Origin of the sequence: Geoglobus ahangari (assembly GCF_001006045.1) — an archaeon.
Classification (GTDB): domain Archaea; phylum Halobacteriota; class Archaeoglobi; order Archaeoglobales; family Archaeoglobaceae; genus Geoglobus; species Geoglobus ahangari.
The window spans coordinates 817,359-872,240 of the sequence record NZ_CP011267.1 but is presented as its reverse complement, the minus strand read 5'-3'; the positions used below and the strand labels follow the sequence as shown (position 1 = coordinate 872,240).

Genomic DNA, 54,882 nt, shown 5'->3' with positions numbered 1-54,882 from the left:
ACGAGAGGCTCATCACCCCCGAGATGGTGACCGACGGGATCGTCAGAGGGAGGAAGCTGGTTTACACTGGAGACACGAGACCGAGCGAGAAGGTCGTGAACGCTGCGATGAACGCGGACCTCCTCATTCACGACTCCTCGTTCACCTCGGACCTTCAGGAGTGGGCTGAGTACACGAAGCACTCAACAGCAAGAGAGGCTGCGGAGGTGGCCAAGAAGGCAGGGGTCAGGAGGCTCGTACTAACCCACATAAGTGCGAGGTATTCGAAGGACGCAGCACCACTCCTCTCCGAGGCGAAAAAGGTGTTCCCTAACGTCGAGGTAGCGGAGGACTTCATGTCGCTCGAGCTACACAGGGACAAGCCTCGATAGCATGATCTCGATCTGAGTGTATATCCCGGTGACAAGCAAAAAGACGAAGATCAGGATTATCCAGCCCGAGACTCTCCTCAGCCTCTCCCCGTACTCCGCGAAGATCCTCCTCTTCTCCCCGTACCTGAGTATCAGGCCGATTCCTGTTGCAATTCCGAATCCAAAGAACAGCATCGAGACTGCTCCCTCAACGCTCGTCGAGCTTATTGCGTTGTAGCTCAGAAGTGCACCGACTATCGGGCCGATGCATGGCGTCCATACCAATCCAAGCAGCGCTCCGAAGAGGAACGAGTCGGCTGGAAGCCTAATACTTCCAACGATCCTTGATGAGAAAACAGAGTATCTTGAGTAGAGGCTGTCGGAGACCATCACAACCCCGAAAGCCGCAAGCCCGGCATACGCGACTGCCCTGAAGATCCAGAGCTTTCCGACAAGGGAGACGAGGAAGCCCATGAGGACGAAAAACACGACCATCCCCATGACTATTGAGACTCCCCTCCTCCAGTCACCCTGAGCCCCGGCGAAAACGACTGGAACCATGGGAAGGACGCATGGGGATATGATTGAGACCAGTCCAGCGAGAAACGACAGCGCTAAGAGTGTGATCATCTCCCTATGTTGAGCTGCTGCTTTATAAAGCGGTCAAAAACCTTCGGAACCGCAACATCGTTCTCCACGATGTGAATCTCGGCCACCTCCTTCTCCACGTACTGGGAGGCGCGGATGATCTTTATGAACCTCTTGACATTCTCTCCGTTGAAAACCCTCTCCAGCTCGATTATGTTGTGGAATACCAGGCTTATGGAGGTCTCGATGTGCACGTCGTGAGCGTTCTTCACGAGGGTGAATATGCCGGCCCCATTGTCGGTGTTCATCCTGACCACGATGTTCCTGAGAAAATGTATAACCTTCTGCGGTGTGTGGTAGAGGAGCAAACCCGATATCGAGTCGAACGCGATGAAGTACTCATCGCCGAGGCTGTCGAGCGCCTTGCCGATGGCGATGCTCACCTCGTTCAGGTTCATCGGGTTGCTCACGATTATGTCTCTCCTCTCTACCTCAACCTTCTGATCCCACGTGTGGGTGTCCACGACCCACAGCTCACCGTCAAAGTCGACGAGCTTCCTCCTGACGTCAGGTGCGCTCTCCGTGGTGGAGACCCAGAGGGCCTTATCATAATAGCTGAGGTACTTGAGTATGAGTCTTGTTTTCCCGGTACCGGGCGAGCCCATTAGCAGTATCGAACCCATCCTACCACCCTCATGAATTTTAGATTTAAAAAATTTTTTATCGATTTCAGACTATCAAATGATAAATAATATATTCACGCCATCCTTTCTAAAAACTTCTCAAGCCGCTCCAGCATCTCCCTTATGCTCTCAACACTCGTCGCGTAGCTCAGCCTGACCCACGTGCCGTAGCTCCTGCCGAACCCAGAGCCAGGTGTGACGGCAACGTAGTACTCCTCAAGGAACCTCTGAGAGAACTCATCGCTGTCCATCCCGGTGTTCATGAACACGTAAAACGCCCCGTCAGGTGGGGCGTATTCAATGCCAAGGTCGTCGAGCCCCTTAACGAGCACGTCCCTCCTCCTCCTGAACTCGGAGACCATCCTCTCAACAAAGCTCTGATCGCCCTTCAGCGCAGCTATTCCAGCGTACTGAACGAACGTGGTGGGTGAGCTTATGGAGTGGGACTGGATCTTCCTCATCCTTTTTATTACCTCCTCCTCTGCAACAGCATAACCGAGCCTCCACCCTGTCATCGCATATGTTTTGGAGAACGCGTTGATCGTGATGGTTCTCTCAAACATGCCGTCAAAGCTCGCGATGCTGTGGTGGGTGCCATCGAATATTATCTTCTCGTAAACCTCATCCGCCATGACGTAGAAGCCGTGGTCGGATGCGAGGTCAGCCACCTTCTTCAGAAACTCCTTCGGATAGACAACTCCAATCGGATTGTTAGGACTGTTTACAACAACCATCTTCGTTTTGGGCGTGATGTGCTCCTCTATCTCAGCGGACTTGAACGTCTCGTCGTGCTTGACGAACACCGGCTTTCCACCTGCAAGCAGCACGCAGGCCTCGTAACTCACCCAGGCAGGCTCGAGCAGAATCACCTCGTCTCCCGGCTCGATTATGGCCTGCATCGCCTCGTATATCGCGTACTTCGCCCCTGCCGTGACAATCACATTCTCGGGGTTTGCCGGAATTCCGTTCTCATTCCTGACCTTCTCGGCTATCGCTTCCCTCAGCTCAGGTATCCCCTGTGCGGGGGCGTAGGTGGTCTTTCCCTCCTCGAGAGCCTTGCATGCCGCCTCGACTATGTGAGGTGGCGTGGAGAAGTCCGGCTCTCCGAGACCCATGTCTATGACGTCCTTACCCTCTCTCCTAAGCTGTCTCGCCCTCTCGGAAATTTTCATCGTGGCCGAAGGCTGTATGAGGTCAGCCCTGCTCATACTCCTTGAGCCTCCTCGCAAGCTTCACGGCAGCCTCAACCGCGCGTTTGGCGTAGTCAATCCTCTGCTGTGCGGCTATCCTGCCCATTCCCGGCCCGCTTATTCCCAGAGAAACCGGTACGCCATACTCGAGGCTCAGATCCATAATCTTTCTCGCAGCATGCTGGGCCACAACCTCGTCGTGCTCGGTCTCACCCTCAATCACGCAGCCCAAGGTAGCGATGGCGTCGACATTCCCCTTCTCGAGCATCTTCTTGAGCGCGATGGGTATGTCGAAAACACCCGGAACGCGAATGACTTCGGCAACCTCTGCCCCTAGGAACTCGGCATGCTCCTTGGCGAGAACCTCCATCATGTACGTGATGTCCCTGTTGAACTCGGCGACGACCAGACCAAGCCTAATTCTGTCCATACTCCAAGCTCGGTCTTTGAGTATATAATAATAACTACAAAGAAATACTAAAAAAGGAGGGAAAAAGGGAAGGGCGTCAGAACATGATTATCCCGCCGAGGTACATGAAGTAGGCCACGAATATCAGGGCAAGGAAGTACATCAGCGGGTGAACCTCCCTGTGCCTCCCTGCGACTATCTTGAGCACCACGTAGCTTATGAACCCTGCGCCAATACCGTCCGCGATCGAGTACGTGTAGGGGATCGTGACGAGGACGAAGAACGCTGGAAGAGCTTCGGTGAGGTCGTCGAAGTCAATGTCCCTCACAACAGTAAGCATGTAGAATCCGACGATCATTAGCGCCGGAGCGGTCGCCTGTGCGGGTATTATCTGGGCTATGGGCGAGACGAACAGTCCAACCGCGAGGAACAGTAGGCCCACAACGAGGGCGACCATTCCAGTCCTGCCTCCCTCCTCGATACCCGCTGCGCTCTCTATGTACGTCGTTACCGTTGAGGTTCCGAGGAGTGCTCCCAGTGACGTGCCGATGGCGTCGGTCAGCAGTATCTTCTCGCTGTCTGGGATGCTCCCGTCCTCCTCCATGAATCCCGCCTTCGCGCTGAGACCTGCGACTGTTCCAAGGGTGTCGAAGAAGTCGACCATGAAGAAGGCGAAGACGACACCTATGGCACCAACGCTCATCAGTCCTGCGAGATCGAGCTTGAACAGAGTCTTGTCGAGAGTCGGCAGAGCGAACAGGCTCTCCGGGGCCGGAGAAACTCCGAGAATGATGGCCGAGATGGTCGCAACCACGATCGAGAAAAGCAGCGCCCCGGGAATGTTCCTGACCATCAGCAGGAATGCCACCACAAGCCCAATCATCGCCACCCAGAACTCTGGCTTTGCGAAGTTCTCGGTTCCGAGGGTTATGAGCGTTGCCTGGCTGTCAACAACGATTCCGGCGGCCTTCATGCCGATCAGCGTGAGGAAGAGGCCTATACCCGCACCGATCGCGTACTTCTGGGATGGCGGAATGGCGTTGATCACCGCAGTCCTTAGCCCTGATACTGAGAGCACTATGAACAGGAGTCCCTCAACGAACACCGCGGCAAGAGCTACCTCCCACGAATACCCCATTCCGAGCACTACACCGTAGGTGAAGTAAGCATTCAGCCCCATTCCCGGAGCGAGGGCAAATGGCTTCCTCGCGTACAGGCCCATTATTATCGTGGCAATCCCCGCGGAGAGGGCTGTGGCGGTTACAAGGCTCGGAATAGCATCTTTACCAATGGCATCGCTGAGAATCAGCGGGTTCACGAATATTATGTATGACATCGTCATGAATGTCGTCAGACCTGCGAGCACCTCTGTCCTCATGTTTGTGTTGTACCGGCTAAACTCAAAATAGTCCTCCAAGGCCATGGTTGTAGCTGAGTGGGGAGTTTATAAAACTTTACGTAATCTTCAGGTATTACCGAAACGCTTTAAACTGTTGGTTATCAAAATGATAATTATGAGAGTCTGGCACATCCTGCTCATCGCTCTTGCAGTGACGCTGACTGCAGGCTGCGTCCAGCCGGGGATAAAGGACGTGCAGGCCCACTGGGGGGAGGTAAACGATCAGTACAGCGAACTGGTGGCGAACGTGGATATAAACAACCCCCTGCCCTTCCTTCCGCTGAAGGACGTTGAGTCCTACGTCTACATCAACGGAATACAGATAGCCCATGGGAATGCGATAGACATAGAGAAGGACAGGGTCGTCCTGAGCATAAAGATAGAGAACCAGAGGATAAAGGACATGTGGGTCAGCCACCTTCAGCATGGGGAAAATAGCGAGATGATGATAAAGATAGTCCCTGTCATAAACCTGCTGGTTTTCGACTACAGGTACCCGATCGAGGTGAGCCAGCAGCTGACGACGAACATGTTGGGGATGGGCTTCGAGGATCAGGTGGTGTCTGTTGGTGGAGTGGACATATTCGCATTCAGAGACATAAGGCTCGAACTCGGCAAGGTGGACAACCTCAGGACGGAGCTGGTGGTGAGCGGTACCGCGGAGAACAACGCCCCCGTGAGCATAGACATCAGCAAGATAGAGTACTCCATAGAGATGAACGGAATCACTATGGGCAAGGGCGTTGAGGAGATAAACCTGAACCTCAAGCCCGGAGAAAAGGAGAAGGTCAGGGTGCCCATCTACTTGGACAACACGAAGCTTCCGGAGTGGTGGGTGACGCACGTCAAGAACGGAGAAAAGACGACGGTTAAGGTGAACGCGAAGATATACGTGAGCTTCATGGGTGCTGAGTACCCGATACAGATCTCTCAGGAGACTCAGTTCGAGACGGCGATTGCCTCGTCGGTAAAAATTTAAAACACCCAACCAATTTTTTACCGGAGCCCCGTGGTGTAGCGGCCAATCATCCGGGCCTTTGGAGCCCGGGACCGGGGTTCGAATCCCCGCGGGGCTATGGTTTTTTAACATCTATAACCCCCAGATCTCTCCTTTACAGAAATTAAGAGCTTTTAATGTTTCTAACTTTTCCCCAAAGATTTAGCTAGATCGTGACCGCAGTTTAGCCAAGATGATCAATACGTTGAGTTATACTGTCACTGCTTCACAGCTGAAGAACTCCAGATGTTCGACGTGCTCAGATTTGAAGAGCTGAAGGATGCTTACGAACCTCTGCAGATTGACTACAGCGAGGACAATGCGAGAGAGGATGCCAGTGCGGTGCCTGATGAAACAGGGAAGTGAGTTAAGATCATGATGTCCTCGCTTGTTTAACTCTTTTGCATTCTGTTTGTTCTGTATTCTGTTTTTTCAGATTTGCAGATTCGTTTTCTTCTGTTAAGGCTTTATTCAATCCTCTACCAGATTAATCATGCTCACCCATCTTAGTATTTGGATATAGCATTACGATAATGTGTCATTTAAAACAACAATTTATTTTGAATTTAGTTTTATCATATCTCATGAAATTAATTTTTGAAAAGCTTTTAATAGGGCCGAAACAACTATTGATTGGATGTCTGGGTACGATTCAACCAAAATTATAGACAACACTCCTGGCAAGCTTCTCAAAGACGTTATAAAAGACAGACTGAAAAACTGTAAAGAGGCTAAATTTGCTGTTGGCTACTTTTTCCTGAGTGGTTTTGATCTTGTTGATGAAGATTTTCCCAAAGATGTGGACAGAAGACCGTTTTTGAAACTTATTATGGGCAACGAAACCACGCTGCCCACAAAAGAGGAACTGGTGTCTGGCTACAGTTTAAGGGAATTATTCAAGCAAAAAATGATAGAGGAATTACAATCCAAAGAATTAACAGAGCAGCAAATCAACCAGTTAAAGAGGTTGAGAGACTATATTGCGAACAATTTAATAGAGGTGAAGCTTTTTGACAAATCGAGGCTCCACGCCAAACTTTACCTGTTTTTAAAAGATTTGGAGGACAAATATGGTTCTCCGGGGGTGGCAATCGTTGGCTCGTCAAATTTCACTGCCGAGGGATTAATACAGAATAAAGAATTGAATGTGATTCTAACTGAGAGAGAAGACGTTCTATATCTCAATAATTGGTTTGATGAGCTCTGGGAGGAGGCTATAGACTTCAATGAGGATTTAATCAGAGTCATAGAAGTCTCAGGCGCAATTCCCGGGCTCAAATATCCGAAAATCGGGAAATATCTAGATCCTGAAACCCTATTCAAGTATCTTGTATACAAATGGACTGAAGGAAGAGTTCTCAACCTCACGAAAAAGGACATACTCCTCGAATTCCAGCTTGTAGGAGTTATGAATGCTATCCCAATCCTGAATCATTATGATGGAGTAATTCTTGCCGACTCTGTCGGGTTGGGTAAAAGTTTCATGGCATCTGCAATAATTCAGGAATTTTTGGTTGGAAAGTATCCTCACTGGAAACCGTCAGATAAAGAGTATCCGGCAGTTATGCTGATTCTTCCTCCGTCCTTGATATCCCAGTGGGAAGATTTGCTTGTTGGACGGGCAGATGAAAGAATGATGGAGAAGCTCGAGAGAGGGGAGCTTGTCAGAGTCAATTCGGAATATTTCCTGCAAAATATGTTCAAGAAGCTCGTTAAGGGGAGTTACAATCACAAAATCTACGAGATATATGATGAGAGCGGAACAAAACTCATCGGCAAAATTGCTTTCCTGTCTTTGGGGCTTTTCCAGAGATACAAGGCTGATTTAAAGAAGGGCGAAATTGACGAGGAATTGCTAAAGATGCGGGAAGAGTATGACTTATTTGTGATAGATGAAGCTCACAAATATAGAAATAAAAACACAAACAGATGGAAAGCTGTAAGAGCGTTGCAGAAGAAATCAAATGGCTTCTCGAACAAATTCTTGCTTCTAACGGCTACGCCTCTCAACAATACCATAGATGACCTGTATAATCTGATCAGGCTGTTTACGGATGATACTTTCCAGAGTTTCCAGAATAACAAATATAGCGTATCAGTGCCTGATCTAATCAGAGAATACAAGAAATTGAAAAAAGAATATGAAAAAACAGACGATGAGGGGATAAAGAAGAAACTCAAGGAGAAGGCTGCGGAGATTAAAAGAAAGGTTCTGGACGAAGTTATGATCCTAAGGACAAGGAAATACATAACCGAGCAGTTCAGGGGCCTAAACATAGTTTTCAAGGATCCCAAACCATACAGTATAGACTACTCCCCCTTCTATACACCCAAATTCAATGAGTTGGTGAGAAAAATTTCACGAAACATCGATAGGATAAATTTCGAACATACAAAGCTTTATGGAGTCAGATATATTGTGTTTGCAGATGATGAGGAGGAAGAATATAAGATAATTGAAATATCTGATTTATTCAAGCTTTTACTGGGCAAGAGACTTGAGAGCGGAGTATTTCCATTCGAAACCACATTGAGAAAAATATACGAGAAGGAAAAGGTGTTTTACACATTATTCAAAAAATCTGTAGAGAGAATAACAAGTCTGGATGATCTCAGGAATTTAATCGTTAAGGCCGTTGAAGAGGCGAAGATAAATAAGGAATTGGAGGATGTTGCAGAAGAATTTGAAGCAGAAGCTCAGGAAGAGGAGAGCTGGTTCGATAAGGTCGTTAAACTTCTGGTAGAATATGTTGAGAACTACAACCTTGAAGGATATTCCGGTGTTGAAAAAGTCAAAGTAGGCCTGAAGATTGCGCTTCACAACATGGAGCAGGATTTGAAGCTAATGGATGAGATATTTGACGCCCTCGATGCCCTCAAGGTTGGGGAGAACGGCGATTTCAAAGTTCTCGGAACAGTCCCAAAGGACGAAGATGAAATCATCGATACCAGAATTTACGTTTACGAGAACGATCCAAAGCTTGAGGCTCTGAAACAGCTCATGGTTAAACCGAAATACATGTCGGAAAAGCTCGGTATTGAGGAAAACCTCTACAAGAAGAAATTCATCATCTTCACCCAGTACAAGGATACCGCCTACTACCTGTACCACAATTTAAGAGAATGGATTGAACGGGAAATAGATCTGCACCCATGGCTCAAGGATAAGGCAGATAGGATTAAAATAGGGCTTGTCACCGGAGACACAGACACCGAAACCAAAATGAACTACATAAAGAGATTCGCTCCCAAAGCAAATTCAGGCGATGAAGAAGTGAGGAGATATGGCGAGATTGAGATACTGATTTCCACTGACGCATTAAGCGAGGGAGTTAATCTGCAGGATGCCGATGCAGTAGTCAATTTTGACCTGCCTTGGAACCCAATGATAATAGTTCAGAGAGTTGGTAGAGTTAACAGAATCGGAAATGACAAGGATGTCTACGTTCTCAACTTCACTCCTTCGAGGGAGATTGAGATCATTGTTGGAATTTTAAGCAAGCTTAAACAGAAAATAGAGGACATAACTCTTGTAGTCGGAAAGGAGTCGAAGATTCTCAGTCAAGAGGAAGATATAAGTGTTGAGACATTTGGAGAGAGAATTAAAAGCCTGTCAGAGCTTTCAATGACAGATTTAGAGGAATTTGGCATTTCTGATGAATTCAAGGATGTTGTCGAAGGCGGCATTCCTCAGGAGCAGGTGGATGAATACAAGCTCTGGAACATCATCCAGTATGAGCTTGGATATACGGATAAAGATTTTGAAGAGGTTAAAAATCTGGGAGATGGACCCTATTATACCTATATCCAGTCCGGAAATGGAAAGATTTTCAGCATCTACGAATTTTACCGTGGAGATTTCAGGATTGACAGGAAAATCATAAGCATTGGTAAAGAGGGCATAAAGCAGGAATCTCCTTTAGCACTCCTCGAACTCGTGAGAGGTAGAAAAATTACACCGTTCAAGCTTGATGAGAGTGCTGAAAAACTGAAGGAAATAGATAAACAGGCTGAGAAAGTTGTTGAAAAATTGAAGAGAGATTATCAGCCTGATCAAAAGGGATTTCTATACGGTCTTTATAATGCCCTTATAAGTGAGAAAGAAAAAGGCAGAGGACTCGAAAACTACAAGTCAGTGGTCAATACGCTAAAACTACTTGATTATCGACAATATTCAAGCCCCATTAAATCGTTGCTCGTTGAAAATAAGCTAATTGAAGTGGACAAAAACAATAACGTGAAAATCCTGAACCTTAAAGGTGTTGTGGATACACTTTACAGCCGTTTCCTCCAGTGGAATCTATCTCGAGTACCCTCTCTGAAAGTTGAGAAAAAGCACATAGGGTGGTTCTATGCCCAGTAAGGTGGAAGAGCTGAGAAAAGAGATTGAAAAGAAACTCAGCAAATTTGAGATGGATGAAGTAACAGTGGGCGAAAAAACGTATCCGCTCTACGTTTTTGATAAGGATGAAGACATCAACCTGTTTGAGGGGTTTTTGTATGCGAATGTGAATACTAAGGAAGAATTCTCGCTTCTTTCCAATTACAAACCACCTGTTAGCGGTTATGCCGGGAGAATTGGGATAATAATCTATAAAGATCACGAGATATACATCAAGGACTACAGAACGAACAAACAGATCAGGAAAACGATTTCCAAGCTAAATGAACTTTTCCTTAAAAAACTCAGAAAAGTCCTTGAAGAACCAAAGAGCGAGAACTTCTCTGCTCTATTCAGCAGATCTGATGTTATTGAGGAGTTTTATGTCCTTTACAAGAAGAGCAAAGAGTTTTTACTCGACAACATCAATGGAATTTCTGAAGAGGCGAAAAGGAAGGAGTTTGTGGACAATTTCATGATGCAGATGCTCACATTATGGTATCTGCAGGAGAAAGGCTTCTTTAATAGAGATAAGAGATATTTCATAACAAAATTCATGGATTTGAAGCAAAAAAAGCTTTTTGGAGGATTTGAAAGCTACTATGCTTTTCTCAGGCACTTCTTCAAGCAGATAAGTGGGTACTCTGATGAACCTTATGTTGAGGATGAGAGTATAGGCAAATGCGTCGTTATTGGACCAGCAGTATTTCTGAATGGTGAAGATAATCCAGTTATAGCCATCCCTGACAAGTGCTTCTACCAAGAGGGTGTTACTGAGAAGCTGGTGAATCTCACACCTAAAGGTAGAAGGAGAACAATATCTGAAGATGATATTGATTTTGACATTCCCTTGCTGAATCTCTTTGAAAGCAGGGACTGGGTTGATGGAGACATTGATGAATATGTTCTTGGCTCTCTTTACGAGAAACTGATGACTGAAGATAAAAGGAAAAAGACTGGGGCATATTACACTCCTGAAGAAATTACGTCATATATCTGCAAGAACACAATTGAGCCCTATCTGGTTGACAGAATAAACGAGGAATTTGGGAAAGATTACGGGAGCATAGACGAGCTGATTAATGCAGGAGACAAGGAAGGGCTGACGACTCTTTTTAATCTGCTGCAGAACATCAAGATTCTCGACCCCGCTGTTGGCTCAGCTCACTTCCTTGAGAGTGCAATAAATGTGCTTGTTGATATTTATAGGAAACTGAGAGATAGAGCAAAAGAGGTTGGAATTGAAAAACTTGAAATCCTTGTTGCGGATGAGGATGGAAAAATTAAGCCACTGAATTTGCTTGAGATTCCTGAGAAGGAGGGGCTGTTTGAGGTTTATGTGAAGTTCTTCATAATCCTCTCAAGGAACATATATGGTGTTGATATCAACCCTTCGGCATTAAAGGTTGCGAGAGCAAGATTATTCCTGACACTAGCAAGGCACTTCAACGTCAGTGCCGGCGTTTTCATCAGATTCCCAAATGTTCACTTCAATTTAAGGGAAGGAAATTCGCTCATCGGCTATGTGGACGTTCCGAGAGGACGAAAAGAGACTACGCAGGTAACCCTCGATTTCAACTTTGAAGACCATGAAATTCAATACATTCGGGAAATGATTAAGGTTGATGATGAGTTGAAGGAGTATCTGCCAGCAATTGCCAGATCTCTCAGGATTGAAGGTGATCTGGTCAGAGAAGTCGAGGAGATGAACCGCATTCTCGCATCAAAGAAAATCAAGTGGAGTGAGTTTGAGAAAGTTCTTAAGACAAAAGAGAAGATCATCAGAGTTTTGGTTGCCTCACTCAATTCGAAGTATGCGGTCAAGCTGAACAATCTGCTGAGAGAAATAACGAAGCTGTTCAACAGGAAGCTGGATGAGAAGTTTGCTGAGGAGTATGGGATTGATCTGGACAAACTAAAAAAATTGAAGGACATCCCTTGGGAAAGAAAGATGTTTCACTGGGTTTTCGAGTTTCCAGAAGTGTTTTTAGAGAAGAAGGGATTCGATGTAGTAATCGGAAATCCTCCGTATGGGAGATTAAAACAGATCATAGAAGATAAAAAAGAAAAGGACTTCATGTCGAAAATCTATGGAAAGCTTTACAGTTATCAGGTAGGAAACTTGAACCAATACAAGCTGTTCCTCGAAAGATCCTACTTCCTTGTCAGTAAAGGCGGATACTTCTCAATGATATTTCCGTCATCTTTCCTTGGAGAGAACGATTCAAAAGAACTCAGGAAGCTGTTCTTTGAGAAAGCAATGGTTAAGAAAATACTGGAGTTTCCGGAAAGGGCGAGAGTCTTTGAGGGAATTACGCAGGCAGTTACGATTCTCGTTTACAAGAAAGAAATTGCTGACCAAGATTACGAGTTCATGCTGAGAACGAATATCGAAAACAGGGATATGGTAGCCACTCTTTCTGATTTTGTTAACATCTCAAGGGACGATCTGAAAGCGTTAACTGGAGATGAATACAGAATCCCGCTGTTCACGAATCCCAAGATCGAGTGGGAGATTCTAAAACACATCTCGAAATATCCACCGTTTAAGGGCGATGAGAATAATCCACCGATAGGTGATGTTGGAGTAGGACATTTAGATGAAACTTTCGACAAAGAGTTCATGAGCGACGAGCCAGGAGATGATTTGCTGATTAAGGGGATTCACCTCGACAGGTATTTCGTGAATCTGGATCCAAATGGACCAAAGCCGAGGTGGATAAAGAACAAAGAGGAGTTTTTCAGAAAGAAGCCTGAAGCTAAAGAGAATATTAAATTTGAGAGAATTATTGGGCGAAATACAATAAACAAAGCTTCAAAACCGAGATTGAGATTTGCAATTCTTAAACCAGGATACGTGATAACAAATAATGTAAAATTCATAATTCTTAAAGATAAAAATATTTACAAGTTCTATTTGATTGCACTATTAAATTCTAAGATCTTAAATTGGAGGTTTGAGTTGTTTTCATTTCAGAATCGCGTAAACAATTACGAAGTTGAAGCACTCCCAATCCCAAGAATCCCACTGGAAGACCAGAAACCATTCATAATCCTCGCAAAATACATGCTTTTCCTGAAGCAGTATTACAACTATTTCGCAAAAGATGACAGGCACTTTCAGTATATCATCGATTACTTTGACAACCTGATAGACTGCCTCGTTTACGAGCTGTATCTCGGAGATGTCGTCAAGATTCCGATTAAGCCTCTTGTTAAAGATAAGCTAAGAGATATCGAGTTGCCTGACAACTTGCTTGAAGAGGATAAAAACAAAATCGAAAAAACACTTAATGAAATAAAAGAAGTCTTCAACACTCTTGAAAAGGACAAAGAGCTAAACGAGAACCTCTACTTGATGAAATTACACCCCTGGATTAAGCAGATCTACACCTCCCTTGGAGGGTAAAGATGAAAATAAAGACTTTGAGGTTAAATAACTTCAAAGGATTTGCAAATGAAATAGAGATCAATCTCAGAGGGAAGAATCTTGTCGTTTATGGCGAAAATGGTTCCGGGAAGACTTCGCTGGTAGAAGCGTTAAAACTCCCTTTTGACTCGGCATCAAGCGAAATAGAATTGGAAAGTTATGAAAATGTGTTCACTAAAGAGCCAGTAGAAATCTCTATTGAAACAACTGACGGAAAAACCATATCGTTAAAGACTAAACTTAAAAAGAAGGTTGACGATAAAGGAAATGAAAGATCAGTTATTGTTACAGATCCGGATAGCTATGATTCTGATGAAAAGACTTTTCTTGATGCGCTTTCGAGATCTACAAGCATTTTGAGTTATAGACAACTTATGAAAATCTACGATTTGAGCACTCCTGAAGACTTTTATGAACTTTTTGTTAAGAATGTAATGGCCCACTACCTTATCCCGCCAAGAGGTGAAAAAACATTAATTGAAGAACTTCAAGAACTGGAAGAGTTAAAAGAAAAAAGTCCCAGAGCCAAAAAGAGAATATTAGACAAAGAAGAATCAATTAAGAGTGAAATCAACAAAATTTTCGCTGAAATACATGAAATATGGAATAATTATGTTCGAAGATTAACAGGAGACAATATAGAAATTGAATGCTCAATTGAAGAACTTGGCAAGCTCAATTTCAACGTTAAATGGAATAGTAAGGATGTAAGCGATATTTTGACGTACCTAAATGAAGGCAGACTGAATGCGATATCGTTGGGGCTCTTTTTGGCATACTACAAGAGATTTAATGTTTCTAAATACAAGATGCTCTTGCTGGACGATGTTGTCATAGGATTGGACATGAATCTAAGAATCCCATTGCTGGACATACTTCGAGAAGATTTTGAAGACGAGTATCAGATTGTTATAACTACTTTTGATGAAAATTGGTTTAATCTAATGAAACAGTATTTAGACGGGAGCAAATGGGAATTTTTAAGGCTCGTTGTAAGAAAAACAGATAGCACAGATCTTCCATTTATCGTCGGTGTTGAACAGCAAGATTATTTAGATAAAGCAAAACAACATCTTAATAAAGGAGATATTCCAGCAGCAGCGCTCTATGTAAGGCTTGAATTCGAAAGAATTGTAAAAAATTTTGCAAAAAAGAAAAAATTAAAAGTTCCTTATGAATCATCAAATATAAGTGACATCTGGAATGAAGTAAAAGCACAATTGAATCGGGCGAAAACACTGATTAAGAGAGTAGAAACTTATCGATCCATTTTGTTAAATCCATCTGTGCATTACGATCCAAGACCAAAATATCTACGAGAGGTAGAATTTGCTATAGGTGTTGTTGAAAAGTTGGGAATAAAAATTAAAAAAGAATTAAACCGATAAAAGAAGTTGTCGGGGAGATTAGGGCTGATGAGGAAATAATGGGGCTGATTGAGAAAATTAAACAGCATGAGTGGGTGAGGGTGATTGAAGGGAGAAGCTGAAAGTGATAATTCTCTTGAAAAAAGCTCGTTGAACCCTATTGATGATATATTGGCAGCTTTAAACATTTTAAGGATAGCCACTAACACATCTGAATTCGAAAGTTGGTTAAAAACTCACCACAACAAAAATATGGACAGAATCCTTGCTGAAGGGTACAAATTCTTTGTTGTGTCTACAATTAGACTTATAATTAACCTAATAGAATTGGACTATTCTTTGGGGCTTGAGGAAGATTTCATTTTTTTCAGAGCCAGATTTAAAGGAATACCAATTGAAGATATACCGAATACTTCTGAAAAAACTGTGATCATCAAGAACATATGGTTGTTATCCAGGCGTTTAAGGAAAGCTAAAAATTGGGATGAAATTAGAGTATCCATTACGAGTTTAGATCCATTAATTAGACTATTTGAGGAACTATACAGGTTTGCTAAACCAACTATTGGAATAGACAAGGATTTAGCCCTAAATATTGCAACAAAATTTTATGCTTTTGTATATTTAAATGATGTACGGAGTGGGGTCCCACTTGGTTATATTTCGCCTGCAACAATTGGGACAAACTTATCGCCTAAATACCTCCAATTGGTCTTTAAAGGGTATGTTCTTACACTTCAATATCTTTGGTCTAAACTGCTTGGAGAAAATGATTTCAGAAAATCTTGCATAAAAGACCTTCACAAAATCACCAATACAAATTTTGAAAGCCATGAAGGCGACATTGGGAAATTGAATAAAGAATGGCTTATTTTGGATTCGTTTTTTGACAAAATACGTAAAGAAATTATAGGACCTTTAGAGAATGGCCTTGGTTTAGCTTTAGGTCTTGAGCCATTGCTAGTAATTGAGGCTATTGGCAAGTCAATTCTTAAACCTTTACTGTCTAAAGAAAATTTGCGAGAGCCGGATTACTTTAGAAGGAAAACTGTAGATGACATTAAAAAGTGGTTAGATTATAACCTTTTATGGTATGGTGTAGAAGTGTTAAGTTCTACAGGATCGATTTTTAGCGGCGTTCCAGCTTTTTTATCTGTTTTGGTTGGATTGGTTAACTTAGGTCGTGACAAAGTCCTCATCAGGATTTTTAGACATCCTGAAGGAGGGAATATGAACAGTTATAGTTATGGGATTTTGATTCCAGCATATGGTTCGATCGGAATTACAGATTATTCCGGATGGCTAATTTTCTTTGATAGCGCTACTGACTATTCTGGATTTGGAGGAAACCTATACAGGCAAGCGAAGAGATATATCGATATATTCAGAGAAAAGGATCTTATTGAAGTCGAGGAGGTAGAAATTGAGATAAACCTATTTAAAGAATATCTTAAGGATAGGTCTGTATCATCCGTTTTTGATAGAGTTATTACCGAAAGTCCATTTGGTAAAAGTGTTATCATCGATATAAACCAAATAGAAAATGAAAGGAGAAAATTTCAGGAAAATGTAAAGGGGCTTCTTTTCGAACTAATGGTGTACAAATGGGTTCAGGAGCAAGAATATTTTGAGGAAGTAAAACACAACTACATAGCAGATAAGGAGGAAATAGATGTTTTTTCCAAAAAAGGCAATAAAATATATCTTTATGAATGTAAGGTAGCGGTTCATAAAGATGAAATAATCAAGACATTAAATCAAATAAGTAGAAAAATATTGGTCTTAAGAAGCGAATATCCTGAATGCTCTATCATCCCAATCCTTGTAACGTATTTTCCATTACCTGCTGAGAGGACGAAATTTTTCGAGGAGCGGGGCATAAAAGTAATAGACGGATTTAACAAGAAAATTGAAAACTCTAGTTTCTTCTCAAAAGATAGGGTAAAGTTGGTTAAACAAATATTTGAATCGCAGAATGCTGACACTAAATTGGATTGTGACGCATAAACAGGAAACAGTATTTTCGATTTTTTGGTAACGGGACGGTAGATGAGGGTGTACAGATAAAAAGATAAACAAACTTAAACCCATAGAAAAGAAATCCCATTAGAAATATCAAGATGGGTGTTTTGGAACGTCAAAGTACTCTAAACTGAAAGATTATCTCCCAAATGTCTCCGGAAGTAGTGTTGTCCGGACATTTATATGGATGTAGCACACTTTTTGTCTTTTGGAAAGAGCAATTATTATAAAAGCTCAAAACAAAAATACAACATGGCCTACTGGCTCTGCATAACCAACGAAGAGAACTGGAAGGTTATAAAAGAGAAAAACATCTGGGGAGTGCCGGAGAGGCACAGAAACACCATCGCAAAGGTAAAACCCGGAGACAAACTCCTCATCTATCTCAAACAGGAAAGAATCAAAGACAAAATCAAAGAACCGAGAATTGTTGCAGTTTATGAGGCATTTTCCGAAGTTTTCAGGGATTCAAGCAAGATTTTCAAATCTCCAAAAGGCATGGGAAACGAAACTTTCCCTCTGAGAATCAAACTTAAGCCTGTTAAGATCTTCGATAAACCTGTGGAATTCAAACCACTGATCCCCAAGCTGAAGTTCATCACCAACAAGAAGAAGTGGAGCGGGCATTTGATGGGCAAGGCGATGAGAGAGATTCCTGAGGAGGATTACAAGCTAATCATGAGTTCGGCATGACGAAGAAAAAGGAGATTTACGAGAAACTGAAGAACAACCCAAAGAATGTCAGATTTGAGGAGCTTTGCAAGGCTGCTGAACTCTTCGGCTTCAAATTCAGGGGTGGCAAAGGCAGCCACAGAGTGTACGTCAGAGAAGGAGTTAGAGAGATTCTGAATTTTCAGAATGTAAAAGGCAAGGCAAAACCTTACCAAGTAAGGCAATTTTTAAAAGTGATTGAGAAGTATAATCTACTTGAGGAGGAGTGATCATGCACAAGTACACGATTGAGATATTCTACAGCGAGGAGGATGAGGGCTATATCGCTGTAGTTCCCGAGCTGCCGGGCTGCTCTGCCTTCGGTGAAACTGAAGAAAAGGCTTTGAAGGAGATTAAAACTGCCATTGAGCTGTGGATCGAAGCTGCGAAGAAAGAAGGCAGAGAGATACCCAAGCCGATGGGGAAGGAGTTGCTCAAGGAGGTCATGGAGAATATCAAAGCCAAGGTGGTTTGATGGGTGAAATTGTAGGCGTAACCTACCCAATCCCAAAGCGGTTCATGGATCGCTTCTTCAAGGAAGGCAAGGACGTTTTCGTTAAGCCCGCTACAGTCTGGAAGCAGCTAAAGCCGGGAATGAAGTTCGTATTCTATCAGTCTCACGAGGATACTGGGTTTGTTGGAGAAGCGAAGATCAAAATGATCCTCCTGCAGGAAGATCCGATGAAGTTCTTTGAGACTTTTGGAGATAGAATTTTCTTAACTAAAGAGGAGCTGAGAGAGTACATCAAATCTCAGGAGAGATGGGGGCATGGAAAGAAGAAGAGGAAGCTATGGATGGCTATTGAGCTTGAAGATATTAGGAAATACGATAAACCAGTAAAGCCAAAGAGGTTTGTGCCGGTTGGAGGGCAGTATTTGAGAGAATGAGTTATGAACTATAAAAAATACGTAGATGGTCTTTTTATTTTACTGATTCCAGCTTTTTTGTGTCTAATAATCTTTTATCTGGACCCAGAAATTAAAAAAGCCCTGACACTCAACACTGAAGACTACTCCATTCTAACCCTCTACACCACGAATTTTGTTCACTACGAGCCGGGACATTTGCTCAGGAATCTGTTTTATTATGCATTATTCGGATTTGTCTCAATGCTACTCTACAACCATCTTGATCATGATAAAATTTTCAGATACTCTTTGTTGGCAATTCTAATCGTTGTACCAATATTCAGTTCTGCGTATTCAATGTATATACTTTCCAGTTTCGGTGGGAGTGGGAACATATACGGCTTCTCAGGCATTACAGGTGCAGCGATTGGCATGTTTGGATATGCTGTGGCTCTGTTAATCTCGTTCGATAAAAAAGACAACATATTGTCTTATCTTTTCCTGATTTTCGCAACACTATACTTTTTTGTTTCCATGTATGTGAATACAATAGCTGTAATTCTTATACTGCTATTCATAACTGCCTTACCTTTAACAATGGTCGCTTGGAGACATGCAAGAGAAAAAGAAAAAATTAAGAGAATAGTAGTTGCCTACGTTCTGGCAATGTTTTACCTGTTTTTCCTTACATTAATGTTCCCAATCAGTATTGTATCAGGTGACAATGTTGTTAACATATGGGGGCACTTGAGTGGAGTTATACTTCAGGATAATGATACCTTTTCTATTGCACAGCTCAAGAATCAGTAATCTTAAAGCTGTCAGCTGAAAATATTCAACATGGGTTTCTACGGGAAACTACTGATCACATTCTTGACATTACTCGCCCTGACACTTCTCGGGTGCTCTCAAACCGAGGAAAGCCCCCAACTCACTGCAACTCCAACTCCTACTACCACATCACCCACTCCGCTCTCTACTCCATCACAACCTCCATCCCCGGAACAGACACCCATTCCTACACCAACTGCTGAAAAACTCTCAATTCTACCCGGCAAAAACTATACCGCAAGAGTTGTTTACGTTGTTGATGGCGATACGATTGATGTTCTCTTTCAGGATGGAACAAAAGAAAGAATCAGAATCCTTGGAATAGACTGCCCTGAAACTGACGCAAGCAGAAACAGGAAAGGCGAATATGATGGCATAGCTGACACGCAGTATCTCGCAGTCTGGGGCAGAAAGGCTGAAGAAAGGGCGAAAGAGTTGCTCGACGGAAAGCAGGTTGTTGTCCAGACAGACGATAAAGCAGAACCCAGGGACGTTTATGGAAGACTCCTGGCCTATGTTTACGTTAATGGTGTGGACTTCGGGGCTGTGATGATAAAGGAAGGCTATGCAAGATGTTACTATGAAGCGGAGTTCTCGAAGAGAGATCTTTACAGGCAGCTTGAAGAAGAAGCTAAGCAGAATAAAATCGGATTGTGGAACTACTCTCCACCCGTGGTCGAGATTCTCTCAGTCAATTACGATGCATGTGGTGAGGTGGATGACAGAGAGTGCCTGAACGACGAGTATGTGGTTATAGCCAATACCGGCAGCACTTCCGTATCGCTTTACGGCTGGAAAATACAGGATGAATCTGGCAAGTATTACATCTTTCCTGACGTTGTTCTCGATCCCGGAGAGCAGGTGATTCTGCACACCGGCAAGGGTTTGGACAACTCAACGGACATCTTCTGGAATTCTGGAAGGGCTATATGGAACAACGATCACGATACTGCCTACCTCTACAACAGCGAAGGGGAGCTGGTGGATAACTATGAGTGGTAAGGTGGTTTGACGTCTGCGAATGAAATTTGGGGATAAATTTTAAATATTACTTTTGTAATATATATTGCAATGGATAGTCTATTTAAATCCCTGCTTGGAACTTTGCAGAATTTAATAGAAACTCTGATAGACGCACCTGAGAAAATTGTGGATTGGCCACTCTCCCTCATTTTGCCAAGTGGAATTTTAATTACCTCTCTCGTAATTGGTATATTTTTACAAGCGGTTGGATTTAACCTGTTGGGATCAGCTCTTGTGGGAATTTCTACTTTTATAGGGGACCTGTCTACCAAAATTGGCTTGGTACTCCTCCAAATTGCAATCTATATGATTCCAGTATTGTTTATTGCAAAATTAATTTACGGCATAATTAGAGCTTTTCAGTAGGCTCACGTTAAATTCACCATTCTACTTTCACCTTACACCCATTTCTCATCTTAACCATTACAACCAAGTGTAATGGGGTTCAAATAGAGTACAACATTTCATCATTTCATTTTAACAGAACCTGCAGGACCTCATCTAACAAACAAAATCTCAAATTTTCGAGATCAAGGAAATCTATGGCCTCTATGGCTCTGTTACTTTTTCTGAGGAATTCTCTATCGTCTGTAACAAAAACGATTGGTTCCTAGGTTTTAGCACTGTAAACTGCAGTCTCAATAAATATCTCTTGATCAAAGTTGTCCCTGAACCTGATACTGCTGGATTTTAGCGCATCCAAGATTTTTTCGAAGAGCTCTAAGTCTCTGTCGTCGCTTCTGTTTATTTTGTACACTTCGGAGTCAATTACAATGTCGAGTTCATCCATTTTCTTGGCTATGAAATTGATGATTCTGTCAAATTCCATGAGCTCTCTAAGCATCTTTGACACTTCTTCGAAAACGTGGTACGGGTCTCTGTACTTCTCCCAGCTTTTCAGAGCGAATTTCGCAACGTATCTGTTAAAATTGTTGTATCGCGGTCGCTTTCTGTCAAGATGTTCAATCAGTGTGTCGTAATCAATTTTTTCAGATCTGAGGAAAAATTGAAAAGTGTATACAACACCTCCTAGCTACTATCCCAAACCTTAATCAACCCCCCGTAAGAACACACCCCATGCACTCCATCGCAATAAACGATGCGCTCTGCTACATAAACGGTGAATTTACAAGAGCATCAATTGGTATCGACGGAAAGAGGATATCCAAGGTCTCAAAGCAGGAGCTGAAGGGAAAGATTACCTTCACTGGGAAAAACATGATCGTCATCCCCGCATTCTTCAACGCCCACACTCATGCTGCCATGACCCTGCTGAGGGGTGCTGCTGAAGACCTTGAGCTCAGCGAGTGGCTGAGAAACGTCTGGAGGCTTGAGAGGAAGATGACTGCCAGCGACATTTACTGGGGAACAATGCTCGCGATCGTTGAGATGATAAGGAGTGGAATAGCAGGCTTCAGCGACCTGTACATCTTCATGGACGAGGTTGCCAAGGCTGTTGGAGAGAGCGGAGTCAGAGCTGTCCTCTGCTACGGAATGGCGGATAGGGGAGACGAGGAGAAGGCGAGAAGAGAGCTCGAAATCGGGGAGAAGTTCATCAGGGACTGGAACAACTCCTTCGATGGAAGAATCACAGCAATTTACGGCCCGCACGCCCCGTACACCTGCACTCCAGACTTTCTCAGAACAGTTAAGGAGAGGGCAGATAAGATAGGGACGAGAATTCACATTCACGTCTCCGAAACACAATGGGAGGTTGAGGAGATAAAGAGCAGGTACGGGACAACTCCGGTCAGGCTTCTCGACAGGATTGGATTTCTGGACAGCAACGTGGTCATAGCCCACGGAGTGTGGCTGGATGACGAGGAGATAGAGATACTGAGGAGGAGGGGTGTGAGCGTCGTCCACAACCCGGTAAGCAACCTGAAGCTCTCCTCGGGAATCGCACGGGTGAGGGACATGCTCGAGCGCGGAATCAACGTGGCGCTCGGGAGCGATGGCGTGGCGAGCAACAACAGCTTCAACTTCTTTCAGGAGATGAAGTTCGCCTCACTTCTCCAGAAGGTGAAATACATGAGGGCCGATGCGGTCAAGGCGAGGGATGTTATGGATATGGCCACCGCCAACGGATATGCTGCGTATGGAATCGAGGGTGGGAGGATTGAGGAAGGATACCTCGCAGACCTTGCGATCCTGTCAAAGTCGCCCCAGTTCTACCCGAGCTACAACCCCCTCTACAGCCTCGTGTACTCGGCCAGCGGAGAGGAGGTGCAGCACCTGATTGTCAACGGAGAGATCGTGATGGAGGACAGGGTTGTGCTCACCATTGACGAGGAAAAAGTGACAGACAAGGTGGAGAAGATAAAGGAGAAGTTCACTTCCTGAGCCTTTGCCCCGCTGCGAACCCCTCCCTGAGTGCTTTAACGTTGAGATCCCTTATCTTTTCCGGCATGACATCAGCTATTGCCATTTCGACGGATTCAATGCTGAGCGGCAGGCCGAGCCCTATCAAAGCGCCTGCCATCACCACGTTTGCGGCCTGAATGTTCCCGAGCCTTTCCGCGATCTCAGAGGCATTTATGAGGTGGATGTTCTCCGTGACCCCCTCAACCCTCTCGAGGATCTCATCCATCGAGGGGTACCTCGCATCTCCTGTCGAGACGGAAGGTGGAGATATGGGGCGGGTGTTCATCAGCACGACAGTATTTTCGTTCATGTACTGCCCGTACCTGAGCACCTCGACGGGCTCAAGAGATGCTATGAAGTCAGCATGTCCGTAGGGGATGAGCGGAGCCCTTACATCGCCAAACCTCAGGTGCACCTCCACGCTCCCCCCACGCTGGGCCATTCCGTGCGTCTCTGCCGAAACAACATTCAGCCCCTCGTACATGCCCGCTCTCGCCAGAAGTCCGGAGGTCGTGAGCACACCCTGCCCGCCAACCCCTACAATGAGGACATTCACCTTCACGATATCACCTCGCAGGCTTTATTGCTCTGTAAGGACACACCGCAGCACAGACACCGCATCCGGCGCAGAGTGCTGGGTCTATCACGGGCCTTCCGTCCTGAATGTATATGGCCGGACACGTGAACTCCCTGACACACTTCATGCACTCCATGCAACCCTCGCCCACCTCGAACGGGGTTATCCTTATGCCCTTGGCCTTCCTCTCCCTGTTCCAGAGGATCGCGCACGGCTGCTTGGACACTATCACCGCGGGCCCGTCGTGCTTCAGCGCCCTCCTCAGCGCGTCCTCCATCGCCCTGATGTTGTAGGACTTGACCACCTCCACGAACCTGACCCCTATCGCCCTGCAAACGTCCTCAATCCTCACCGCGTGCCCCTTCTCCCCGCAACCTCTTGCATCAACTCCCGGGTGGGGCTGGTGTCCCGTCATGCCGGTCGTGGAGTTGTCCAGAACCACGAGCACGAACCTGTTGCCGTTGTAAACAGCATTGACGAGCGGCGGGATGCCGGTGTGGAAGAACGTTGAGTCGCCGATGGTGGCGATTATCGCATCATCAAGCACGTAGCTCAGGCCGTTGGACGTTCCAACGCTTGCTCCCATGCAGATGGTTATGTCCACAGCCTCGAGCGGCTTGTTTATCCCGAGCGTGTAGCAGCCGATGTCGCTGGGGAGTGATGCGTTGCCGAGCTCGTTCACCACCTTCCTGATCGCGTAAAACGTCGCGGTGTGGGGACAGCCGGGGCAGAGAACAGGAGGTCTCGGAGGGGCAATCTCGGCCATGCTCTTGGCCGTTTCGAGGAGGTGAGCATAATCGTAGCTCTTTCCTCCAAGCCTCGCAATTCCCTTCTGGACGATCGAGACGTTGTACTCGAAGTTCTCTGGCAGGTAGCCGTCCATCTTCCCGTGAACCTCCACGTCAAGCTCCTTAGCCATCGCCCTCACCTGAAGCTCCACCACCGGGTCAACCTCCTCAACCACCAGCACCTCGTCGAGGTTAGCGAGGAAGTCGGCGATGAGCTTCCTCGGCAATGGGTTCATCGACGAGAGCTTGAGGACAGGCATCTCAACGCCAAGGTTTTCCAGTGCCTCGACGGCATAGTTGTAGCTCATTCCGCACGCGATTATTCCCCTCTTCCCATCTGCCTCGTCCACCCAGTTAATGTCTGAGCTCGTGAAGAAGTCCTCGAGGTCTGCGAGTTTCTTCTGCAGGATTGGCTTCAGCCTTCTCGCGTGTGCTGGAAGCACGACGTCGGTGTCAGGGTGCCTCTCCCACCTGACTTTCTTAAGCCTCTTCTCCGGAATCTCGCCCAGCTCCACGATACCACTCGAGTGGCTCAGCCTCGTGTAGCTTCTGAGTATGAAGGGGAGTCCAAAGCGCTCCGATAGGTCGAAAGCGAGCTTGACCATCTCCTTGGCCTCTCCCACGCTTGATGGCTCGACGACCGGCACCTTCGCGGCTATCCCGTACCACCTGTTGTCCTGCTCGTTCTGGCTGGAGTGCATTGAGGGGTCGTCTGCCGAGACGCAGACGAAGCCACCCCTTGCCCCGACATAAGCGAAGCTGAAGAGCGAGTCTGCCGCAACATTCAACCCGACATGCTTCATCGCGGTCATTCCCCTCTTGCCCGCAAGCGACGCACCTATCGCCACCTCAAAGGCCACCTTCTCGTTCACAGCGTACTCCATCCTGTACTCCATCCTTCCTCTCAGGTGCTTGCAGGCAGAATTGAGCGTGTCGGTTATTTCGGATGATGGTGTGCCGGGATAAGCGGAAAAAACATCTATTCCCGCCTCGATTGCACCCCTCGCAATCGCCTCGTTGCCGAGAAGAAACACCCTTTTCCCCGGCTCGTCAAGTATGACATCCTTTAACATGCTCTTAAGGGCGGGAACTCAGCTTTAAAAAGTTAGCGTTTTATCAGGGACTCGAGCATGTCCCCGATGATCGTGCCCACGGCAAAGACCACACCGAAGTAAAGGGCCGCGAAGATCCCGGCGAGTATGCCTGCAACCCCTCCCAGCAGCGGAAGCACGGGCATGGCAAAGGCCGCTGGGATTGTGAAAATGAAGAACGCCAGAGCTATGAGAGCTCCGAAGATTACTCCGACAATCAGTGAGTTCCTGATCAGCCTGAGCCTGTCCTCCCTCCCCGGATTTGCAAAGCCGTACACCAGCCCGAGCAGAAAAACGATGAATGTAAGGCTCATGGAAAGAGTTGGAGGGACTGCTAAAAAACCTAACTCTCGTCCGGATTCATTCTCGTGGCAAGGTAGATGAAGGGTGTGTCGAGGATTGCGACGATGAACTTCATCACGTACGAAGTTATGAAGATCTCCCAGACACCCTGCCACCCGAGATCGGCGAACAGCTGCGGGTTGAATACGACAAAGAACAGCAGCGTGAAGGTGGCGTTGTCTATGAGCTGCGAGACGAGAGTTGAGGCGTTGTTCCTCAGCCAGAGGAACCTACCCTTCGTTTTCTCCTTCCACATGTGGAACGCCCAGACATCGTGAAGCTGGGAGATCAGGTAGGCCGTGAGGCTTGAGACCGTGACGCTTGGCATGAAGCCGAAGATCTGCCTGAGAGCTGGATCGAGAGTGTCCTCTGGAGCGGGAGTGAATGCGAGGGTTATCTGCATTATCACCGTCGTCGCGATCAGAACGAAGAACCCGACGAACACCCCTCTCCTTGCAGCGCTTTTGCCATACTTTTCTGCGAGAATGTCGGTTGCAAGGAATGTTGTTCCGTAGATTATATTGCCCATCGCCGTTATGAGGCCGAAGAACTCAATCATCTTGGCAACCTGCACGTTTGCGAGTATAATCGCCATCCCTATCCACACGTATAGCCCGGCCCTGCCGAAGAGCCTGTACATCAGCGTAATGGCAGCGAAGCTGACGATGAGCAGTATGAACCACAGCACCTCGTTCGAGAGCATGTTCGCATGGAAGGGGAATCTTTATTTAAATTTTGACCACCGGCATCCATGGACTTCCCCCTCTTCGCCCTCACCGTCGTGAGCATATCGCTGAGCGGGGTTCTTGCCCCCGGGCCTTTACTTGCTGTCACAATTGCGGAGGGCAAGAGAAACAGGTTCGCAGGACTTGAAGTTTCGCTCGGACACGCGATGATCGAAATTCCGATAATACTCGCCCTCTACGCCTTCGGGAGGTTTGTGGAGCTCGGAGCATGGAAAAGCGCGATTTCCTTCGCCGGTGGAGTGGTGATGCTGTACTTGGCGTACAGGGAGCTGAGGGGTGGGGGAGGAGAGGTGAAGATGAGGGGCGTGCTTTCTGGCGTGCTGATGAGCGCCCTGAACCCGTATTTCATAATATGGTGGCTAACTGTGGGGCTAACACTCGTGCTGCTCTCAATGGAGTTCGGCATGCTCGGGCTCATCGCCTTCATAATCCTGCACGAGGCCTGCGACTTCGGCTGGCTCGGATTCGTCTCATACTTCTCGGGCAGGCTTTCCGAGCTTGGCGGATTTGAGAGGGTGCTGAGTTACGTGTCGTCAGCGATCCTGATCGTCTTCGGGGCCTACTTCATAGTCACATCAATCAGCACGCTACATTTATATCTCTGAGATCACTTGCTATACCATGGCATTCAGCGAGAAGAACATAACGAGGATTATTGTCAAGGAGGCTGCCAAGGACTGGGAGAAAATCAGCGAGACTGACGTCGTTGTTGTCGGAGCCGGGCCTGCCGGCCTTACCGCAGCCCACTACCTGAGGGACTTCGGCTTCGACGTTGTGGTTTTTGAGAGGAGGCTCAGCTTTGGAGGTGGCATAGGCGGAGGTGGCATGCTCTTCCACAAGATCGTCATAGAGGAGGATGCCAAGGAGATAGCAGAGGAGTTCGGAATGAAGCTTGAGGAGGTTGAAAGCGGACTTTACGCTGTTGATTCAGCAGAGTTCCTCGCAAAGCTCTCATACTACGCTATAGAGAGCGGAGCAAAGGTTATCCTCGGAGTCACGGTTGATGATGTCGTCTTCAGGCCAGACCCGCTGAGGGTTTCGGGAGTGCTCGTTCAGTGGAGTGCGGTTCAAATCTCGGGCCTTCACGTTGATCCGCTCATGATTGAGAGCAAAGCGGTCGTTGATGCCACAGGACATGATGCCGAGGTCATAAGCGTTGCCGCTCGCAAGATACCCGAACTTGACATATTCATTCACGGCGAGAAGTCAGCTTACAGCGAGATGAGCGAGAAGCTGGTTGTGGAGAAGACCGGCAAGGTTGCAGAGGGATTGTACGCAGCTGGCATGGCCGTCTCTGCAGTCCACGGGCTGCCGAGAATGGGGCCGATATTTGGCGGAATGCTGCTTTCAGGGAGAAAGGTGGCTGAGCAGATAATGTTCGACCTGAAGAAATGAAGTGCCAGATCTGCAGAGTAAGAATAGCAAACCAGAGGTGCAGGAGGTGCGGAAAAGCCATATGCCAGAGGTGCCACTTCCACCACGGCCTGTGCGTTGAGTGCAGGAGGTTGCTGAGAGAATAGAGGGCAAAATTCACAGACTCTTTTTTATTCCGGAGATCGGGTTGGCAATCGCATAGCCTGACTCCCGCAGACCTGTGCAGGGTTGTGAAGCAATAATTTAACCCTGATTGGAGACGAGAATTGCGTTCTCGGCTTTTTCATACAGTCTCCTGTCCGCTGTTGCAAGCGGTGCGGCAAGCTTTTCCGAGGCAGCGATGAAAAAGGAATCGTAAGCCGTCAGACCCTTTTCCACGGAAATCCTGAAGGCGGACTCGTAGAGTTCCTCAGAGCTGAGAACCTCACAGACAGAATCTATGAACTCGATGCTCTTCTCAAGCGCAAGTTTAACAAGCTCTCTATTTTCTTTCTCAAAAACAACCTTTTTCCAAGCGACGTTTGTTATCTCTGCCACAGCAAAATCCACGGTGTATATTCTTCCGCTCTCCTCCACAATTTTCTCTGCAACCTCAGCAACCCCCTCCTCCCCGAAGAAGATTGCTGCAATAACACTGGAATCGAACACAACCCTATCTGGCATCTCTATCCTCCCGTATCATCTCCGTAACCCCAGAGCTTTTCATTCTGCTCCTTAGCTCCCTTGCATCTTCAAGCAGTCTCCTCTTTGCCTCCTCTCTAACCCTCTCGATTATCATTCTCCTTATTTCCTCCTGCCAGTTCACATCCTTTATTTTCTCCATAGTTTCTTTCACTTCTTTCGGTATTCGCACACTATATGTTGTTGTAGACATATTAAGTAAACATTAACTCAGAGAATTTAACGTTTACCCCACCCAACTCAGAATCAGCAGGTCGAGAATTCAGCTGTTACAACCAAGCAACCACATTATTCTTTTAGATCCAGATACGATTTAATCACAATGGCTTAGCCCAGCCCCAGATCAAGCAGCATCATGACCGCAAACCCTGCTATCGCGCACATCGTGGCAACGTCCTCGTTTCCGTGGCTCTCGGCCTCGGGTATCACGTCCTCAATCACCACGTAGATCATCGCCCCGGCAGCAAATGAGAGGGCGTAGGGGAGGATCGGCGAGATGTGGGTGACAGCATAAGCTCCGAACACCGCGAATACCGGCTCAACGACTGCAGAGAGCGTGCCGTACAGGAAGCTCCTCCACCTGCCGTACCCGGCGAACCTCAGGGGCACTGAGATCGCGAATCCCTCGGGTATGTTCTGAATCCCGATTCCGAGTGTGAGGGCAAGCGCCGCGCTCAAAGACTCTCCCCCAAAGGCAACTCCCACCGCCATGCCCTCGGGGATGTTGTGAATCGCAACGGCGAGGGCGAAGAGAGTTAGCTTGCTGAGCCCGCTCTTCGGCCCTTCAGCCTTTCCTGTTTCAAAGTGAACGTGAGGCACAGCAGAGTCTATGAGCTTCAGAAATACCCCTCCAGCGAGGAAGCCGGCAACCGCAGGAAACCAGGGGTGAGGCAGGTGGGAGGAGTGCTCTATGGCCGGCATTAGCAGGGAAAAGAAGCTGGCGGAGATCATTATCCCTGCCGCAAACCCAAGCATGGCGTCGAGCAATTTCTGCGATTCTCCCCTGAAGAACAGTGACGCTGAAGATCCCACGGCCGTGAGGGCGAGGGTGAACATTCCTGCCATCAGCGCGAGGATTACGGGATCCTGCATCACTCTGGAATAGACGAGCTACTTAATAACCCCTCCGGCGAAAGATATTTTCCATCCAGTCCAGAATGCACAGCATAGTTATTTTAAGGGAACTCGAGCTTTCCTACGTGGCATCGAGGTACTTCGACGTGGACTACTCTGAGGACGTTGCCAGAAAGGGGGTTGAGACGGTCAGAAAATTCATGGAGGTGTCTGGGATTGAATGAGGGAATGGCCAAATACTACGAGATGCTCAGAAAAAACGAGGACTTCTTCAGGAACGCCAAAAGGATTGCGGCAGAAATAAAGGAGAGGGCAGAGAAGATTCTCGGAGACTGCGAGGTCTTCATTGTGGGAAGCTACGCGAGGGGAGAACACACTCTCTCATCAGATCTGGACATACTGATCGTCTCCGACAGAATACCCGAGAGGTTCAGCTTTGAGTGGTATGTGGAGTTCGTCAGGACGCTCACCGATGATGACAGGATCAACATCCACCCTGTGTGCAGGAAGAAGTTCAGAGATGTCGAGAAAGCCTACACCCCGAGGATAAGGGTTTAGGGTTCTGGAGTATGTGGAAAATTTATTAATTCACCCCGACAATTCCAGCAGGAATGATAGACGAGAACGTTGTCAGGCACGTCGCGAACCTCTCGAAGATTGAGCTGAGGGAGGAAGAGGTGGAGAGGTTTAAGGCTGACTTTGAGAGGATTATCGAGTTCTTCAACCAGCTTGACGAAGTTGATGCTGATGTCGAGCCGACATACCACGTTCTCCCGCTCAAGAACGTTTTCAGAGAGGACGAGCCGAAGAAGGGGCTTGAAAGGGAGAAGGCCCTCATGAACGCCAAGCACAAGGAGGAGGGCTATTTCAAGGGGCCGAGGGTTGTGGAATGATAACGGTAAGGGAGTGGAAGGAGAGGCTGGAAGAGGAGAAGGCCTACGACCTCGTCTCGGAGCTCATAGAGAAAATAGAGAAGAGCAGGCTCAACGCCTACGTAACCGTAACCAAGGAGGAGGCGCTAAAGAAGGCAGAGGAGTACGACAGGGGCAGGAGGGACGGAAGGCTTGCGGGAATTCCAGTTGCAATCAAGGACAACATCTCAACCGAGGGGATAAGAACCACCTGCGGTTCGAGGATGCTCGAGAACTACATCCCGCCCTACGACGCCCACGTTGTGGAGAGGCTGAAGCAGGAGGGGGCGATAATAATCGGAAAGACTAACATGGACGAGTTCGGAATGGGGACTACTACTGAGACATCCTACTTCGGAGTTGTCAGAAACCCCCACGACTTGAAGAGGGTCGCGGGTGGGAGCAGTGGAGGGAGCGCAGCCGCGATAGCTGGTGACGAGACTGTCCTTTCCCTCGGAACAGATACGGGCGGGAGCATAAGGTGTCCATCGAGCTTCACGGGAGTTTACGGGTTGAAACCGACCTACGGGCTCGTCTCGAGGTTCGGGCTCATAGCCTACGCCAACAGCCTCGAGCAGATAGGCCCGATGGCAGCGTCCATAGACGATCTCGGCTTCCTTCTTGAGATAATAGCCGGCAGGGACGACAGGGACTCGACGAACTCCGGCAGAGAGTTCTCCTACAGGCCGGTGAGCAAGAGGTTCAGGGTAGGAGTGGTGGAGGAGATGCAGGCTAACCCAGAGGTTCAGCAGGTCTTCGAGGAGTTCGTGGAGAGGCTCAGGAAGATTGCTGACGTTGAGACGGTCAGCCTCCCCTCATTGAAGTACGCTCTACCAGCCTACTACGTCATAGCCATGAGCGAGGCATCTTCAAACCTCGCGAGATACGATGGAGTCAGGTACGGCTACGCCCTCGAGAACCTCGACAGCTGGAACCGCTACTTCTCAAGGGTAAGGGCGGAAGGGTTTGGAGCTGAGGTTAAGAGGAGGATCATGATGGGGAGCTATGCTCTCTCAGCAGGGTACTACGGAAAGTACTACCTGAAAGCCCTCAAGGTCAGAACGCTCGTCATAAACGACTTCAGAAGGGCTTTCGAGAAGTTCGACGTGCTAATCTCGCCCACCATGCCCTCAACTGCCTTCAAAATCGGGGAGCTCACAGATCCGGTCACCATGTACAAGGCGGACGTCAATACAACACCCATAAACCTTGCCGGACTTCCAGCGCTCTCAATGCCAGTTAGAGAGCTGGACGGTCTCCCCGTCGGGCTGCAGGTTATAGGAAATCACTTCGAGGAGAACACGATTCTGGGGTTTGCGAAGCAGGTAGAGGAGCATGAGGTTTAACGCCGAGGAGTGGAAAAGGAGAGCTGAGAAGGACTTTGAGAAAGCGTGGGTTGAGGGAAGAGAGGTTCTGAGCGACGTTCCCCATTTCAGGAGGTATCCATTCATAGGCTACGAGCTCGGGAAACCCCATCCGGTCTACGAGACGATACAGAGGCTCAGGCAGGCCTACCTGAGGATCGGCTTCAGCGAGGTTGTGAATCCGCTGATAGTCGAGGACGTGCACATAAGGAAGCAGTTCTCCAAAGAAGCGCTTGCAGTTCTCGACAGATGCTTCTACCTCGCCGGGCTTCCGAGGCCGAATGTAGGGATATCTGAAGACAGGATAAGGAAGATTGAGAAAATTATTGGCAAGAACTTCAGCGTGGACGAACTCAGGAAGGTTCTGCACCTGTACAAGAAGGGGGTTATAGACGGAGACGACCTGTCCTCGGAGATAGCCAAAGCCCTGAGCGTTGAGGATCACACGGCGCTGAAGGTGATAGACGAGGTGTTCCCGGAGTTCAAGGAGCTGAGGTCGGAGCCAACGACCCTTACCCTGAGGAGCCACATGACCACGGGGTGGTTCATAACCCTCTCAAGGCTCGCGGACAAATACCCCCTGCCGGTAAAGCTGTTCTCCATAGACAGGTGCTTCAGGAGGGAGCAGGGGGAGGATGCCACGAGGCTCTACACCTACCACTCGGCAAGCTGCGTCATAATGGATGAGGACGTGAGTGTGGAGGATGGAAAGGCCGTTGCAGAGGCTCTGCTCAGACAGTTCGGGTTCGAGAAGTTCAGATTCAAGGAGGACGACAAGAGGAGCAAGTACTACATCCCCGGAACCCAAACTGAGGTGTTCGCATACCATCCGCACCTCGAGAACAACAGGAAGTACAGGGACGGCTGGATAGAGGTGGCGACGTTCGGAATCTACTCCCCCACAGCCCTCGCGGAGTACGACATAGAGTACCCGGTGATGAACCTCGGGCTTGGCGTGGAAAGGCTTGCGATGATCATCCATGACTACTCGGACGTGAGGGAGATGGTCTACGGCTTCAGGCACATCCAGCTGAGCGACGTGGACATAGCAAGGAAGATCGAGATGAGGGAGGTTCCCCTAACGGCCAAAGGCCTCGAAATCGCCAGCGCCATAATAAGAGCGTTCGAGGAGAACGCCTCAGCCCAAGGCCCGTGCGAGTTCCTTGCCTTTAAGGGAGAGGTGTTTGGAAGGGAATTGGAGGTTTACGTTTTTGAGAGGGAAAACGTCAAGCTCTGCGGTCCTGCCTATGCGAACGAGATCGTCGTGCATGACGGAAACATTTACGGAGTTCCGAGGAGCGAGAGGTTCGCCAGATACTTCGAGAACGGCGTAGCGACTGGAGTGAGATACGTGGACTCCTTCTCGTACATGGCCGCGAGGAGGATTGAGGAAGCCCTGATGACGGGACGGGAAGAGGGAGAGGTCAGGGTCAGAGTTGTGGAGGGGCTTTCGGACGTGAACCTCAGGGTGCATGAAAGCCTCATGAACTACCTGATCTCGAATGGAAAGGAAGTGGACGTCCGCGGACCATTATTCCTAGCCGTGAGGTTCAGGGTGAGATGAACCTGAAAAGGCTTGAGGAAGAGCAGATAGAGATAGGAAACAAGGCGATTCTCTCAGATCCGGGGCGGATTGAGTACGTAATAGGAGTGGATCAGGCCTTTTTCAGGGTGGGAAGGGAGGAGTACGTGGTCTCAGCGTCCGTGCTGATGAAGTACCCCGAGATGGAGATTGCTGAGCAGCATCACCTGATTGAAGAGGTGAAGTTTCCCTACATCCCAACGTTCCTCATGTACAGAGAAAGCAAACCCGCGATCAAGGCTGTCAGGGCGGTTATGAGGGAGAACGCGGTCGTGATGGTTGACGGAAGCGGACTCGCCCACCCAAGGAAGTGCGGACTTGCGACATACATAGGCGTGGTTCTCGACATCCCCACAATCGGGATAACGAAGAAGAGGCTGTACGGCGAGGTCAGGGGGGAGGGAGACGTCAGGGAGCTGCATGCACACGGAATGGTCGTGGGATATGAACTGAAAACATGTCGGAGATGCAGGCCCATTTACATCTCTGTCGGCCACAGGTTCACGCCCGAGAAGGCTCTCGAAGTTGTCAGGAACTGCCTCAAGGGATACAAGCTCCCCGAGCCAGTGAGGATTGCGGACAGGCTTTCGAAGGAGATAAAGTCAGAGTATCTCTCCAACCTCGACGCCGCCCTCTAAGGGCATCTCCTCGGCGCTCACAATTACGGCCGTTGCGGGACATCCACCGTCAATCTCCGCCCTCATCCTGAGCCTCCCTCCAGCGATTGAGGCGGCGTATATGCACGCGTTTCTGATTCCATCTCCCTTGACGGGCATTATTGAACTCGCTTTCCCCTCCTTCACCATCTCGGCCAGCCTCCTGAACACCGACAAGTCCGGCGGGTTGTCTCTCAGCAGCTCCTCCCCCCTCATCACCCTGCCGTAGAGAAAGATCTTCTCCCCCCTCTTGGGAATGTTCTTCACCCTCATGTCTCTCACTCCAACAACCACGGCGCTGAAGAAGCTCTGATCAGTCTTGGCGACGTCCTCGCTGTCCGCGAAAACGACCCTCCCGCTGAAGAGCTCGCGGAACCTGCGGTAGAACCGCATGCCGTAGTCCAGCTCGTTCCCCGTTGAGAGCTCCACCGCGAGGGGCTGGATGAACCTGCAGATGCTCTCCACCTCAATCTGATAGGCCATTATCTCCGCAACCCGCTCAACACCAGCTTTCAGCCAGTCCCCCTCCTTCTCCCCGATCCCTCCGTAAACGATGTTGAAAACGGACAGGGAGAGGTTGTTGCCCAAGTCCACGTATATCCCATTCCTCTCCTCGTATATGTCGAGCTTGGGTGAGAAAACGGAGGGCTTGAAGTAAAACCCTATGTTCTCGATTAATGAGATGTAAAGGGTGAGTGCCTGCCTGATCACCTCGCTCCTCGATATGAGGAGCTTCGAGGAGATCTCATCTATCCTCTCGACTATCCTCTCATCGAGCCTCAGATTGACAATCCTCATCGCAACCCTTATACCTCCATGGCATTAAACCCTTTCCAATGGAAATCATCGAGATCGACAGACCTCTTGAGATCGGCGAGGAGATGGAGCTCAAGGTGATTCTGGGGGGAAACGTCATCAGGATATTCTGCACACCCGTCCAGCTTGAGGAACTCGTCACAGGGTTTCTGCTGTCCGAGGGTCTGTCGGCAGAGCCAAAGGTTATAGTCGAGGGGGACGTGGCGGTTGCGATGGTTGACAAGGGGTTCTCGACCTCCATAAACTCCTCGGGGTGTGCTGGCATCTACGTGGACGAACCCCTGCAGAAGCTTGAGCCAAAGGTCAGGTTCAGCCTGAGCTCCGTCAGAGAGTACCTGACCGAGCTGGAGGCAGACTACTACAGGAGGACGAGGGCATACCACACAGCCCTTATCGTGTCTGATGGAAAAATCGCCAAGGGGTACGATGTCGGCAGGCACAACGCAGTCGACAAGGCGATAGGTGCGGCCTACAGGGATGGAGTGGACTTCAGCAGATCATTCCTGATGCTTTCCGGCAGAATAACGGCGGGAATTGCGAAGAAGGCCATCAGGATGGGCATCCCGCTCGTGGTGTCTAAGGCCGCGATACTGAACTCCGCAATAGAGCTCTGCGAGAGGTACGGACTTTCAGCGATCTCATTCGCGAGCGGTATTGCGGTGAATTCCGGGGCGATTGCTACAGACGCCTGAGGAGGACGAACCTCTTCAGGCTCTCCGCAACCTCAAGCTCCACCCCGTCCACGACCAGAACTCCATCCCTGACCTCAACCTCCTTCTCCGGCTCAACTCCAGCCTTTTTCAGCGATCTCGGAGACGCGAACACCACGTACTCCCCATCATCAGCCTCGCTCAGTGTCAGCAGCTCCTCCGCGCAGACCTCGCACACCTCGCAGTTCCTCGCAATTATCGAGCAGAGCCTCGAGATTACCCTCTCATCTGCAACATGCTCGAGTGTGCAGCTGAGCCTGTCAGCTATCTCGCTCTCAACACCCAGAAAGTCCTCGAAGAACCGCTTGAAGACCTTGTAGTTCTTCTTTATCCTTTCAGCCACCTCGAGCCCCTTCCTTGTGAGCACCGCCCCCCTGTACGGCTGGTACTCTATGTAACCCATCTCGCTGAGCTTGTTGAGCATCTCCGTAACGCTGGACGGCTTCACGTTCAGCTTCCCGGCTATGTCCTTCGTCTTCGCCACCTTTCCGGACTTCTGGATGTCGTATATCGTTTCCAGATACTCCTCGACCCTCTCCATCAAAACTCACCGAAGAAGAGGCCTCTCTTCCTCATGATCCTCCTGCTCCCGCAGAAGGGGCAGAAGAGGTTTGGCAGGTGCATGGGGCCACTGTAGCCTGTGGCCTTTACGACTATGAGGTCGAACTCGCTACCGCACCTCGCGCAGTGAAGACCCCTGAGCTCTCTCATTAACTAAGGTTCACTCCTCCTTGATAATACTTTTTCCCTCAGTCAGCGCGAAGTACATCTCCTCGAGTCTCGGAACCTGAGTCTCGATGCTGATCACCTTCCCGCCAGCCTCAGCGACCTCCCTTATCACCCTGTTAACCTCCTCAACGCTGTCGGTGACGAGCTCCCTTTCCACTCCGCTCTCCTCGTAAACCACCACGTACCTCTTCATCGCCTCCCTGAGGTTCTCGAGCTCTCCGAAGTACAGCACCCTGCCGCCCTTTATTATGAGAAGCAGGTCGCAGGCTGCCTCCACGTAATACATGTTGTGGGCCGAGAAGACGACAGTCTTGCCCTCCCTGCTGAGATCCCTTATGAACCTCGTGACGAAGAGCGAGGTCGAGGGATCGAGGCCGCTTGTGGGCTCGTCGTAGATGAGGTAATCGGGATCGTGGACGAGGGTTCTCGCGATAGACAGCTTTCTCTTCATTCCCTTCGAGAACCCACCAACCGGCCTGTCGTCCGGCAGGTTGAGGGAGCTGAGGAGACGGGCAATCCTCTCCTCGGCAACTTCCCTCTCCACACCATAGATCTCCGCGAACACCCTCAGGTATTCAGCGGCGTTCAGGTTGTCGTAGAGAGCGTCGTATTCGGGGAGGTAACCTATCCTCTTCCTGACCTCCTTCAGGCTGTCGAAGAGGTTCTGGCCGTCGTACTCAACAGTCCCGGCGTCAGGCACGAGCAGGCCGGTGAGCATCTTCAGTGTCGTGGACTTCCCCGCCCCGTTCTCCCCTATGATCCCGAGAACATGGCCCCTCTCAACCTCGAAGCTGATCTCGTGAACCGCGACGAAGTCGCCGTAGCTCTTCCTGAGTCCGATAGCCTTAAGCATCGCTCTGGCTTTGGGCAAACAATATATTAACCTTTACCCGACATTCCGTGTGCTTCCGCTGATAAAGGCCGAGTTCAGGAAGTCCGGGAAGAAGTACACGCGGGGATTCAAGCTCCTCCTCGCCGTAATATCCGTTCTCGCCCTGTTAATCTCCTACCTCTCATTCAGCTACGGATTCAACTCAGATGCGGGGATATTCACGTCGGGGAGCGACAGATACGTGATCGAGAACAGGCTCTTCCAGCACGTTATTGTGGAAAAGGAGGAGGGGCTGAACCTCCTCAGGGAGGGGAAGATAGACGTTTTCCTGACCGGCCTGAGCATCGTCGTCACAGACACGCTCAAGTCCAGCGCTGCCGGAGAGGAGATGAAGAACTACATAAAGGGAGAGTTCGAGAGGTGGATGTACGAGAAGTACGGGATGTACGCATTTCCAGTGATGATCAGGGCAGAGTATCTTAAGAGGGAGATAGCACCCTCATTCACCCCCCAGCCCGTGAGCGAGGAGAGGATCAGGCAGATAAGCGAGCAGGTCAGGGAGAGGGAAGGGAGAGAGGAAAACGTTCAGGAAAAGGTGGAGGAGAGCGTCATAAAGAGCGTTCAGGGGGGTGAGGAGAGTCCGGTTACGCTGAAGAGGGTTAAAACGGAGTACTCGACTCCCGACAGCTTCTCCCCTCCGTCCCTCATATCCAAGATGGTGGTTGCGTTCCTCTTCATAATCCCGTCGTTCTTCGTCATGCAGGTCTTCTCCTCCTCCCTCGCAGAGGACGTGAGGATGAGGAGGATGGAGGTTCTGCTCTCGACCCCCCTCACTCAGGAGGGCATACTGTTCCAGAAGATGCTGCCGTACCTGCTGCTCGCGTTCCTCATTACGGCCATCCCATCGCTGATCTTCGGAGTGAACGGTGTCCTCTACATGGCCTCACCCCTCCTGCTGCTCTTCACAGCCCAGGCATTCATAGCCGTGAACTCCAGATCCTACAGAGAACTGACGTTTCTGATTCTCGTAACGAACCTGCTGGTCATGGTCTACCTCGTCCTACCTTCGGTGTTCTCTGGCCTGCCGCTCTCAGATGTCTCGCCCGTGACGTTCCTGCTCCGGAGTCTGTCCGGAGAGGAGGTTTCCATTACAGACCTCGCGTTCTCATCCATCCCGCTCGCCACAATCTCCGCCACACTATTCTACTTGACCGCAAGGTCGCTCAAGATAGAGAACCTCTACAGCCCCACATCACCGCTCGAGAGGTTCGTGAAAACTCTAACTGAAAGTGCGTCCACAGACCTGAGAGCTTTCGTTATGGCCATGGCGTCAGTCTTCATCGCCCTCTTCCTCGAGTTCTTCCTCCTGTTCTTCGGGCTCTCCGTGCCTCTCGTGACGTCCTACGCCGTGATCATGCTTGGGGTTGCTGTGATCGAGGAGTTCCTGAAGTCCAGCCTCATCTACCCGGTGAAAAGTGTCAGGAGAGCCATTACCGTTGCCCTCGGGTTTTTCGTGGCTGAGAAGGGGCTGCTGTTGAGCGTCTTCAAGGACTACAGCATCGTCCTGCCTGGAGAGCTCTTCATCTTCCCGCTCCTCCTCCACGTCACAAGCTCTCTCACCTTCGCAATCGTTTCGAGGAGAGACTGGAGGCTCGGCTACCTCGCTGCGGTGGCCATACACTTCGCGTACAACTACGGGACGGTGGTGATGCTGTGAGGTCAATGATCCTGAAGGATCTCAGGCTGATAGGAAGGGAGAGGACGATAATGTCTGCGATGGCCATACTCGTCTTCATAGCCTCCTTCTCGTCCATAATCACCTTCGGCCTGCTCGTGCTCTACAAGCCAGACTTCGTGACGGTCTCTGGGGTGGAGATAGGCATCGCCGGAGACTGCCCCATCCTGAAGACCGTCGCTGACGGGAAAAATTACAGGACCCTCGACGATGCGCTGAAGGACTTCTACGCGGGCGAGATAGGCGCGATAATTTACCTGCCAAACGAGAACCTCTCTGCAACGAACTTCGTCACCGTGTTCCTGCCAAAGGATGAGATCACTGGCATAGTGGCGAGCTCGAAGGTAAAGGACACGCTCAAGGACTACCAGCGGAAGATGAGGGAGATCCGCGGGCTTCCGGGTGACGACGGGTTCAGGTTCGTCAGCCCGGACTTCAGGAGGGTGGAGGTGAAGGAGGGGTCTTCAATAACATTCAGGTTCATATACGCCGTCCTCATACCCCTGCTCGTGATCACGACCGCCATAATCTCCGGCGGGCTCGTAGTTGACCTGATCAGCGAGGAGCACGAGACGAGGACGCTTGAAGTCGTGCTCTCCACGCCTATGTCCTTCACGGAGTTCATCTCCGCCAAGGTGGTTGTCAGCCTCACAGTCTCGGCCACGCTAACGCTCGTGTGGATGATCCTGCTCTGGGTGAACATCGGGCTCAGCAACCCCCTGCTCATACTGCTCCCCTCCCTCTCGTTCTCCATGATCTTCGCGTCGCTCGGAGTGGCCGTTACCTCGATCCTGAAGGACAGGGAGAGGAGTCAGCTCGTGTTCTCACTTATTGCCATCTCCTTAGTCACAGCATCCTTCACCACTCCGTCGATGATGGCTGGAGTAGTCGCGAGGGTTTCTGCAGGAAGTCAGTTCTCCGCGATTGAGTTCCTTGCATACCCCATCATAGGCTCTGTCCTCTGTGCAGCCTCAGTCCTTCTCTCTGAAAAGCTATACTTCTGGAGGTCGCATCAGGGTTAAATACAATGAAGGCGAAGATGGGGCATGGAAGAGCTCCTTGCCCTTCTGCTTTCCGCGGCGCTTGGAGGGGTCATAGGATACGAGCGATCGAAGGTTCACAAGCCCGCTGGCCTTAGAACCCACATACTCGTCTCACTTGGCTCCTGTCTGTTCATGATCCTCTCGGTCAAGTTCTTCGACGATCCGGCGAGGATTGCCGCTGGAGTTGTTTCCGGAATAGGTTTCATAGGTGCAGGTACGATAATCGCGGAGAGAAGGGAGAAAACAAAGGTTGTCGGCATAACCACTGCAGCAAGCCTCTGGGTTACAGCGGCGATAGGGATGGCCGTCGGAATGGGAGAGTACCTGCTGGCCCTCTTCACCACGATCCTCACTTACGTGATTCTCCAGCTCAAGAAAGTTGAGGAGAGAATAGAGAGCTCCTGACTAAACCTCGTCCCTCACAAACTCCTCAGCCCTGCCAATCCTCCTTATTATCTCCATCTGCCTGAGGGCGAGATCCCTCGCGAAGTTTAAGTCCGTCTCTTTAAGAATCCTCCCGCCCTCCATGACCTTCTCGAGGAGGGGCTCCTTGCCCTCCGGCCCATCCTGAGAGAAAAGCCTCACCTCATCCTCGAGGGTCTCCCAGTCCCTGTAAACCTGCTTCATTCCGCTCCTCTTACCCCTCTTGGCACAGAACTCGCCGTTCCTCTCGACTATGTCCATGGAGAAGTCTATCGGCCCTGCACCGGCTATGCTCGTCCCCACACCGAACGCATCCACTACGTCTCTGAGAGAGAGTATGTCCTCTATGTCCAGCCCGCCGCTCAGCACTATTCTCACGTCACGCCTGCCCCTTATGTCCAGCTCCCACCTGATCTCTTCGATTATCTTCCTTATGTTGCCCCTTCTGCTGCTGGGCGTGTCGAGCCTGACCGCATCCACCCTCTCAACGTTCTCCACAGCCCTTATCGCCTCACTCTTCTCGTCGCAGTACGTGTCCACCAGCATAGTTCTCGGAACGCTCTCGTCAACAACCTCGTCGTATGCCCTCCAAGCAGCCACCTGATCTCCGAAAGAGATTATGAGCGCGTGGGGCATGGTTCCAACGCTCTCTATGCCCAGGTACTTCTCCGCGGCAACGTTGCTCACCCCGTCAACTCCACCTATCCAGGCTGCCCTCTCAATCATCGCGGCTATTGCAGGGTGCTGCCTCCTCGTCCCAAACGACAAGACCCGCTTATCCCCGGCAGCGAGCTTGGCCCTGAAGGCCTTCGTTGAAACGCCGGAGGAGTGGCATATGAACCCGAGCATCGCGGTCTCAAACCTCGCGAAGTCGAGGTAATGGCCCGTCACGACCATCACGGGCTCGTGCGGGAAGAAGAGCGTGCCCTCGGGCATTGCGTATATGTCGACGTTGATCCCCTCCATCAGCCTGAGCACGTCGTTTAAGCCCGAGAAGATTCCCCACCTCGAAGCCGTGAACTCGGCAACAACGTAGGGGTTGACCCTCTTCTCCCTCAGGATCTTCTCGGTCCAGATGAAGTACTTGTCAGTTGTCAGCCCCTTCTTGATGTCTTCATCCCTAACAACGAGGAACATCAAACCACCTCTTCACACCTGCAGGGTTTTGAGCCACACCTAATGCAGTATCCGGGGTACTTCCTCCCAACCTCCTCCTCCAAGTCCACACCGCAGAGGTTGGCGAGGCTCACCAGCCATGCGAAAACGTCGGCGAACTCCTCCCCCGCGTTTTCCCCAGTCCTTACGGCCTCGGCGAGCTCACCCACTTCCTCCACGAGCCACAGGAACGTCCGCTCCACTCCCCTCCTCTCGTCCTTCTCGAAGTAGAGCTCCCGGATCATGTTCTGGAACTCGGAGATTCTCACGGCTGAAAATTGAACCCGGTGTTATTAAACCCTTTGGGGATTGGAGTCGCCCGCGAGCAGTGGGCAGGCGAAAGCTTTTACCCTTTAGAGCAGAGAATGAACATGGAGTTCGTAAACTCTCCGGACGCGCCAAGGCCAGTTGGACCGTACAGCCATGCCGTCATGGCTGGAGACTTCGTCTTCGTCTCCGGTCAGATACCGCTCGACAAGGAAGGCAGAGTTCCGGAAAGCTTTGAGGAGAGGGTCAAAAGGGCAATAGAGAACGTCAGAGCCATACTCAGAGCCTGTGGGCTTGACCTCAGAAATGTGGTCAAGGTGACCGTGTACCTGAGGGACATATCAAGGTTCGAGGAGTTCAACGAGGTCTACGCCCGGTATTTCACCCACAAGCCCGCGAGGGCTGTGGTTGAGGTCTCGAACCTGCCGAAGAATGCTGACGTTGAGATTGAAGTAATAGCTTACGCTAAATCCTGACTGGCACACCTTTTTCCCTCAGATAATTTTTCAGCTCGAGGATGTCGATCTCACCGAAGTGGAAGACGCTTGCCGCAAGGGCAGCATCCGCCTTCCCGAGCTCGAACGCCTCGTAGAAGTGCTCCATTCTCCCCGCCCCACCTGATGCTATCACCGGGATGCTGACCTCCTCGCTTATCTTCCTCGTTATCGGAAGGTCGTAGCCATCCTTTGTCCCATCCCTGTTCATCGACGTCAGCAGTATCTCGCCTGCCCCGAGCTCCTCAACCCTCTTTGCCCACTCCACCGCGTCAATTCCTGTTGGCTTCCTTCCCCCATAAATAACAACCTCGTACCATGCCTTCCTCCCATCCTCGAGCTCCACGAAGTGCTTCCCCCTGCTCAGGTCGAAGTTCCTCCTGCAGTCTATTGCCACGACAATGCACTGGGAGCCGAAGATCCTCGCACCCTCCCTGACGAGCTCGGGATTCTTAACAGCCGAGGTGTTTATCGAGACCTTGTCCGCTCCCGCCCTCAGCATCACGTTTATGTCGTCTACGCTCCTTATTCCCCCGCCCACCGTGAAGGGTATGAAGACCTCCTCAGCCGTCCTCTCGACCACATCCACCATCGTCTCCCTGCCGTGAGCGGACGCGGTTATGTCCAGAAAAACGAGTTCATCTGCTCCTTCCTCATCGTACCTTTTTGCCATCTCCACCGGATCGCCAGCTCTCCTCAGGTTGACGAACTCGACGCCCTTGACAACCGTCGCCCCCTTCTCATCCAGAGTTACGTCGAGGCAGGGGATGATCCTCTTGGTCAGCATACACACCACTAATATCTTATCTCAAACCCGTCAAACTCTCCCGTGTACTCCTCCTCGATTATCTCGAGCCCCTTGACGTTTGCGAACTTCGGGCCCTCCTTGAGCGATGAGATGAACTTGTCGAGCTTCTGCTCCTCGCCCTCCGCAACAACCAGAACCCTGCCGTCGGGAAGGTTCATCACGTACCCCTTCACACCCATCTCCTGAGCCTTCCTCCTTGTGAAGTACCTGTAACCCACGCCCTGCACTACACCACTGACGTAAATTCTGAGGCGCTTCATCTCACCATCCCATCCAGACTTTCGCTTGTGATGTATTAAATCATTTCCGTTCCCTTTTGAGGGTTACAGACAAAACCCGAGAAGTGTTAACTAACAGGCGCAAAACTACTGGTCATGGTGGGTTACGGAAAGGTTGTTGACCTCGGCTTTGACGAGGCTGTGGAGAGGGTGAAGGAGAGGCTGGCTGAGGAGGGCTTCAGCGTCGTGTGCGAGATAGACGTGGGAAAGACGATAAGGGAGAAGATCGGAAAGGAGATTGGAAGGTACGTGATCCTCGGTGCCTGCAACCCTCACCACTCCTTCAACGTCCTCTCGGCGAACAGAGAGTTCGGACTGCTCATGCCGTGCAACGTGGTCGTCTACAGCCTTGACGATGGAGTTCACATCTCGGCCATAACACCGCTCGCGCTCGCACAGCAGTTCGGGGACGAGAGGATAACCGAAACTGCCGGGGAGGTTGAGGAGAGCCTGAAGAGGGTTATCGACTCTATTTAGGCTCCCTTCCGGAGTAGGAAATTATCTTAACCCTTTCCTCCGTTATCAGACCCTCCCTCACTATTTCAACGAGCCTGCGCTTCACCCTCTCTATGTTTTCGACTGTGTCCACAACCTCCACAACAACCGGGAGGTCGGATGAAAGCCTGAGAACAGACGAGTTGTGGATCACGCTCGACTTCCCGTAGCCGAGCATGCCCCTCAGAACGGTTGCCCCGGCTATGCCTTCTTTCCTGAGAAACTCAACGATGTACCTGTAGAGGGGCTTTCCCTCATACCTGTCGCTCTCACCCAGGTATATCCTGAGGAGGATTCCGTCCCTCATGGGTGCAACCTCCAGACTGCGAGAGCCAGAACTCTCCCAGCATAAACCGCGAGTATACACGTGACGAGGTTGAGGATGACGTTCTGCACGAACCCTAAATAGTTGACCTCCATGAGCATCCTGAATGACTCGTAGCTGAACGTGGACATTGTCGTGAAGGAGCCGAGAAAGCCGACCGCAATCAGAGCCCTTATCTCCTGAGAGAAGAGGCCGAAGTACTCGGCCGAGAACATGAAGAACCCGAGAAGGAAGCTCCCGATCATGTTAACGCTCAGCGTTCCCACGGGGAAGGTGTGTCCGTCCTGAACCACCCCCGAAAGCACGTACCTCGCCACCGCTCCGAGCATTCCCCCTATGGCCACGTAGGCAAGCAGCACACGGCAAGGATCTGCGGGGTTGTTTAAAGCCTTTCCGGGAAGAGGTTTATATTCCGGGAGGGACAGAGGGAGAAACATGATAGCGATTGTTTCGAACGTCCACTCCAACCTCCCTGCCCTCGCCGAGTTTCTGTCGAGGGTCGAGAGGCTGAAGGAGGAGGGCAAGGAGGTTGAGAGGATATACATCATATCGGCCATCGGGCTCATGCCCTATCCGAGTGAGACCGTAAGGCTGCTCTCCGAAAGGCCTGAGGGATACATAAGGGTCATCTCGGGGAAGTACGACAGGCTGATCGCCAGATGGGGAGAGATGGACGAGAAGGAGAAGGAAGAAGCGGTTGGGAGGGAGCTCGCTGAGGTCTTGGACGTGTACTGGGACATGCTCGGACACGACGGAAGAAAGTGGCTCAGGACCGAGCCGGAAAGCTTCCTGACGGACAAATTTGACTCCAACGAGTTCTACTTCACGTACGGGCTGATAGACAGTCCGGACGATATGCCCGCAGAGAACGAGACTCCGAGCTACTACGAGAGCAGGTTCGCCGAGCTGAAGAAGTACGAGGTCATCAGCGTTGCCGGAAGGAGGCACTATGCAGTCAACACCAAGATAGGGAAGATCGTCTGCCCCGGAACCCTCGGAGTCGGGAAAAGTCCAGCTTTTGCCCTCGTTGACACGAGCACACTCGCGGTCTCTTTCGAGAGCTTCAGCTACAACATAAAGGAGGTCGAGGACAGGATCAATGAGCTTGAGGTGTCGAGGGCTGCGAAGGACTTGCTGAGAGAGATACTTTACAGGAAGAAGGCCATACCTTAGCCCCTGTACTCGAGCAAGAGGTACCACTCCCTCTTTTCTTCAGCTTTCTTTTCCCTGAGAACTCTGAGTTCATCTGGAACATTCACCTTTTCCCCCTTCGAGACGAACACGACCCTGCCTCCCAGCTTGAGTCTGGGAAGGAAGCGCTTTAGGGCTTCCATCGAGTGCGCGGGCTCAAGGGTGAGGTCGCAGAGGATTAAATCCAAGGCAGGGATTGTGGAGGTGTCGAGGGTGAACGCGTCACCGAAAATTACCCTGACGTTCTCCTTTTCCCTCGCTATCCTCTCGAGCTGATCCTCGAACTCCCTGCTGTACTCGATGCCGATCACAAACCCTGCCTTTTCGCTCGCGTAAAGCAGGAACCCCCCGGCACTGCTCCCGAGATCGAGAACCGTCTCGCCCCCAGAGAAGATCCCCCACTCCTCGTCCAGCTCCAACAGCTTGTAGTAGCCCGCTGGCCTGTCGTCCGCGAGAACCTCTATCCTCTCGTCGCCCCTCATCCCGTAGGAAGGCTTTACCCTCCTGCCATTCACGAGCACGAGCCCCTTCCTCACAGCAAGCTTTGCCCTGCTCCTGCTTTCGAAGTAGCCGTTAGCGTGAAGCCACACGTCCAGCCTCATTCGTCATCCCAGAAGAGCCTCGCCTTTCTCTCCACAACCCTGGCCCTCTCCTCACCCTTCTCGCTCCATCTTATCCACTCCTCCGGCGCGTTCTTGCTCGCTCCTCCATGGGATGTCAGTCTCTTCCTGACCCTGATCAGGACGGGGGTGTTTATGGCCACCCCTGAAACCACGGCCTGACCCTTTGTCAGTCCCGGCAGCTCCTCTATCATCTCCCTCCCTATGCTCTCCACGCTCTTCCTCACGTTGTCCTGATCAGCCGGGTTGACCATCCTCATGACCACCTGAGTCATGCACTGGCTGAGGATGTCGCTGTCGATCTTTGACGGCCTCTGGCTTATCAGGCACACGCCAACGCCGAACTTCCTACCCTCGCTCAGTATTGTTCTCAGAACGTCAAAGCTCCTTGAGTCACGGGAGGCGAAGCGGTGAGCCTCCTCTATGATCACGAAGACCGGATACTCCAGCTTCTCCCCGTCACTACCCTTTTCAGCGTTTATCCTCGCCTTCAGTATCCTCTTCATGAGGGCCGAGACGAGGAGTTCCTGTTCCATGTCGCTCATCTCGGTGAGCTGCAGAATGCTTGCCTGCCCCGGCCTGAGGAGGTTCTTCAGGTCCATGTGCCTGTAGTCGTCTATCAGGTCCATGTCCCTCAGGTACCTCCTGACCCTCCATATAAGGCCGTTCGCCGTCGTTTCCTCCCTCTCCCTGAGCTCCTCGAGCCTCGCAATGAGGTCGTCAACCGTGAAGTGTCCCTGCTCTGAAAGCTCCCTGTAGATCCTGCTGAGCATCGCCTCCATCTTGTCGGTGAGGTTGGGCAGCAGGTTCACAAGCTCATCGTAGTCGAGCTCGCTGAGCCTCAGCTTTATGTCCTCCCTGCCGTAGATCCTGACTCTCGGGGAGTAATCGCCATCCCTGAACTCCTCGAGTCCCTCCACCTCCCGAAGGGTGTGGTACTCACCGTGAGGGTCGAAAACGAGGACGCTCGCCCTGTTGTAGGGCTTCAGAAGCTCCTCCACTATGACGCCAGCAAGGTAGCTCTTGCCACTTCCCGTTCCTGCAAGAATCGCAAGGTGCTCGCTCACAGTCAGGGATGTGTCTATGACCACAGGTATGTCCTCCTCCCTGTTGAGCAGGTAGCCAAGATGAATGCTCCCAACCTCTCCAGCCCTCTTCTTCAGCAGCGCGGACTCTATGATCTCCCTCTCAGCGAGATACACCGGCATCCCGGGCTTGGGTGGGATTCGCGGGTTTATGAACCCGAGCTGCCTGTCGTAGTAGCCGAGGATTGTCGCCCTCATCTCATAGAGGTCGAACTCCCTCGTGCTCACCCCGATTACCCTCAGAATCCTCTCTGGCTCCACGGAGGGATTGGAGAGGTATATGTCCGGGTACTGTCTCAGCGGTAGCCTCTTCGAGACCCTGCAGAGGACCTTCCTGCCGTTGAAGTTGTAGTAAACGAACTCCCCGACCTTCAGCCTTGTGTTGTCGGGTGTTATGAACCTGAACTCGTGAGGGCTCTCTGCAGGCCCCTTGACCAGACCCACCGGCTTCACAGGTCCACCTCCCTGAGAAGGCTGTACTCTATCTCCGCCAGAACTATGTCAAGCACATCCCTGTACTCCGGGAGCAGGCTCGACAGCCTCTCGACGACTATCCTCGCCAGCTCCCTGTCCCTCCTCATCAGGTATGGGAGGTAGGGGACAGACAGCTCCCCGCTACTCGTGTGAGCCTCTATGACTCCAGCATCGTCCATGATCTCGACCTCATCACCAACCTTTGGCATCGTCCTCGGTGCACGGGATCGCGAGTCCATCAGCACCACGAACCTCGTAAAGACGTTTGGCTCCGCGAGATCTGGGAGAAACGCCCTTATCCTCTCAACATCACCCTTGCTGAGGTACTTCGATATCTCATCCTCCTGCTGGAACACCTCGGCACTTACAGCCACGAGATCTCCAACCCTGACGAACGTTCCTATCTCCACCTCTCCGTCAACCTCGAACTCCCTTCTGGAGTTAACCCTAACAACCCTCATTCGATCACCTTGCTCATGTACTTGAAGGATATCCCCGCGCTCTTCAAAACACTCACGAAGGCTTTCTTCTCCTTCTCGCTTATTCTGGCGTTCTTATGCGCCCTCTCAAGGATGTAGGGGTAGCCTGAAGTCGACCCGAGCCTGCACTCGGCGTAGACAACTTCCATTATCTCATCCACCATCTCCTCGCACCACGCGGGAATCTCAACCCTGACCGGCAGGGAGGGGTTGGGCCGGAAGTAGACAGCAAGCATGGGCGAGCCTGTCTGGATCGGAGATGTGTACTCGTAGAGCGAGAGGTGATCTGAGAGAACGTAGGTATCATAGACGCCCATGCGGAGATCCTTCATGTAGCTCCTGTCCACATAGCCGATGACCGGAACGCCGAGCCTCTCGGAAAGTCTGAGGAGCTCGTCTATCTCCATCCTGTAAGCCCTTTTCAGCGCCTCGTTGAGCTCGTACATGTAGGGCGCCCCGAGGCTTCCGTCGTAGAACGCGTAGTCCACCTCCCCAAGGTTCTCCTTCACCATCTCGATCTCAAGCCTGAACCTCTCGAACTCGAGGTTGGTGTCGGAGATCAACCTGCTTCTGAACCGGACATCATACCTCCCGCTGCCGTGGTGCACGAGGATTCCAGCAGACTGAACCCCGCCAAACGGAATTCCGAAGTCCTTCAGCGGAGCGATCTGGCTCCCGTCAACTCCGAGAACCCTCAGACCGTCGAGGATCTCGAACTCGTCTGAGCGGGATATCCTCCTCTTCTCAACCCACACGTCAAACTTCCTGCTTCTGATCTCCTCAACCCTCCTGACGAATTCGTGTATGTTGTCGAACAGTCTGCCCTCCATGCTCATGCCACACTCACCCCGTTCTCCTTCCTAACTCTGATCGCGTTCTCCACCATCTCCTCGAACGTGTCGTCGTGGCTTATGACGACTATCTGCCTGAAGTCCGAGATCCTCGAGATCTGCTGGGCGAAGTTCCTCCTCCTCTCCGAGTCCATGTTCTGGGTAGGCTCGTCGAAGAACACCACTGGAGAGGAGGACGTGGCCTTGAGGAGAGCGAGCCTGACGGAGAGAGCTGCGACCATCTGCTCCCCACCGCTCATCTGCCTGAAGTCGATCTCCCTCCCCATGTACCTCGCCCTTATCCCGTAGTCCTCCGTCCACTCGATCTGCCAGGAATAGTCGTCCATGATCTCGCAGAATATCCTGTTAGCCTCCACACTGACGAGCTCTGCATATATCCTCGCCAGCTCCGGAACGGCTTTCTTGAACACCTCCCTTAAATCCCTGACGAACTCGAGCTTCCTCTCAAGAACCTCGACTTCTGCTGCAACCCTCTCAAACCTCTCTGCATCTGCCTCAAGCTCCTCAACCTCGCCCCTTAGCCTCCTGACCCCCCTCTCCACCGCGGACATCTCCCCCTTTATGGAGGCTACCTCAGACCTCGCCTTTTCCACCTCGCTCTCGAGCCTCCTGAAGTCCTCCTCGCTGAACCTCCCTTCCAGCTCGTCCATCCTCCTTCTCAGCTCCTCAAGCCTTCTCTCGTTCTCTTTCACGTTTCCCTCAACATCCCTCTTTCTCTCTTCAAGGCTCTCCCTGACCTTCAGCCTTTCAACCGTGGCGATGTATTTCTCGTAGTCTCCCCTGAGAGCTTTCATCTCCTCCTCCACCCTGCTCAGCTCAGAGATCAGGCGATTGTGCTCCTCCTCAGAGCCTCTCAGCTGCTCCTCTTCTTTCTCGATAGCCTTCAGCTCCGACCTGTTCTCCTCGATCCTCCTCTCGAGCTCCTCTATCTCCCTGAGAACGCTCCTGACAACCTCGAGCTTCTTCTCACTCCCCTCAACCCTCTCGAGTGCCTTCACGACCTCATCTCTCGCCGAAATTGTGTTCTCGAGCTCCTCAGCCCTCTTTCTAAGCTCCCCCAGTCTCGCCACCTTTTCCTCAAGCTCCCTTTCGAGATCTTTTTCCCTCTCGAGCTCCCTGCTGAGGGAGAAAACCTTCTTGTCCAGCTCCTTCTTCAGGTTCACAGCCTTCTCGGCCTTGCCCAGCATCTCAAGGTACCTTTTCAGCTTTTCCCTCAGCTTCTCCAGATCCTCCTCGTACCTCATCTTTTCCTCCCTGACCCTCTCGCAGTCCACGTCGATGAGGGGGCACCTGCCCTCCCCTATCCTCTCAACGGTTCTCTCAAGCTGCCTGATCTGGTGCTCGAGCTTGGAGATTATGCTCTTCAGGCCGTCCCTCTTCTCCTCAACTTTCTCAAGCCTGCGAGCCTTTTCGACCAGCCTGTCCAGCTCCCCCCTCTTCTTCCTCAGGCCGGAAAGCTCCCTCCTGATCTCCCCAACTCTGCTCTCAAGCTCGGCAATAACGCTCTCAAGCCCCTTCTTCTCCGCAATTGCACCCTCTATCCTCTCCAGCCTCTTTCTCAGAGCCCGTTCCTCCTCAGCCAGTCTCTCGAGCTCCTCGGTGTCCCCGAGGCTCTCCCTCTTCTTTCTCACACTCTCGACAGTTGAGGCTATCCTGTCCCTCAGTACGGCAATCCTCTGCCTCAAAGCCCTGAGCTTCTCCACCTGAGCCTCAAGCTCTCTGACACGGGCTTTCATCCTCTCGTGCTCCTTCTCGAGGCTCAGGTATTTTCTGTACGGGGCCTCAAGCCTCTCAAGGGACTTCTCGAACTCCCGGATCTCCCTAAGATCTCTCTCAATCCTCTGCAGCTCCTCTCTCTCAATGTCCACGATCTGCTCGACTCTCTTCACCTCAGCCCTGAGCCTCTCCAGCTCGTCCCTCAAACTCCTGAGCTCTTCGAAGGACTTCTGGAGAGACGTGAGCCTTTCTACACTCTCTTCGAGCCTTCTTCCTAGCTCTTTGAGCCTTTTCTCGGCCTTCTCAAGCTCCTCTTTCCTCCTCTCGAGCACCCTCTTTCTCTCCTCGAGTCTCGAGAGCTCCACCCTCAGGCTGGAGATTTTCTCCTCAAGCATCCTCTCGTACTCCCTGCTCCTCTCGAATGCCCTGTCGTACATCTCTATCCCGAGAAGAGGAGAGAATATCCCCTTCCTCTGGCTCGGGCTCAGGAGGAAGTGTGCCGTGATGTTGCCCTGATTCACCCCTATCGCGTTCTCGAAGACAACTTCTGGCTCGACGTCAAGGCTGAAGTGGGTCTTGACCCAGCCTTTCACATCCCTCACTCCTTCAGCCACCCTCCCGAGCTCCTCGTCCTCAACGTAGTACTCGGCTGTTCTGTCCCTCTCTATCCTCCTGACCACCCTGTAAACCCTCCCGTCGAGGGGGCTCTCGAGCCTTACCGCCACCTCTCCCCTGACCTCACCTCTTCGAAGGAACTCTGAGATGTTGTAGGGGAGGGAGTTGAAGAGGGCGAAGCCTATGGCCTCCAGAATCGTGGATTTTCCGGCTCCATTTTCACCTATGATCGCGTTCAGACCCCTCGTGAGCCTTATTCTCTGCCTCCTGTAGCTCTTTATGTTCTCGAGGTAGACCTCGTGGATCATCCCGCCTCCCACCACCTCCACTCTTCTTCGCCGTCTTCAGCAGTTTCGAACTCCCTTTCCTCCCTCTTAAGCTCCTCCCTTGCCTCCTCAACCTTCTCGGAGATTATGGCCGTGACTATATCATCCACAGCCTCAATCCTCCCTTCCACGAACAGCTCCTTGAGCCTGAGCACCTCCTCGGCTATGTCCTCATACCCGAATCCCTTCAGTATAGCGGAGATGACGCTCCTCTCTATCTCCTTTCTGGATGAGACAGAGAGGTTCGTGGCCTGCAGAACTCCTCGTGAGTAATCAACCTCAACCCTCAGAACGAGCGGATTCAGAGTCTCCCTCGCGATCCCCTCAATCTTCTCCCTGTCGATGTTCCTGTCAGTGCTTATCCTGAGGTGCACCACCTCTTTTCCCTCCCCCCTCTCCCTCAGCAGCCTCTCCCTGAGGCTCGAGTAGTCTTCAAAGTTTAGCTCGATCACCCTGAAAACCCTCGGCCTGTAGAAGGAGCTGACGTGCCTGTAGCTCAGCTCGCCGTCGTATTCAACCAGAAAAATGCCCTTCTCAAAGCGATACTCGTTGAGGTCGCAGCTCTCCAAGCTTCCGGGGTTGAATATGAAGTCGTCCTCCACGTACTTCTTGTGGATGTGCCCGAGGGCAACATAATCTATCCTCTCCCTGTGGACGTGGAGTCTCTCGGAGTTTATGCAGCCGTAGATGTTCATGTAGCCCTCAACGCCGAAGTGGGACATGAAGATCGTAAATCCATCGCCCACAACGTGAGGCAGGTAGGAGTCGAGAATTTTCTCGGTGAGCATCCCATAGTACTTCAGCCCGTACACCCTCGCATCCCCAACGTCGATGTACGCCCCGCTCCTTCCGTCCCACTCCTCAACCTCCATCTCTCCACCTGCAAAAGAGGGTTTCAGGTTGACCACGAGCCCCTGAGAGCTCAGGTAGTCCATCCACGTGAACCTCTCCCTGAAGTACGTTGAGTCGTGGTTCCCCTCGACCGCAATGACCTGACACCCAGTCCTCTCGAGAACCACGGTTGCCTGCGCGAGGGTCACGGGATCCATCTCGCTCTTCTTGTGAAACAGATCACCGGCTATGAGCATGAAATCGACGTTCTGCTCTTCAGCAAACTCCACCGCCTTCTTGAAGGCCTGAGCGAAGTCGAGAGCCCTCTCCTCACTGCCGTACTGCCTGTAGCCAAGATGAACATCTGCGAGGTGAGCAAATCTCACATGGAAAAGAGGGTCGAGCAGGTATTTACACTTTCGCCTGCCCAAAATATAATATCAAAATTGTTTGTGAAAGGATTAAATTTCAGCCTCAAAGTCCTCGACGCTGTACGGAAACTCGGTAAAACCGCGGTTCTTGAGCACCTCTCTCGCCAGAATCCAGTAAACCAGCGCCAGAGCCTTCCTTCCCTTGTTGTTCGTAGGAATGACGAAGTCCACGTTTGCGACGCTGTTGTTGGAGTCGCACAGAGCCACCACAGGGATACCTATGTCGGTGGCCTCATCAACTGCCTGCGAGTCTATGGCAGGGTCGGTGACAACCACAATGTCTGGCTCCCTGTACTCCTTGATGGCAGGATTGGTGAGCGTGCCGGGGACGAAGCGCTCTATGACGTAGTCAGCCCCAGTAACCTTTGCAAACATCGTCACGGGCTTCTGGCCGTACTGCCTCGCAGCCACCACAAGAATCTTTGATGGGTTGTAGCGTGCAAGGAGCTTCCCTGCGAGCTTCAGCCTCTCGTCGAGAATCCTTATGTCAAGGACATAAAGTCCATCCGGCCTGACCTTGTAGATGAACTTCTTCATGTCGCCCGTCTTTATCTGTGTTCCAATGTGCACTCCTGCCGCGAGGTACTCGTCCGGAGGTACGAGGTACTCGTACCCCTCCTCTGCTTCCCTCATCATGCCCTCTTTTTCCTTTATCATCTTTACCACCTTATTTCAGCCATTTTGGCGTCAATCATCTCTTCAATCCTGATTAGCTCGTTGAGCTTGGCAATTCTCTCCCCACCAACAACGCCCGTCTTTATTAATGTTGCGTTGAACGCCACTGAAAGATGGGCAAGCCCCTCGTCCTCCGTCTCCCCGCTCCTGTGGGAGACGACGACGTCCCAGTTCCTCGACTTGGCCAGCCTGACCGCATCTGCTGTGTCGGAGAGCGTTCCGATCTGGTTCGGCTTTATCAAAACGGTGTTGACGGACGAGAGCTCTATCGCCCTCTCAATCCTCCTGACGTTTGTTACAAGCAGATCATCCCCGCACACCATTGCCCTAACCTGCTTCGTCAGCTCGGCGAAGCCCTCAAAGTCGTTCTCCTGAAGGGGATCCTCCACGTAGAGTAGCTCGTACCTGTCCACCAGCTCGGCTATATAGCTTATCTGCTCCTCCTTCGTGAGCTTCCTGTCCTTGTAGACGTATCGCTCCCCGTCCCAGAGCTCGGTCGCGGCAACATCCACGCCCATCCTCACCTTAACTCCGTGCTCGTCCTCCACCCTTGAAATGGCCTCGCTGAGTATCTCGAAGGCCTGCTCGTCTGTTATCTGCGCCGCCCAGGCACCCTCATCACCCTTGGCAGCGAAAATCCCTCTCTCCTTGAAGATCTTCTTCAGCTGCATGTGAACCCTCGTGTTGATGTACTGGGCCTCGAAGAAGGACTCTGCACCAACAGGAATTATCAGGAACTCCTGAATGCTCGTGGATCCCTCAGCGTGAGCTCCACCGCCTATGACGTTGCCGAGAGGATAGGGAAGAGTTTCCGCGAGCGCGCCAGCGAGGTACTGGAAGAGGGGTATGCCGAGGGCGTTGGCAGCTGCCTTTGCGGTGGCTATGCTTGCCGTGATGGCGAAGTTTCCGCCTATGCTCGAGAAGTTCTCCGTCCCGTCCTCCTCCCTGAGGGCGCGGTCAACCTCCCTCTGGTCGAAGACGCTGATTCCTATGAGCGCTCTCGAGACCCTGTCCTCGATCTCCTCTATTTTGAATGGATCCACGGCAACAGCTTCCTCACTGCCGGTCGAGGCTCCGCTCGGAGCCATCGCCCTGCCTACGCTTTCCTCAGTTACCACCTCACACTCCACAGTCTCCCTGCCCCTGCTGTCGAAGACTATCCTGTACTGAACATCCTCGATTATCATGACACCACCTCAGAAGAGGTCATACCTCCTGAGCCAGACAAACGCGTTGCTCCTCCTCTTAACGGTTATCGGAATGACGCCCCTCTCAAACTCCTCCTTTGCTATGTCGAGGGGGTTTTTACTCTGAGTGTCAATAAGGACGGGGGCGCCCATGGCGATCTGGAGCGCCCTCGCCCCGATAATTCTCGCCTTCTCAAATCTCGTGTACTCGAACGGGAACACTTTTTTCAAACGCCATCACCCCTTTAAAATGGGGCCGCCGAGATTTGAACTCGGGTCACGGCGTCCCGAACGCCGCAGGATGACCAGGCTACCCCACGGCCCCATGGTACCTGGCAAACTCCTTAATCACGGACTTGTACGTCAGAAACATCCTCCTGCAGCAGTACCTGTTTATCCCAAGCTCGTCCAGAGCCTCCTTCGGCGTCTTGCCCTCGTCGAGGAGGGCCTTGTACTCCTCATACCTGTGGGCTATAACGGCCCCGCAGGTGAAGCATCTTACGGGAAACAT

At 50.6% G+C, this 54,882-nt stretch carries 63 protein-coding genes and 2 tRNA genes (1 of these 65 cut by a window edge); 31 read left to right on the top strand and 34 right to left on the bottom strand.

Features of this window, described 5'->3' with window-relative positions; all coding sequences use genetic code 11:
- Positions 1 to 371, top strand: partial view of a ribonuclease Z gene (locus tag GAH_RS05105; RefSeq protein WP_048095081.1) — the final stretch only. 544 nt of this gene lie to the left of the window's left edge; only the last 371 of its 915 coding nucleotides appear in the window; the start codon falls outside the window, past its left edge; it ends in the stop codon at positions 369 to 371.
- Here the strand turns inward: GAH_RS05105 and GAH_RS05100 are convergent.
- From GAH_RS05100 to GAH_RS05080, 5 genes are all read right to left on the bottom strand, one after another.
- On the bottom strand, positions 348 to 980 hold the full coding sequence (locus GAH_RS05100; protein ID WP_048095080.1) for a cytochrome c biogenesis CcdA family protein: 633 nt from the start codon (positions 978 to 980) through the stop codon (positions 348 to 350). The genes GAH_RS05105 and GAH_RS05100 overlap by 24 nt on opposite strands.
- Entirely contained in the window at positions 977 to 1,621 is a 645-nt protein-coding gene (locus GAH_RS05095; protein ID WP_048095078.1) for an RAD55 family ATPase, read from the bottom strand. Before GAH_RS05095 ends, GAH_RS05100 begins: the two co-directional genes overlap by 4 nt.
- Before the next feature lie 74 nt (positions 1,622 to 1,695).
- Complete coding sequence (locus tag GAH_RS05090) at positions 1,696 to 2,829, bottom strand: pyridoxal phosphate-dependent aminotransferase (RefSeq protein ID WP_048095076.1); 1,134 nt, start codon at positions 2,827 to 2,829, stop codon at positions 1,696 to 1,698.
- The gene (gene ribH, locus GAH_RS05085; protein WP_048095074.1) at positions 2,816 to 3,241 is read right to left on the bottom strand and encodes a 6,7-dimethyl-8-ribityllumazine synthase; all 426 of its coding nucleotides are present in this window, start codon (positions 3,239 to 3,241) and stop codon (positions 2,816 to 2,818) included. The genes GAH_RS05090 and ribH overlap by 14 nt, the downstream gene beginning before the upstream one ends.
- 76 nt (positions 3,242 to 3,317) lie before the next feature.
- Positions 3,318 to 4,643, bottom strand: a complete 1,326-nt coding sequence (locus GAH_RS05080) for an NCS2 family permease (protein WP_048095073.1) — start codon at positions 4,641 to 4,643, stop codon at positions 3,318 to 3,320.
- A gap of 91 nt (positions 4,644 to 4,734) precedes the next feature.
- On the opposite strand from GAH_RS05080, the gene GAH_RS05075 reads away from it, so the two are divergent.
- From GAH_RS05075 to GAH_RS05015, 13 genes are all read left to right on the top strand, one after another.
- Complete coding sequence (locus GAH_RS05075) at positions 4,735 to 5,598, top strand: LEA type 2 family protein (protein WP_048095072.1); 864 nt, start codon at positions 4,735 to 4,737, stop codon at positions 5,596 to 5,598.
- Between the two features lie 24 nt (positions 5,599 to 5,622).
- Positions 5,623 to 5,695, top strand: a tRNA-Gln gene (locus tag GAH_RS05070).
- Positions 5,696 to 6,253: 558 nt separating this feature from the next.
- Entirely contained in the window at positions 6,254 to 9,979 is a 3,726-nt protein-coding gene (locus GAH_RS05065) for a helicase-related protein (RefSeq protein WP_048095071.1), read from the top strand.
- A complete protein-coding gene (locus tag GAH_RS10335) occupies positions 9,969 to 13,406 on the top strand; it encodes an Eco57I restriction-modification methylase domain-containing protein (RefSeq protein ID WP_052747769.1) in 3,438 nt (1,145 codons plus the stop codon). The genes GAH_RS05065 and GAH_RS10335 overlap by 11 nt, the downstream gene beginning before the upstream one ends.
- A 2-nt stretch (positions 13,407 to 13,408) precedes the next feature.
- On the top strand, positions 13,409 to 14,815 hold the full coding sequence (locus GAH_RS05055) for an AAA family ATPase (protein WP_048095070.1): 1,407 nt from the start codon (positions 13,409 to 13,411) through the stop codon (positions 14,813 to 14,815).
- 84 nt (positions 14,816 to 14,899) lie between these two features.
- On the top strand, positions 14,900 to 16,801 hold the full coding sequence (locus tag GAH_RS05050) for a hypothetical protein (RefSeq protein ID WP_156967396.1): 1,902 nt from the start codon (positions 14,900 to 14,902) through the stop codon (positions 16,799 to 16,801).
- Between the two features lie 267 nt (positions 16,802 to 17,068).
- Positions 17,069 to 17,509: an EVE domain-containing protein gene (locus GAH_RS05045; protein ID WP_048095066.1), complete on the top strand. Its 441-nt coding sequence runs from the start codon at positions 17,069 to 17,071 to the stop codon at positions 17,507 to 17,509.
- Positions 17,506 to 17,757, top strand: a complete 252-nt coding sequence (locus GAH_RS05040; protein WP_048095061.1) for a type II toxin-antitoxin system HicA family toxin — start codon at positions 17,506 to 17,508, stop codon at positions 17,755 to 17,757. The genes GAH_RS05045 and GAH_RS05040 overlap by 4 nt, the downstream gene beginning before the upstream one ends.
- Before the next feature lie 2 nt (positions 17,758 to 17,759).
- A complete protein-coding gene (locus GAH_RS05035) occupies positions 17,760 to 18,002 on the top strand; it encodes a type II toxin-antitoxin system HicB family antitoxin (protein ID WP_048096763.1) in 243 nt (80 codons plus the stop codon).
- A complete protein-coding gene (locus GAH_RS05030) occupies positions 18,002 to 18,415 on the top strand; it encodes a DUF365 domain-containing protein (RefSeq protein WP_048095060.1) in 414 nt (137 codons plus the stop codon). Before GAH_RS05035 ends, GAH_RS05030 begins: the two co-directional genes overlap by 1 nt.
- Positions 18,416 to 18,418: 3 nt before the next feature.
- Entirely contained in the window at positions 18,419 to 19,186 is a 768-nt protein-coding gene (locus GAH_RS05025; RefSeq protein WP_048095059.1) for a hypothetical protein, read from the top strand.
- Positions 19,187 to 19,216: 30 nt separating this feature from the next.
- Entirely contained in the window at positions 19,217 to 20,209 is a 993-nt protein-coding gene (locus tag GAH_RS05020) for a thermonuclease family protein (RefSeq protein ID WP_052747768.1), read from the top strand.
- Between the two features lie 69 nt (positions 20,210 to 20,278).
- Positions 20,279 to 20,596 carry a hypothetical protein gene (locus GAH_RS05015; RefSeq protein ID WP_048095057.1) on the top strand — a complete coding sequence of 106 codons (318 nt, stop codon included), beginning with the start codon at positions 20,279 to 20,281 and terminating at the stop codon, positions 20,594 to 20,596.
- Between the two features lie 244 nt (positions 20,597 to 20,840).
- On the opposite strand, the gene GAH_RS05010 is transcribed toward GAH_RS05015, so the two are convergent.
- Positions 20,841 to 21,074: a hypothetical protein gene (locus GAH_RS05010; RefSeq protein WP_048095055.1), complete on the bottom strand. Its 234-nt coding sequence runs from the start codon at positions 21,072 to 21,074 to the stop codon at positions 20,841 to 20,843.
- Positions 21,075 to 21,307: 233 nt separating this feature from the next.
- Between GAH_RS05010 and GAH_RS05005 the strand changes: the two genes are divergently transcribed.
- Entirely contained in the window at positions 21,308 to 22,573 is a 1,266-nt protein-coding gene (locus tag GAH_RS05005; RefSeq protein WP_048095054.1) for an amidohydrolase, read from the top strand.
- Here the strand turns inward: GAH_RS05005 and iorB are convergent.
- From iorB to GAH_RS04985, 4 genes are read right to left on the bottom strand one after another with little or no spacing between them, the layout of a single operon-like run.
- On the bottom strand, positions 22,563 to 23,156 hold the full coding sequence (gene iorB, locus GAH_RS05000) for an indolepyruvate ferredoxin oxidoreductase subunit beta (RefSeq protein WP_048095053.1): 594 nt from the start codon (positions 23,154 to 23,156) through the stop codon (positions 22,563 to 22,565). The two genes, GAH_RS05005 and iorB, sit on opposite strands and share 11 nt — an antisense overlap.
- A 4-nt stretch (positions 23,157 to 23,160) precedes the next feature.
- On the bottom strand, positions 23,161 to 25,032 hold the full coding sequence (gene iorA / locus GAH_RS04995; protein ID WP_048095052.1) for an indolepyruvate ferredoxin oxidoreductase subunit alpha: 1,872 nt from the start codon (positions 25,030 to 25,032) through the stop codon (positions 23,161 to 23,163).
- A 32-nt stretch (positions 25,033 to 25,064) separates the two neighbouring features.
- Positions 25,065 to 25,364: a hypothetical protein gene (locus GAH_RS04990; protein ID WP_048095051.1), complete on the bottom strand. Its 300-nt coding sequence runs from the start codon at positions 25,362 to 25,364 to the stop codon at positions 25,065 to 25,067.
- Between the two features lie 29 nt (positions 25,365 to 25,393).
- Positions 25,394 to 26,095, bottom strand: coding sequence for a queuosine precursor transporter (locus GAH_RS04985; RefSeq protein WP_048095049.1), 702 nt, complete (start codon positions 26,093 to 26,095; stop codon positions 25,394 to 25,396).
- A gap of 48 nt (positions 26,096 to 26,143) precedes the next feature.
- Between GAH_RS04985 and GAH_RS04980 the strand changes: the two genes are divergently transcribed.
- The 3 genes from GAH_RS04980 to GAH_RS11025 are packed head-to-tail and all read left to right on the top strand — an operon-like array spanning position 26,144 to position 27,658.
- A complete protein-coding gene (locus GAH_RS04980; protein ID WP_048095048.1) occupies positions 26,144 to 26,743 on the top strand; it encodes a LysE family transporter in 600 nt (199 codons plus the stop codon).
- 16 nt (positions 26,744 to 26,759) lie between these two features.
- On the top strand, positions 26,760 to 27,533 hold the full coding sequence (locus GAH_RS04975) for a sulfide-dependent adenosine diphosphate thiazole synthase (protein WP_048095046.1): 774 nt from the start codon (positions 26,760 to 26,762) through the stop codon (positions 27,531 to 27,533).
- Positions 27,530 to 27,658, top strand: a complete 129-nt coding sequence (locus tag GAH_RS11025; protein WP_281173940.1) for a hypothetical protein — start codon at positions 27,530 to 27,532, stop codon at positions 27,656 to 27,658. The genes GAH_RS04975 and GAH_RS11025 overlap by 4 nt, the downstream gene beginning before the upstream one ends.
- Positions 27,659 to 27,755: 97 nt before the next feature.
- On the opposite strand, the gene GAH_RS04970 is transcribed toward GAH_RS11025, so the two are convergent.
- From GAH_RS04970 to GAH_RS04960, 3 genes are all read right to left on the bottom strand, one after another.
- Complete coding sequence (locus GAH_RS04970) at positions 27,756 to 28,175, bottom strand: type II toxin-antitoxin system VapC family toxin (protein WP_048095045.1); 420 nt, start codon at positions 28,173 to 28,175, stop codon at positions 27,756 to 27,758.
- Positions 28,165 to 28,335 (bottom strand): hypothetical protein, encoded by a 171-nt coding sequence (locus GAH_RS10785; protein WP_218915484.1) that lies wholly within the window; start codon positions 28,333 to 28,335, stop codon positions 28,165 to 28,167. The genes GAH_RS04970 and GAH_RS10785 overlap by 11 nt, the downstream gene beginning before the upstream one ends.
- A gap of 185 nt (positions 28,336 to 28,520) precedes the next feature.
- Complete coding sequence (locus GAH_RS04960; protein WP_048095042.1) at positions 28,521 to 29,285, bottom strand: ZIP family metal transporter; 765 nt, start codon at positions 29,283 to 29,285, stop codon at positions 28,521 to 28,523.
- Positions 29,286 to 29,350: 65 nt separating this feature from the next.
- Here GAH_RS04960 and GAH_RS10685 point away from each other — a divergent pair, with 65 nt between their 5' ends.
- From GAH_RS10685 to GAH_RS04935, 6 genes are read left to right on the top strand one after another with little or no spacing between them, the layout of a single operon-like run.
- A complete protein-coding gene (locus tag GAH_RS10685; RefSeq protein ID WP_156967395.1) occupies positions 29,351 to 29,491 on the top strand; it encodes a HEPN domain-containing protein in 141 nt (46 codons plus the stop codon).
- Positions 29,484 to 29,825, top strand: coding sequence for a nucleotidyltransferase domain-containing protein (locus GAH_RS04955; protein ID WP_245604094.1), 342 nt, complete (start codon positions 29,484 to 29,486; stop codon positions 29,823 to 29,825). The genes GAH_RS10685 and GAH_RS04955 overlap by 8 nt, the downstream gene beginning before the upstream one ends.
- 53 nt (positions 29,826 to 29,878) lie before the next feature.
- Complete coding sequence (gene gatC / locus GAH_RS04950; RefSeq protein WP_048095039.1) at positions 29,879 to 30,160, top strand: Asp-tRNA(Asn)/Glu-tRNA(Gln) amidotransferase subunit GatC; 282 nt, start codon at positions 29,879 to 29,881, stop codon at positions 30,158 to 30,160.
- Positions 30,157 to 31,524 (top strand): Asp-tRNA(Asn)/Glu-tRNA(Gln) amidotransferase subunit GatA, encoded by a 1,368-nt coding sequence (gene gatA, locus GAH_RS04945; RefSeq protein ID WP_048095037.1) that lies wholly within the window; start codon positions 30,157 to 30,159, stop codon positions 31,522 to 31,524. The genes gatC and gatA overlap by 4 nt, the downstream gene beginning before the upstream one ends.
- Entirely contained in the window at positions 31,514 to 33,106 is a 1,593-nt protein-coding gene (gene sepS / locus GAH_RS04940) for an O-phosphoserine--tRNA ligase (RefSeq protein WP_048095036.1), read from the top strand. The genes gatA and sepS overlap by 11 nt, the downstream gene beginning before the upstream one ends.
- Positions 33,103 to 33,762, top strand: coding sequence for an endonuclease V (locus GAH_RS04935; protein ID WP_048095035.1), 660 nt, complete (start codon positions 33,103 to 33,105; stop codon positions 33,760 to 33,762). The genes sepS and GAH_RS04935 overlap by 4 nt, the downstream gene beginning before the upstream one ends.
- Here the strand turns inward: GAH_RS04935 and GAH_RS04930 are convergent.
- Positions 33,727 to 34,578, bottom strand: coding sequence for a ribbon-helix-helix domain-containing protein (locus GAH_RS04930; protein ID WP_048095034.1), 852 nt, complete (start codon positions 34,576 to 34,578; stop codon positions 33,727 to 33,729). The two genes, GAH_RS04935 and GAH_RS04930, sit on opposite strands and share 36 nt — an antisense overlap.
- Before the next feature lie 38 nt (positions 34,579 to 34,616).
- On the opposite strand from GAH_RS04930, the gene fdhD reads away from it, so the two are divergent.
- Positions 34,617 to 35,288, top strand: coding sequence for a formate dehydrogenase accessory sulfurtransferase FdhD (fdhD, locus tag GAH_RS04925; protein ID WP_048095033.1), 672 nt, complete (start codon positions 34,617 to 34,619; stop codon positions 35,286 to 35,288).
- On the opposite strand, the gene GAH_RS04920 is transcribed toward fdhD, so the two are convergent.
- Genes GAH_RS04920 through GAH_RS04915 form a run of 3 tightly spaced genes read right to left on the bottom strand, consistent with a single transcriptional unit; the run spans position 35,275 to position 36,888 of the window.
- Positions 35,275 to 35,847, bottom strand: coding sequence for a metal-dependent transcriptional regulator (locus GAH_RS04920; protein ID WP_048095031.1), 573 nt, complete (start codon positions 35,845 to 35,847; stop codon positions 35,275 to 35,277). The genes fdhD and GAH_RS04920 overlap by 14 nt on opposite strands.
- A complete protein-coding gene (locus GAH_RS10780; RefSeq protein ID WP_169745340.1) occupies positions 35,847 to 36,017 on the bottom strand; it encodes an SIR2 family protein in 171 nt (56 codons plus the stop codon). Before GAH_RS10780 ends, GAH_RS04920 begins: the two co-directional genes overlap by 1 nt.
- 10 nt (positions 36,018 to 36,027) lie before the next feature.
- Positions 36,028 to 36,888, bottom strand: a complete 861-nt coding sequence (locus GAH_RS04915) for an ABC transporter ATP-binding protein (RefSeq protein ID WP_048095030.1) — start codon at positions 36,886 to 36,888, stop codon at positions 36,028 to 36,030.
- A 49-nt stretch (positions 36,889 to 36,937) separates the two neighbouring features.
- Here GAH_RS04915 and GAH_RS04910 point away from each other — a divergent pair, with 49 nt between their 5' ends.
- From GAH_RS04910 to GAH_RS04900, 3 genes are read left to right on the top strand one after another with little or no spacing between them, the layout of a single operon-like run.
- Positions 36,938 to 38,584, top strand: a complete 1,647-nt coding sequence (locus GAH_RS04910) for an ABC transporter permease family protein (RefSeq protein WP_048095029.1) — start codon at positions 36,938 to 36,940, stop codon at positions 38,582 to 38,584.
- Between the two features lie 5 nt (positions 38,585 to 38,589).
- Positions 38,590 to 39,624 carry an ABC transporter permease gene (locus GAH_RS04905; protein ID WP_245604103.1) on the top strand — a complete coding sequence of 345 codons (1,035 nt, stop codon included), beginning with the start codon at positions 38,590 to 38,592 and terminating at the stop codon, positions 39,622 to 39,624.
- 24 nt (positions 39,625 to 39,648) lie between these two features.
- On the top strand, positions 39,649 to 40,050 hold the full coding sequence (locus GAH_RS04900; protein ID WP_048095026.1) for an MgtC/SapB family protein: 402 nt from the start codon (positions 39,649 to 39,651) through the stop codon (positions 40,048 to 40,050).
- Here the strand turns inward: GAH_RS04900 and GAH_RS04895 are convergent, their stop codons facing one another.
- Positions 40,051 to 41,205 (bottom strand): nicotinate phosphoribosyltransferase, encoded by a 1,155-nt coding sequence (locus tag GAH_RS04895; protein WP_048095025.1) that lies wholly within the window; start codon positions 41,203 to 41,205, stop codon positions 40,051 to 40,053.
- Positions 41,205 to 41,492: a MazG nucleotide pyrophosphohydrolase domain-containing protein gene (locus tag GAH_RS04890; RefSeq protein ID WP_048095024.1), complete on the bottom strand. Its 288-nt coding sequence runs from the start codon at positions 41,490 to 41,492 to the stop codon at positions 41,205 to 41,207. The genes GAH_RS04895 and GAH_RS04890 overlap by 1 nt, the downstream gene beginning before the upstream one ends.
- Positions 41,493 to 41,594: 102 nt before the next feature.
- Between GAH_RS04890 and GAH_RS04885 the strand changes: the two genes are divergently transcribed.
- Complete coding sequence (locus GAH_RS04885; RefSeq protein WP_048095023.1) at positions 41,595 to 41,966, top strand: RidA family protein; 372 nt, start codon at positions 41,595 to 41,597, stop codon at positions 41,964 to 41,966.
- Here GAH_RS04885 and hisF read toward each other — a convergent pair.
- Entirely contained in the window at positions 41,956 to 42,771 is an 816-nt protein-coding gene (hisF, locus tag GAH_RS04880; protein WP_048095022.1) for an imidazole glycerol phosphate synthase subunit HisF, read from the bottom strand. The genes GAH_RS04885 and hisF overlap by 11 nt on opposite strands.
- An 8-nt stretch (positions 42,772 to 42,779) precedes the next feature.
- Positions 42,780 to 43,052: an acylphosphatase gene (locus GAH_RS04875; protein WP_048095021.1), complete on the bottom strand. Its 273-nt coding sequence runs from the start codon at positions 43,050 to 43,052 to the stop codon at positions 42,780 to 42,782.
- Positions 43,053 to 43,166: 114 nt separating this feature from the next.
- On the opposite strand from GAH_RS04875, the gene GAH_RS04870 reads away from it, so the two are divergent.
- Entirely contained in the window at positions 43,167 to 43,547 is a 381-nt protein-coding gene (locus tag GAH_RS04870) for a DUF302 domain-containing protein (protein ID WP_048095019.1), read from the top strand.
- Here GAH_RS04870 and GAH_RS04865 read toward each other — a convergent pair.
- Together GAH_RS04865 and crcB are read right to left on the bottom strand one after the other, a co-directional pair.
- Positions 43,540 to 43,872 carry a DUF190 domain-containing protein gene (locus GAH_RS04865; protein WP_048095018.1) on the bottom strand — a complete coding sequence of 111 codons (333 nt, stop codon included), beginning with the start codon at positions 43,870 to 43,872 and terminating at the stop codon, positions 43,540 to 43,542. The two genes, GAH_RS04870 and GAH_RS04865, sit on opposite strands and share 8 nt — an antisense overlap.
- Positions 43,869 to 44,249, bottom strand: coding sequence for a fluoride efflux transporter CrcB (gene crcB / locus GAH_RS04860; protein WP_218915482.1), 381 nt, complete (start codon positions 44,247 to 44,249; stop codon positions 43,869 to 43,871). Before crcB ends, GAH_RS04865 begins: the two co-directional genes overlap by 4 nt.
- A gap of 76 nt (positions 44,250 to 44,325) precedes the next feature.
- On the opposite strand from crcB, the gene GAH_RS04855 reads away from it, so the two are divergent.
- Positions 44,326 to 45,063, top strand: coding sequence for a hypothetical protein (locus GAH_RS04855; protein ID WP_048095017.1), 738 nt, complete (start codon positions 44,326 to 44,328; stop codon positions 45,061 to 45,063).
- Here the strand turns inward: GAH_RS04855 and GAH_RS04850 are convergent.
- From GAH_RS04850 to GAH_RS10555, 11 genes are all read right to left on the bottom strand, one after another.
- A complete protein-coding gene (locus tag GAH_RS04850) occupies positions 45,060 to 45,683 on the bottom strand; it encodes an SAM-dependent methyltransferase (protein WP_048095016.1) in 624 nt (207 codons plus the stop codon). The two genes, GAH_RS04855 and GAH_RS04850, sit on opposite strands and share 4 nt — an antisense overlap.
- On the bottom strand, positions 45,680 to 47,239 hold the full coding sequence (locus tag GAH_RS04845) for a helicase HerA domain-containing protein (protein WP_048095014.1): 1,560 nt from the start codon (positions 47,237 to 47,239) through the stop codon (positions 45,680 to 45,682). The genes GAH_RS04850 and GAH_RS04845 overlap by 4 nt, the downstream gene beginning before the upstream one ends.
- Positions 47,236 to 47,721 (bottom strand): hypothetical protein, encoded by a 486-nt coding sequence (locus GAH_RS04840; protein WP_048095013.1) that lies wholly within the window; start codon positions 47,719 to 47,721, stop codon positions 47,236 to 47,238. Before GAH_RS04840 ends, GAH_RS04845 begins: the two co-directional genes overlap by 4 nt.
- The gene (locus GAH_RS04835; protein ID WP_048095012.1) at positions 47,718 to 48,575 is read right to left on the bottom strand and encodes a DNA double-strand break repair nuclease NurA; all 858 of its coding nucleotides are present in this window, start codon (positions 48,573 to 48,575) and stop codon (positions 47,718 to 47,720) included. Before GAH_RS04835 ends, GAH_RS04840 begins: the two co-directional genes overlap by 4 nt.
- On the bottom strand, positions 48,572 to 51,244 hold the full coding sequence (locus GAH_RS04830; protein WP_156967394.1) for an AAA family ATPase: 2,673 nt from the start codon (positions 51,242 to 51,244) through the stop codon (positions 48,572 to 48,574). Before GAH_RS04830 ends, GAH_RS04835 begins: the two co-directional genes overlap by 4 nt.
- Entirely contained in the window at positions 51,226 to 52,464 is a 1,239-nt protein-coding gene (locus GAH_RS04825; RefSeq protein ID WP_048095010.1) for a metallophosphoesterase family protein, read from the bottom strand. The genes GAH_RS04830 and GAH_RS04825 overlap by 19 nt, the downstream gene beginning before the upstream one ends.
- Before the next feature lie 75 nt (positions 52,465 to 52,539).
- Entirely contained in the window at positions 52,540 to 53,166 is a 627-nt protein-coding gene (gene rpsB / locus GAH_RS04820; protein ID WP_084632292.1) for a 30S ribosomal protein S2, read from the bottom strand.
- Between the two features lie 2 nt (positions 53,167 to 53,168).
- Entirely contained in the window at positions 53,169 to 54,371 is a 1,203-nt protein-coding gene (eno, locus tag GAH_RS04815; RefSeq protein ID WP_048095009.1) for a phosphopyruvate hydratase, read from the bottom strand.
- 9 nt (positions 54,372 to 54,380) lie between these two features.
- A complete protein-coding gene (locus GAH_RS04810; RefSeq protein ID WP_048095007.1) occupies positions 54,381 to 54,593 on the bottom strand; it encodes a DNA-directed RNA polymerase subunit K in 213 nt (70 codons plus the stop codon).
- Between the two features lie 29 nt (positions 54,594 to 54,622).
- Positions 54,623 to 54,696, bottom strand: a tRNA-Pro gene (locus GAH_RS04805).
- Positions 54,682 to 54,882, bottom strand: coding sequence for a DNA-directed RNA polymerase subunit N (locus GAH_RS10555; RefSeq protein ID WP_084632289.1), 201 nt, complete (start codon positions 54,880 to 54,882; stop codon positions 54,682 to 54,684). Before GAH_RS10555 ends, GAH_RS04805 begins: the two co-directional genes overlap by 15 nt.

Bases quoted from the DNA above. Each gene is read 5' to 3' on its own strand.
- GAH_RS05100 (WP_048095080.1), bottom strand. From the start codon at position 980: ATGATCACACTCTTAGCGCTGTCGTTTCTCGCTGGACTGGTCTCAATC.
- GAH_RS05095 (WP_048095078.1), bottom strand. From the start codon at position 1,621: ATGGGTTCGATACTGCTAATGGGCTCGCCCGGTACCGGGAAAACAAGA.
- GAH_RS05090 (WP_048095076.1), bottom strand. From the start codon at position 2,829: ATGAGCAGGGCTGACCTCATACAGCCTTCGGCCACGATGAAAATTTCC.
- ribH (WP_048095074.1), bottom strand. From the start codon at position 3,241: ATGGACAGAATTAGGCTTGGTCTGGTCGTCGCCGAGTTCAACAGGGAC.
- GAH_RS05080 (WP_048095073.1), bottom strand. From the start codon at position 4,643: ATGGCCTTGGAGGACTATTTTGAGTTTAGCCGGTACAACACAAACATG.
- GAH_RS05075 (WP_048095072.1), top strand. From the start codon at position 4,735: ATGAGAGTCTGGCACATCCTGCTCATCGCTCTTGCAGTGACGCTGACT.
- GAH_RS05065 (WP_048095071.1), top strand. From the start codon at position 6,254: ATGTCTGGGTACGATTCAACCAAAATTATAGACAACACTCCTGGCAAG.
- GAH_RS10335 (WP_052747769.1), top strand. From the start codon at position 9,969: ATGCCCAGTAAGGTGGAAGAGCTGAGAAAAGAGATTGAAAAGAAACTC.
- GAH_RS05055 (WP_048095070.1), top strand. From the start codon at position 13,409: ATGAAAATAAAGACTTTGAGGTTAAATAACTTCAAAGGATTTGCAAAT.
- GAH_RS05045 (WP_048095066.1), top strand. From the start codon at position 17,069: ATGGCCTACTGGCTCTGCATAACCAACGAAGAGAACTGGAAGGTTATA.
- GAH_RS05040 (WP_048095061.1), top strand. From the start codon at position 17,506: ATGACGAAGAAAAAGGAGATTTACGAGAAACTGAAGAACAACCCAAAG.
- GAH_RS05035 (WP_048096763.1), top strand. From the start codon at position 17,760: ATGCACAAGTACACGATTGAGATATTCTACAGCGAGGAGGATGAGGGC.
- GAH_RS05030 (WP_048095060.1), top strand. From the start codon at position 18,002: ATGGGTGAAATTGTAGGCGTAACCTACCCAATCCCAAAGCGGTTCATG.
- GAH_RS05025 (WP_048095059.1), top strand. From the start codon at position 18,419: ATGAACTATAAAAAATACGTAGATGGTCTTTTTATTTTACTGATTCCA.
- GAH_RS05020 (WP_052747768.1), top strand. From the start codon at position 19,217: ATGGGTTTCTACGGGAAACTACTGATCACATTCTTGACATTACTCGCC.
- GAH_RS05015 (WP_048095057.1), top strand. From the start codon at position 20,279: ATGGATAGTCTATTTAAATCCCTGCTTGGAACTTTGCAGAATTTAATA.
- GAH_RS05010 (WP_048095055.1), bottom strand. From the start codon at position 21,074: ATGCTTAGAGAGCTCATGGAATTTGACAGAATCATCAATTTCATAGCC.
- GAH_RS05005 (WP_048095054.1), top strand. From the start codon at position 21,308: ATGCACTCCATCGCAATAAACGATGCGCTCTGCTACATAAACGGTGAA.
- iorA (WP_048095052.1), bottom strand. From the start codon at position 25,032: ATGTTAAAGGATGTCATACTTGACGAGCCGGGGAAAAGGGTGTTTCTT.
- GAH_RS04990 (WP_048095051.1), bottom strand. From the start codon at position 25,364: ATGAGCCTTACATTCATCGTTTTTCTGCTCGGGCTGGTGTACGGCTTT.
- GAH_RS04985 (WP_048095049.1), bottom strand. From the start codon at position 26,095: ATGCTCTCGAACGAGGTGCTGTGGTTCATACTGCTCATCGTCAGCTTC.
- GAH_RS04980 (WP_048095048.1), top strand. From the start codon at position 26,144: ATGGACTTCCCCCTCTTCGCCCTCACCGTCGTGAGCATATCGCTGAGC.
- GAH_RS04975 (WP_048095046.1), top strand. From the start codon at position 26,760: ATGGCATTCAGCGAGAAGAACATAACGAGGATTATTGTCAAGGAGGCT.
- GAH_RS11025 (WP_281173940.1), top strand. From the start codon at position 27,530: ATGAAGTGCCAGATCTGCAGAGTAAGAATAGCAAACCAGAGGTGCAGG.
- GAH_RS04970 (WP_048095045.1), bottom strand. From the start codon at position 28,175: ATGCCAGATAGGGTTGTGTTCGATTCCAGTGTTATTGCAGCAATCTTC.
- GAH_RS10785 (WP_218915484.1), bottom strand. From the start codon at position 28,335: ATGGAGAAAATAAAGGATGTGAACTGGCAGGAGGAAATAAGGAGAATG.
- GAH_RS04960 (WP_048095042.1), bottom strand. From the start codon at position 29,285: ATGCAGGATCCCGTAATCCTCGCGCTGATGGCAGGAATGTTCACCCTC.
- GAH_RS10685 (WP_156967395.1), top strand. From the start codon at position 29,351: ATGCACAGCATAGTTATTTTAAGGGAACTCGAGCTTTCCTACGTGGCA.
- gatC (WP_048095039.1), top strand. From the start codon at position 29,879: ATGATAGACGAGAACGTTGTCAGGCACGTCGCGAACCTCTCGAAGATT.
- gatA (WP_048095037.1), top strand. From the start codon at position 30,157: ATGATAACGGTAAGGGAGTGGAAGGAGAGGCTGGAAGAGGAGAAGGCC.
- sepS (WP_048095036.1), top strand. From the start codon at position 31,514: ATGAGGTTTAACGCCGAGGAGTGGAAAAGGAGAGCTGAGAAGGACTTT.
- GAH_RS04935 (WP_048095035.1), top strand. From the start codon at position 33,103: ATGAACCTGAAAAGGCTTGAGGAAGAGCAGATAGAGATAGGAAACAAG.
- GAH_RS04930 (WP_048095034.1), bottom strand. From the start codon at position 34,578: ATGAGGATTGTCAATCTGAGGCTCGATGAGAGGATAGTCGAGAGGATA.
- fdhD (WP_048095033.1), top strand. From the start codon at position 34,617: ATGGAAATCATCGAGATCGACAGACCTCTTGAGATCGGCGAGGAGATG.
- GAH_RS04920 (WP_048095031.1), bottom strand. From the start codon at position 35,847: ATGGAGAGGGTCGAGGAGTATCTGGAAACGATATACGACATCCAGAAG.
- GAH_RS10780 (WP_169745340.1), bottom strand. From the start codon at position 36,017: ATGAGAGAGCTCAGGGGTCTTCACTGCGCGAGGTGCGGTAGCGAGTTC.
- GAH_RS04915 (WP_048095030.1), bottom strand. From the start codon at position 36,888: ATGCTTAAGGCTATCGGACTCAGGAAGAGCTACGGCGACTTCGTCGCG.
- GAH_RS04905 (WP_245604103.1), top strand. From the start codon at position 38,590: ATGATCCTGAAGGATCTCAGGCTGATAGGAAGGGAGAGGACGATAATG.
- GAH_RS04900 (WP_048095026.1), top strand. From the start codon at position 39,649: ATGGAAGAGCTCCTTGCCCTTCTGCTTTCCGCGGCGCTTGGAGGGGTC.
- GAH_RS04895 (WP_048095025.1), bottom strand. From the start codon at position 41,205: ATGTTCCTCGTTGTTAGGGATGAAGACATCAAGAAGGGGCTGACAACT.
- GAH_RS04885 (WP_048095023.1), top strand. From the start codon at position 41,595: ATGGAGTTCGTAAACTCTCCGGACGCGCCAAGGCCAGTTGGACCGTAC.
- hisF (WP_048095022.1), bottom strand. From the start codon at position 42,771: ATGCTGACCAAGAGGATCATCCCCTGCCTCGACGTAACTCTGGATGAG.
- GAH_RS04875 (WP_048095021.1), bottom strand. From the start codon at position 43,052: ATGAAGCGCCTCAGAATTTACGTCAGTGGTGTAGTGCAGGGCGTGGGT.
- GAH_RS04870 (WP_048095019.1), top strand. From the start codon at position 43,167: ATGGTGGGTTACGGAAAGGTTGTTGACCTCGGCTTTGACGAGGCTGTG.
- GAH_RS04865 (WP_048095018.1), bottom strand. From the start codon at position 43,872: ATGAGGGACGGAATCCTCCTCAGGATATACCTGGGTGAGAGCGACAGG.
- GAH_RS04855 (WP_048095017.1), top strand. From the start codon at position 44,326: ATGATAGCGATTGTTTCGAACGTCCACTCCAACCTCCCTGCCCTCGCC.
- GAH_RS04850 (WP_048095016.1), bottom strand. From the start codon at position 45,683: ATGAGGCTGGACGTGTGGCTTCACGCTAACGGCTACTTCGAAAGCAGG.
- GAH_RS04840 (WP_048095013.1), bottom strand. From the start codon at position 47,721: ATGAGGGTTGTTAGGGTTAACTCCAGAAGGGAGTTCGAGGTTGACGGA.
- GAH_RS04835 (WP_048095012.1), bottom strand. From the start codon at position 48,575: ATGAGCATGGAGGGCAGACTGTTCGACAACATACACGAATTCGTCAGG.
- rpsB (WP_084632292.1), bottom strand. From the start codon at position 53,166: ATGATAAAGGAAAAAGAGGGCATGATGAGGGAAGCAGAGGAGGGGTAC.
- eno (WP_048095009.1), bottom strand. From the start codon at position 54,371: ATGATAATCGAGGATGTTCAGTACAGGATAGTCTTCGACAGCAGGGGC.
- GAH_RS10555 (WP_084632289.1), bottom strand. From the start codon at position 54,882: ATGTTTCCCGTAAGATGCTTCACCTGCGGGGCCGTTATAGCCCACAGG.